The sequence below is a fragment of the Streptomyces sp. NPDC058457 genome, from assembly GCF_042720695.1.
GTDB lineage: Bacteria > Actinomycetota > Actinomycetes > Streptomycetales > Streptomycetaceae > Streptomyces.
Genome location: NZ_JBHXLU010000034.1, coordinates 30,864 through 88,534, shown reverse-complemented (window position 1 = coordinate 88,534; position 57,671 = coordinate 30,864). Strand labels below are relative to the sequence as shown.

Genomic DNA, 57,671 nt, shown 5'->3' with positions numbered 1-57,671 from the left:
TCCGTAGAAGGCCGGGCGGGGCTTGAGGTCGGTGGCGACGACGGTGCCCGAGTCCAGGGCCTCGACGGTCGCCGCGGTGATGGTGGTCGCGGCGTAGCCGTCCCAGGCCGAGGGACCGGTGGGCTCCTCGCCCGCCGCGACGCCGGCGATCCACTCGCGGAACTCGGTGTCGAAGGCGTCCCGGAAGCGGCCCACCCAGTCCGTGAGCACGGCCGTGCTGTGCTGACCGGCGGTGCGGACGCCGACCGCGGCCGGGTCGGGCAGCCGGACCAGGCCCTCCTCACCCACCGCCTCGCACTGGATGTCGTAGCCGTACCGGCAGTTGACGAAGACCTCCAGGTCGATGCGGACGCCCTTGGCGGTCTCGAAGAGCATGATCTGCGGGTCCTTCAGGTGCTCGAACCGCTTGCTCGTGGCGCGCGGGGTGATCACCTGGGTGGAGACGATCTCGTCGTCGAGGAGCCAGCGCAGCACGTCGACCTCGTGCACCGCCGTGTCCAGCGCGGCCATCGCGGAGGTGTACGACTCCGGGACGGTGGGGTTGCGGTGGGCGCAGTGCACGATCAGCGGTTCGCCGATCCGGCCGGAGTCGATGACCTCCTTCAGCTGCCGGTACCCGGCGTCGTAGCGGCGCATGAAGCCGACCTGCACCAGGCGGCGGCCGTGTGCCTGCTCCGCCTCGACGATCCTCAGGCAGTCCTCGGCGGTGGTGGCGAGGGGCTTCTCGCAGAAGACGGGCTTCCCGGCGGCGACCGCGTCGAGGACGTGTTCGGCGTGGGTGGGGCCCCAGGAGGTGACGAGTACGGCGTCCACGTCGTCCGCCGCGACCACGGCCGCGCCGTCGGGCAGCACCCGGGCGCCGGCCGGCTCCGCGGCCTCGGCGGCGCGGGCCGGGTCGATGTCGGTGACCGCGGTGACGCGGGCTCCGGTGACGGTGTGGGTGAGGCGCTGGATGTGCTCTTTGCCGATCCAGCCGGCACCGATGACTCCTACACGTACGGTCATGGTCGTCCCTTCAGGGGGTCAGGAGAAGCGCGCCCGGAGTTCGGCTTCGAGGGTTTCGAGGGTTTCGAGGGTGCGGCCCTTGGTCTCGGGGACGTAGAGCTTCACGAAGGTGAGCGAGAGGATCCCCGCCACCACGAAGAGGAAGAAGGTGTCGGAGATCCCGATGGCGGAGACCGACGACGGGAAGACCAGGCCGATCACGAAGTTGGTCAGCGGGAGACCGCGGCGGAGGGCTGGTCCGTGAGGGGGGCGACGGCCTCGGGGGCGGTGGCCTGAATCGCGTCGTCCCTGACGTTCATGGGCCGCCCCCTCACCGGTCGAGGGCGGGGCGCCGGGTTCCCGACAGCCCCTGGCCGTTCAGGTACTCACGCGTGCTGGTGGCGATGGGCAGCGGTACCTCGGGGGCGCACGGGTACAGGTCCTGCTCGACGATCACGAACAGCTCGGCGTCGAGTCCGGCCAGCTCGGCGATCACGTCGGCGGGGTTCGGCACGCCGGCCGGCGGTGAGACGCACACGCCACGCTTCACGGCCTCGCCGAAGCCGAGGTCCTCCGCCGCGACCTCGGCGAGGATCTCCGGGTCCATCTGCTTGATGTGGACGTAGCCGACACGCTCGCCGAAGCGGCGGATCAGGTCGACGTTGTCACCACCGCCGTAGGCCACGTGCCCGGTGTCCAGGCACAGGTTCGTGTACCGGCCGTCGGACTCGTTGAGCAGCCGCTCGATCTCCGGCTGGGTCTGGATGTGGCTGTCGGCGTGCGGGTGGACGACCAGCCGTACGTCGTACTCGTCGAGGAGCAGCCGGCCCAGCCGGTCGGCGGCCTTGCCGAAGCCCGCCCACTGCCCGGCGGTCAGCTCGGGCGACTCGGTGAACGCGCCGGTCTTCTCGTCCCGGTACATGGGCGGGATGAGGACCAGGTGGTGGGCGCCCGCGGCCTGGGTCAGCGTGGCGACCTGTCGCACATGGGCGAGCATCTCGTCCCAGGCCTCGGGACGGTGCAGCGCACCGAACGCGGTACCGCCGGAGACCTTGAGCCCACGGGCGTCGAGTTCTTCCCTGAGCCGCCGCGGGTCGGTGGGGAGGTAGCCGTAGGGGCCGAGCTCGAACCACTCGTAGCCGGCCTGTTTCAGCTCGTCGAGGAAGCGGGTGTACGGGACCTGGTGCTCGTCCTCGGGGAACCAGATGCCCCAGGAGTCGGGTGCCGAGCCCAGGCACAGGTTGCCGGCGGTGGTGCGGAGGGCGGATGGCGCCGTTGCCATGGAGTGTCCTTCGGGGGAGGGGACTCTGTCGCGTGAGGCGGACCTTTGTCGCGCTCTACTAGCGCGCTCTAGTGCGAGTACGATGACCTCTGTCCGAATGTCATGTCAATACCTTGTTGCTGGGGGATTTCCGGGAACTTCCCGGGGCAGGCCCTAGGGTGGGCTCCGTCGAAGGGTGGGTGCACAGGTGGATGCAGCGGGCAGGCGGCGGCCGACGATGGCCGACGTCGCCGACAGGGCGGGTGTCTCCCGGGCGCTGGTGTCGATCGTGTTCCGCAACCAGCCCGGTGCGAGCCAGGAGACGCGCGAGCGGGTGCTGCGGGTCGCCGACGAGATCGGCTACCGCCCGGACAGCGCGGCCCGGCTGCTGGCCCGGGGCCGCAGCCGCACGCTCGGCGTGATGTTCACCGTCCACCAGACCTTCCACACCGATCTCATCGAGGGCATCTACCCGGAGGCCGAGCGGCTCGGCTACGACGTGCTGCTCTCCGCCGCCGCCCAGGGCCGCAGCGAGGAGAAGGCGGTGGAGGCGCTGCTCGGTCACCGCTGCGAGGCGCTGATCCTGCTCGGCCCGGACGCGGACCCCGCCTACCTGGACGAGCTCGGCCGTCGTGTCGTGACCGTGTCGGTCAGCAGCCGGGTGCCGCGGGCCCGGGTGGACTTCGTGCACAGCGCGGAGAGCAAGGGTGTCCGGCAGGCCATGGACTACCTGGTCGAGCTCGGGCATCGCAGGATCGTGCACATCGACGGCGGCCGGGGTCCCGGTTCGGCCGAGCGGCGGCGCTCCTACCGGGCCGCGATGCGCAGGCACGGACTGGAGTCGGAGACCCGGGTGATACCCGGTGCGCACACCGAGCAGTCCGGCATCGAGACCGGGCGGCTGCTGCTCGCGGAGCGCGACCGCGGGCTGCCGCTGCCGACGGCGGTGCTGGCAGGCAACGACCGTTGCGCCATGGGCGTGTTGATGGCGATGACGCGGGGTGGTGTCGAGGTCCCCGGAGACGTCTCCGTGGTCGGCTTCGACGACAGCCATCTCTCCCACCTCATGCCGATCGGCCTCACCACCGTCCGTCAGGACGCGCGGCTGATGGCCGAGTACGCGGTGCGGTTCGCCGTGGAGCGGCTGGAGGAGCCCGAACTGGAGCCGCGGGAGGCGGTGCTGGACCCGAAACTGGTGGTACGCGGCACGAGCGGGCCGCCCCCGCAGGGGGCCGGCCCGCTCGTCCGGTGATCGCTGACTGAGCGTCAGCGGGTGCCGTTGGCGGCGAACTCGGCGATGGATTCGGCGTTGTCCTTGGTGACGAACGCGGGCCCGGTCAGGACGGGTTCGGCGCCGCCGCCGCTGTAGTTGCCGTTGTTCTTGTAGAGCCACAGGGAGTCGACGGCGAGGTAGCCCTGGAGGTAGGGCTGCTGGTCGACCGCGAACTCGACCGAGCTGTCCTGGATGGCGGACACCAGGTCCTTGTTGAGGTCGAAGGTGGCGACCTCGGCCTTGCTGCCGGCGTCCTTGACGGACTGGATGGCGGTCAGTGCGATGGGGGCGCCGAGGGTGACGACCTGGTCGATCGAGGAGTCCTGCTGGAGCTTGGCGGTGATGGTGGACTTGACCGAGGGCATGTCGGTGCCGTTGACATAGATCTTGTCGGTCTTGCCCTTGAAGCCCTTGGTCAGACCCGCGCAGCGGGCCTCCAGGGCGACCTGGCCCTGGGCCTGCACGACACACAGGGCGTGCTTGGCGCCAAGCTGGTTGAGGCGCTGGCCGAAGGCCTCACCTGCGATGTTCTCGTCCTGGCCGAAGTACTCGAGCATGCCGAGCTTCTTCCAGGCGTCCAGACCGGAGTTGAAGCCGACGACCGGGATGTTCGCGGCCTTGGCCTTGGTCACCACCGCCTTCAGGGCGTCGGGTGTGGCCGCGGTGAGGGCGATTCCGTCGACCTTCTGGTCGATCGCGTTCTGCACCAGGTTGGCCTGGTTGGCGGCGCTGGGGTCGGCGGAGTAGACCAGTTTGATGTTGTCCTTGGCGGCGGCCGCGGCCGCGCCCTTGCGGATCAGGTCCCAGAAGGTGTCGCCGGGCTGGGCGTGGGTGATCATGGCCACCGTCATGCGGGGCGTGGACGCCTTGCCGGCGGCCGCGGCGGTGCCGCTGTCCTCGGACTTCTTGCCGCCGGAGCTGCTGGAGCAGCCTGCGGCGAGCAGGACGCCCGCGAGAACGGTGGCGGCCATGGCGGCGGCTCGGTGGTTTCTGTGCATGTCCCTTGCACCTCGCTGTGCGGTCTGGGTCGGCTCTGCGGAGCTGAACGAGCGGTGAATGGCGGGGAGGGGGGAGGGAGTGCCCTCGGCGGTCCGGTCGTCCGGTGGTCCGGCGCCGGGGCGTGGCGGATCGGGGAGTCGTGAAACGTGAGGGGTGGACCGCCGGCGGTGGGGGCTGTGGCACCGGTGGCCGACCGGTTGCCTCGCACGGGCGGGGACGGAGCTCCGTGCCGACGGTCAGGGGTACGACCGCCGGCGGTTCGTGTCTGCGCTAGAGCGCTTTATTAGCGCGCTCTAGTGACACGTACTATGGGGGCGCCCTCAGGGGATGTCAATGACTTTGTCATGACGTTCCAACAAAGGGGGTGGGGGTGCCGCGGGCCGCTGTGTCTGGGGCGCGCAGCTGACCGGCAGGCATGCCGATGCCCGCCGCGCCTGTGAGGGTGGCGGGCGGTGCGAAGCGAGGGAGACGGCCTTCTCGGCCGGGGTCGACGCGGGGTGAGGCGGCCCAGGGGCCTGGGGCGGCCGGGGCCGGGAGAGCTCGCGCGGGGACACCCCCGTCGCCCCCGCGCGAGCTTGTTCGAGGGGAACCTCGGTCAGAAGCCGCAGGAGTAGTTGGAGCCGTTCCCGGGAAGCAGGGAGTCCTTCACCCAGCCGACCGTGCCGTCGTCGATGTTCCAGAGCCAGGTCCAAGTGCCGCCGTCGCCGGAGGTGTAGCAGTAGTACATGAGCGTGTCCTGGTTGTCGGCCCAGCCCTTCACGGCGCAGCTGGTGCTGGAGCCGCTGCGCATGTTGGCGGAGACACCCTTCGTCATCGTGACTTCGGTGCCGTCGTTCAGCGGACCGGTCCTGCCGCAGTAGGCGCTCGCCGAGGCCGGACCCGCGGCGGTGACGACCAGGCCCGCGGGGACGGCCAGCACCCCTATCGTCAGTGCCGCCAGCTTCGCGCGGAATGTTGCTCGCATGTGCTCGTTCCTTCCTGTGGGACTACGGGATTTCCGTGGGAACGCCGGTCAGCAGCCCGGAAAGCGCAGCCAGGGCCAGGTCTTGGGGCCGACGCTGCCGTCCTCTTTGAGGGCGGCCTCGCAGATGTCGTTGGTGTCGTGCTGGAAAGCCCTGGCCGCGGCCTGGGACTTGGAGCCGAAGATCCCGTCGACGGTCCCCGGGTCGTATCCCCGGTACTTGAGGAGGCACTGGGCCTCCTTGCCGGCGGCGGTCACCTGCGAGGTGGACGGAATCACGGTGTCGCCCTTGTAGTAGCCGGCTGTCAGTGGGCCGAATCCGCCGGTCACGTTGCAGGCGTAGACCGTGGCCGGGGTGGCCGCGGTGGCCTCGGTCCCGACGGCGAACTGGCCGGCGACCGTGCCGCCCAGGAGGACGGCCGCGGCGAGCGCGAGCGACGTACGCCTGTGCGCCCTTGTGCCTGCCGTCGCGGCGCCTGCCGTCGTGCTGACTGTCATGGAATCCCCCGGAATCCGTTGTGGTCGGTGCGCGGCCCATCGTGGTCGGCTCGCCGCCCAACCGGCCACAGATCAAAGCGAGTTGGGACAACCGGGGATGATCCCCGTGCTGAGCTGCAGGGACGTCGCGCGGGACGACGGGACGGCGGGATGTGCAGATATCGTGAAGGCGGGAAGTGCGTGGGAAGTGCGTGAGACGGGGGCTGGACGGGTGCGCGACGGCGTACGCGAAGGGTTGGGGCATGTCGCGATGGAAGGCGCTGCCCGAGTCGTTGGATCCCCGGATCCGCCGACTCGTGGTCGAGTTGCGCCGGTTGAAGGACCACAGCGGGCTGAGCATGGCCGCGTTGGCGTCCAGGACGGGGTTCAGCAAGTCGTCCTGGGAGCGCTATCTCAACGGCAAGGTGACACCGCCCCGGCAGGCCGTCGAGACCATGGCCGACGTGTGCGGCGGGGACCGGATCGGCCTGGCGGCGCTGTGGGAGGTGGCCACCTCCCACTCCGCGCCGGGTCCCACGGCACCGGCTCCGCGGGAGCCGGAACAGCCGACGGCCTCCCGGGCGGCGCCCGAGGAGCCCCGGGAGTCGACGGCCCCCGGCGGTCGACGGGACGACGGCGGACCGGACGCCGACAGGCCGGACACCGGCGGACCGGACACCGGCGGACCGGACGACGGCAGGCCGGACGACGGCCGGACTCCGCGCCGGGCGCGGCCGGTCGCGACGGTCGCCGGTGTGGCCGTGGTGGCGGCGGGGCTCGCCGTGCTTGCGGCGGTGGCGGTGGCCATCGCCTGGCCGGGGTCCCCGTCGGCGGAGCCGGAGCCTCGCGCGGCCACCGCGACGACGAAGGTGCCTACCTCCACCTACTCCGCGAAGACGTTCCCGTGCTACTTCACCCTGCACGACGGCCTGTTGTACGCCGGTCACAGCACGACCCTCACCGACGAGTACCACGTCGGCATCACCGTCGAGGCGGTGGCGGAGGTGCAGTGCCTGGTCAGACGGCACGGTTTCGACCCGCAGGGGATCGACGGCTCGTTCGGGCCCAACACCAGGGCCGCGGTCCGGGCGTTCCAGCGGTCCCGCGGGCTGGCCGACGACGGCATCGTGGGCCCCATGACCTGGCGTGAGCTCAGGAAGCCGGGTGACTGAGGGCGCCCGGCCGGGCCCCGGCCGTGAGCCGCGGGCGGTCGGCGCCCCCGAGGTCCGCCACCTTGTGGAACGGCTGCGGGGGGCACGGGAGGGGACCGGGCTGAGCTTCGCCGCACTGGCGGCCAGGACCGCGTACAGCAAGTCGTCCTGGGAGCGGTATCTCAACGGCAAGACACTCCCGCCCCGGGACGCGGTGGAGACGCTGGCGAATCTGAGCGGCGCGGATCCCGTACGGCTGCTCGCCCTGTGGCAGCTCGCCGACCGAGCATGGAGCGGCCGCGACGCACGCGCCACCGACCAGGGGACCGCCGACCAGCGGACCGCCGACCCCGCGGAAGTCGCGCCCGGCACGGACGCGCCCCGAGAGACGCGAGCGGATCCCGCGGTCGGGAACCCGCCCCCTGGGCAGTCCGACGAGCCCGCCCCCACCCGGAGCGCCACCGTACGGCGGTCCCCGGAAGGCGACGGCGGGCCGGAACCCCAGGGCCGGAGACCGCACCGCGGCACTGTCCTGCTCGTGGCGGCGGGGACCGCGCTGGCCACCGCCCTCGGTGTGGGCGCCGTGGCGTGGACGTACGGCGGCTGGCACCGGGAACCGGCGTCGAGACCCACCAGCGGTACCTGCCGGGGGGAGAACTGCACGGACCGGGACGCCGAACAGCACGACACGGACTGCTGGACGGACGCGGGCACCCGGGCGCGCCGGGAGATCGCCGGACGGATCGTGGAACTCCGCTTCAGCCCGACGTGCCGGGCGGCCTGGGGCCGGATCACGGCACCGCGCAGCGGGGACCGGGTGCAGGTCGACACCACCGACGGACGGCACCAGTCACGGCTGGTGCTCGTGCCGGGCCGGTACCTCTACACCCTGATGATCGGCCTTGGACACCCGACCGAGGCACGGGCCTGCATCGAACTGCCCGACGGCTCGTCCGCCTGCACCGGCTGGGGCCACTGACACCACACCGGCCGACTGCCGGCCGCCCCCCGGAAAGGCTCCGGAGAGGCCCCGGAGAGGCCGCCGCACCCTGCTGCCCGCTGCCGGGCGCGGCGGCGTCGGTGGGTCAGATGTCCCGGAAGATCTCGATCTGTGCACCGATCGTGTTGAGGCGTTCGGCGAGGTCCTCGTAACCGCGGTTGATGACGTACACGTTGCGCAGGACGGACGTGCCCTCGGCAGCCATCATGGCCAGCAGGACGACCACGGCGGGGCGCAGGGCAGGCGGGCACATCATCTCGGCGGCGCGCCAGCGGGTCGGGCCCTCCACCAGGACGCGGTGCGGGTCGAGGAGCTGGAGGCGGCCACCGAGGCGGTTCAGGTCGGTGAGGTAGATCGCGCGGTTGTCGTAGACCCAGTCGTGGATGAGGGTCTTGCCCTGGGCGACCGCCGCGATGGCGGCGAAGAACGGGACGTTGTCGATGTTCAGGCCGGGGAAGGGCATCGGGTGGATCTTGTCGATCGGCGCCTCCAGCTTGGAGGGGCGGACCGTGAGGTCGATCAGGCGGGTACGGCCGTTGTCCGCGAAGTACTCGGGGCTGCGGTCGTGGTCGAGGCCCATCTCCTCCAGGACGGCGAGTTCGATCTCCAGGAACTCGATGGGAACGCGGCGGACCGTCAGTTCGGACTCGGTGACGACGGCCGCGGCCAGCAGGCTCATCGCCTCGACCGGGTCCTCGGAGGGGGAGTAGTCCACGTCCACGTCGATGTTCGGGACGCCGTGCACGGTCAGGGTCGTGGTCCCGATGCCCTCGACCTTGACGCCGAGTGCCTCCAGGAAGAAGCAGAGGTCCTGGACCATGTAGTTGGAGGACGCGTTGCGGATGACCGTCACGCCGTCGTGGCGGGCCGCGGCCAGCAGCGCGTTCTCGGTCACCGTGTCGCCGCGCTCGGTCAGGACGATCGGACGGTCGGGGCGGATCGCCCGGTCGACCTGTGCGTGGTACTGCCCCTCGGTCGCCGCGATGTCCAGGCCGAACCGGCGCAGCGCGATCATGTGCGGCTCGATGGTCCGCGTCCCGAGGTCGCAGCCGCCGGCGTACGGCAGCTTGAAGTGGTCCATGCGGTGCAGCAGCGGGCCGAAGAACATGATGATCGAGCGGGTGCGTACGGCGGCCTCGGCGTCGATCGACGCCATGTCGAGGTCGGCGGGCGGCACCAGTTCCAGGTCGACGCCGTCGTTGATCCAGCGGGTGCGCACGCCGATGGAGTTGAGCACCTCCAGCAGGCGGTACACCTCCTCGATCCGGGCCACCCGGCGCAGCACCGTGCGCCCCTTGTTGAGCAGCGAGGCGCACAGCAGGGCCACGCACGCGTTCTTGCTGGTCTTCACGTCGATCGCGCCGGACAGCCGGCGGCCGCCCACCACCCGCAGATGCATCGGGCCCGCGTAGCCCAGTGAGACGATCTCGCTGTCCAGGGCTTCACCGATTCGAGCGATCATCTCAAGGCTGATGTTTTGGTTGCCGCGCTCGATGCGGTTGACAGCGCTCTGACTGGTGCCGAGCGCCTCCGCGAGCTGTGTCTGTGTCCAGCCACGGTGTTGCCGGGCGTCACGGATGAGCTTGCCGATGCGTACGAGGTAGTCGTCTGCCATGAGGCCGAGGTTATCTCAGATATGAGATGGCGCCCGCTGCGGGGTCCGTTCGGGTGATGCTCCGTCAACGGGCCTGGTCGTTCGGTCCGTCGACCATCGTTCCGATGCGCGCAGGGGTGGGGTGAGACCGCGTCAAGGCGGCTCCCGACGTCTGGTCAGGAATTCCGTCGGCCGTTGTCCGGAGGCCTTTCCTTCGCACACCGGAGTGGTGCCCGCCGCCACCCGCCGGCATGTGTCACAAGGCTCAATCCGGAGGTACGGGAAATTCCCCAGGCGGCCATGGTGACCGCCCCGCACATCGGAAATCCGGAAGTCCCGAGGGTCACCCCGCTCGGGTCCCTCACTGCCGATCAGAGAACGGCCGCCCTGACGCCCGAAGGCGAGAATCCCAAGCCGTCCTCGCGATCATCCACAACGGAATCTGATTCACGGCCCGTTGCTCCCGAGGCTGCCAACGATGCCCTGCCGAAAGGTGCACCGACGCCGGCCGACTGGAATTCCCGAACTCTCACCGCACACTCGGGGAATCGCATATGTCTCGAAGGATTTGGGTGGCGGAGGCGTGGCGGGCGACGGTGACGCATACGGCCGCGCTCTGCAGATTCCGGACGGGAAACCGGAGCCCGGCACGGCTGCCGGCAGGGGCGTGTGGCGGCAGGCGCCCGCGGTCCTCAAGGCCCATCCGGGTGACACCCCGACCTGCCGCTGACTGGCCGCCCCGGTGCCCGGTGCGTTTACGGGCCGCTGACCGATCCCGGTGTGGTCTTCGCAGGTCGGGATCGAGTTCTCCTGACCGGCGAGCCAGGTCTCGCGGACCGGCTGACGGCGCACGGGTGTCGGCGCACGGGGTGCCGGCGTCGGCGTTCGACGGCGTGCTGAGCGGCCGTGAGCCAGGTGCTGCGGCGAGCGGTCGCGGTACCGCTGGACTACGGCCGACTGCCGTCCTGCCGGGCCCTGTGCGATATCTTTTCCGGGGCCAGTGTGCCGTGGATTCACCGGCCTCCTTATCCGCCGATCCACAGGTCGCCAGATACGGTAAGGAGAGGTTCTCCGAGATCGACTTCCGTGGCTGTGTCGCGGCGAACCGCCGGATCATCTCCCAACTTCTGCCGACCCGCGATGAAGTACGCATGACCGGTCCCTGAACGGATCTCGCCATCCGCCTTCCGGAACAACTCCAGCTCTCCAGCCGTACCCGTCCCGGACTTCTCCCGGACGAGTACTCCATCACCGGAAACTACTTCGAGGTGACAGTGTCACCGACCTGTCTGGCCGCCCGCGTCGACACCGAGCTCACGGTTTCCGGAATGCTGCGGATCGATTCCGTACTCGTAGCCAAGCGCCGTGAATTGTCGGGCGTCCGCGCCGGCCGTTCCAAGGCCGCCGCCGAAATGGCACAAGAGACGCGGAAATCCTGTCCGTTGTATGTGAGGATCCAGGGCCACCGGTTCGTCGACGGGTTCGGCCCCTTCGCCGACGGCATCCATGCGACGGGCGGTCCCGGGTGCCGGGGCGCGGTCACCGAGGTTGCCATCGGCACCGGCGTGCTGTCCGCCGACCGGGTGGACCGGAGCCTGAACTGCCTGTTCAACGGGGGTGCCGCCGACGTCCGTCCGGGGGTGGGCAACGGCCTGCCCGGTATGCACTCCGACTTCATCTCGCACGAGGCCCGACTTGACACGCTATGAGTCGATTTACGACACGCCGACGATACGCCTTGTGGGTTCCCTGCACCTCCGTCCGGAGCCGGCCGACGGCGCCCGGGTGATCGACGACACCGCCTTCGGTCATCATCAGATCGCGGGCCGCTCGGCGACGCGGCGGGTGGTCTCATCGTGATCGAAGCCAAGCCGCATGAGGTGATCGCGCTCCGGTCGGGATTCATGGGGAACGTGCCCGCCACTCGTCGCTCACCAGTACCAGTCGGTGAAGTTCCGCTGCCTGCGATGCGCGGGGGGCGACCGCGACGCCCGGCCGGCCTCGAACCGCACTGACCCCGTCGCGGACAGCGGGCCCTCACGCTTGACACCATCCGGCCTGATCGACCGCCCCGGTGATCCGCTGCATCCATCCCGGCCCCCATGGCCGAGCACCGACGCGGTACGGCGACCGCAGGCAAGGCGCGGCAGCGGCGCCTCGGAAAGGCCGAGACGCCGCGCTACTTGCCCGAGAAAGACCGAGACGCGGCTATGGATGCCCCGGAGAGAGCGGGAACGCCCCGGGTTTGCCGAGGCGCCACATCGGGTCCGGGCATGACCAACCGGCGCCTGTGTACTAGAGTTATCTCGACATCGAGATATCTGCCCGGGCGCACCGCAGCCGCCAGCTAAGTAAGGCATGCCTAACTTAGCCTGACCTTACTGGATCGGCCAAGTCGGCGTGGCGGCACGATTGACGGTGGTACGCGCACATCAATGAAGGAGACTGTCGTGTCGGCGAACAGCTTCGACGCCCGCAGCACGCTGCAGGTGGGCGACGAGTCGTACGAGATCTTCCGGCTGGACAAGGTGGAAGGCTCGGCTCGCCTTCCGTACAGCCTGAAGGTGCTGCTGGAGAACCTGCTCCGCACGGAGGACGGCGCGAACATCACCGCCGACCACATCCGTGCCCTCGGCGGCTGGGACTCGCAGGCCCAGCCCAGCCAGGAGATCCAGTTCACGCCGGCCCGCGTGATCATGCAGGACTTCACCGGTGTTCCGTGTGTCGTCGACCTCGCGACCATGCGTGAGGCCGTCAAGGAGCTCGGCGGCGACCCGGCGAAGATCAACCCGCTGGCCCCGGCCGAGCTGGTCATCGACCACTCCGTCATCGCCGACAAGTTCGGCACCAACGACGCCTTCAAGCAGAACGTCGAGCTGGAGTACGGCCGCAACAAGGAGCGCTACCAGTTCCTGCGCTGGGGCCAGACCGCGTTCGACGAGTTCAAGGTCGTACCCCCGGGCACCGGCATCGTCCACCAGGTGAACATCGAGCACCTGGCCCGGACCGTGATGGTGCGGGGCGGGCAGGCCTACCCGGACACCCTGGTCGGCACCGACTCGCACACCACCATGGTCAACGGCCTCGGCGTCCTCGGCTGGGGCGTCGGCGGCATCGAGGCCGAGGCCGCCATGCTCGGCCAGCCGGTGTCCATGCTCATCCCGCGCGTCGTCGGCTTCAAGCTGACCGGTGAGCTGAAGCCGGGCACGACCGCCACGGACCTCGTCCTCACCATCACCGAGATGCTCCGCAAGCACGGCGTCGTCGGCAAGTTCGTCGAGTTCTACGGCGAGGGCGTGGCCGCCACCTCCCTCGCCAACCGCGCCACCATCGGCAACATGTCGCCGGAGTTCGGCTCCACCGCCGCGATCTTCCCGATCGACGACGAGACCCTGAACTACCTGCGTCTGACCGGCCGTGATGCCCAGCAGGTCGCGCTCGTCGAGGCGTACGCCAAGGAGCAGGGCCTCTGGCTGGACCCGAAGGCCGAGCCCGACTTCTCCGAGAAGCTGGAGCTGGACCTCGCCACGGTCGTCCCCTCCATCGCCGGCCCGAAGCGTCCGCAGGACCGTATCGTCCTCGCCAACGCCGCCGAGCAGTTCAAGGCCGACGTACGCAACTACGTCGACACCGCCGACGAGGCGGGCAAGGAGTCCTTCCCGGCCTCCGACGCCCCGGCGTCCATCAACGGCGTCCCGTCCAACCCGGTCACCGTGACCGCCGCCGACGGCTCGACGTACGAGATCGACCACGGCGCGGTCACCGTCGCGGCCATCACCTCCTGCACCAACACCTCGAACCCGTACGTCATGGTCGCCGCCGCCCTGGTGGCCAAGAAGGCGGTCGAGAAGGGCCTGACCCGCAAGCCGTGGGTCAAGACCACCCTCGCCCCGGGTTCCAAGGTCGTCACCGACTACTTCGAGAAGGCGGGCCTGACCCCCTACCTCGACAAGGTCGGCTTCAACCTGGTCGGTTACGGCTGCACCACCTGCATCGGCAACTCCGGCCCGCTGCCGGAGGAGGTCTCCAAGGCCGTCAACGACCACGACCTGGCCGTGACCTCGGTCCTCTCGGGCAACCGGAACTTCGAGGGCCGGATCAACCCCGACGTCAAGATGAACTACCTGGCCTCCCCGCCCCTGGTCGTCGCCTACGCGCTCGCGGGCTCCATGAAGGTGGACATCACCAAGGACGCCCTCGGCACCGACCAGGACGGCAAGCCGGTCCACCTGGCCGACATCTGGCCGACCGAGGCCGAGGTCAACGAGGTCGTCGCCAACGCGATCGGCGAGGACATGTTCAACAAGTCCTACGCCGACGTCTTCGCCGGTGACGCCCAGTGGCAGTCGCTGCCGATCCCGACCGGCAACACCTTCGACTGGGACCCGCAGTCGACCTACGTCCGCAAGCCCCCGTACTTCGAGGGCATGGCCCACGAGCCGTCGCCCGTCACCGACATCGCCGGCGCCCGGGTCCTCGCCAAGCTCGGTGACTCGGTCACCACCGACCACATCTCCCCGGCCGGTGCCATCAAGGCCGACACCCCGGCCGGCAAGTACCTCACCGAGCACGGTGTGGAGCGTCGTGACTTCAACTCCTACGGCTCCCGCCGAGGCAACCACGAGGTCATGATCCGCGGCACGTTCGCCAACATCCGCCTGCGCAACCAGATCGCGCCGGGCACGGAGGGCGGCTACACCCGCGACTTCACCCAGGCCGACGCGCCGGTGGCGTTCATCTACGACGCCTCCCGCAACTACATCGAGCAGGGCATCCCGCTGGTCGTCCTGGCCGGCAAGGAGTACGGCTCCGGCTCGTCCCGCGACTGGGCCGCCAAGGGCACCGCGCTGCTCGGCGTCAAGGCCGTCATCGCCGAGTCGTACGAGCGCATCCACCGCTCGAACCTGATCGGCATGGGCGTGCTGCCGCTCCAGTTCCCGGAGGGCGCCACCGCCGAGTCCCTCGGCCTGACCGGCGAGGAGACCTTCTCCTTCACCGGTGTCGAGGAGCTCAACAACGGCACCACCCCGCGCACGGTCAAGGTCACCACCGACACGGGCGTCGAGTTCGACGCGGTCGTCCGGATCGACACCCCCGGTGAGGCCGACTACTACCGCAACGGCGGCATCATGCAGTACGTGCTGCGCAGCCTGATCCGCAAGTAGCGGATCGACGGTCGGGGCCGCGCTCCTCCGGGAGTGCGGCCCCGCACTGTTTTCTACAGCCAGCCGCGCTGAGCGGCCCGTAGCCCGAGCTGGAACCGGCTCGACGCCCCGAGACGTTCCTGCAGGTCGCTCACCCGCCGCCGCAGTGTTCGCAGACTCACCCCCAGATGACGGGCCACCGCCTCGTCCTTCATCCCGGCCGCCAGCAGCCGCGTCAGCGCCTGTTCGTCCGCGGAGAGTTCGCCGTTGACTTCGGGCCGGCCGAGCGGAGTCGCCTGCTGCCAGGCCAGCTCGAAGAGCTTCTGCAGGGCCTCGGTGACCGCCGAGTGCCATACGACGACGGCGCAGTAGCCGCCCGCCGCGGACGAGGTCAGCGGGAGCATCGCCCGGCGTCCGTCGACCACCAGCAGCTTGAGCGGCACGGACGGCAACACCCGGGCCTGCTCGCCGAGTTCGACCATCTTCCAGGCGCGGGACAGAGCGTTCGGATCCTCCAGGGCGCTCGCCGCGTAGAGGCCGCGTGAGACGATCCCGCGCTTGAGCAGATCGGCCTGGGAATCCACCTGCGGTGCGGGCGGGGCGAGGTACGGCGGGGTGTCGAACAGGCACACCTCGTGCTCGGCGCGGGCGTACATCTCCTCCAGCCGGGCCGCGATGGCGCCCTCGCCGGAGGCGACCTCGATCAGCCGGGTCGGCTCCTCGCGGAGCAGCCCGGCCTCGTACGCCGTGGCCATCTCCTCGGCGGTGGCGGCGAGCAGTTCGGATTCCGTCTCGCGCCGCCGGATCAGCGCACGGATCGCCACCCGCGGGTCGACCGCTCGTAACCCGCCCATGGAGTCGGGCGGTTGGAGCAGTCCAAGGGTGAGCAGCCGGTTGCAGGCCTCGCGCAGTTGGGCCGGTGTCGCCCTGGTCAGCAGCGCCCAGCCGGCCGCGCCGGCGTCGGGCTGATGCAGAATCGACTGGTACACCACCTCGTCGAAGGCGGAGACCCCCACCGCGGCCCAGGGGCTCGCGGCAGGGGTCTGTCTTGCAGGTTCTTGTGCCCTGTTCACCATGGCTCGCCACGGTAGAGGGTCTTTGTTAAGAATCCTTACAGTGGCTCGGGGCGTTGCTCACTTCAGGCCGAACGCCCGCAGCACGGTCTGGTCGATCACGTTGCCGTCCAGGTCGGCGGCCCGCACCCGCAGCGACACCGTCCCGGCGCCCTTCGCCGGCCTGAACCGCGCCGTGCCGTTCCGGACCTTCACCTCCTTCCAGGACGTGCCGTCGTCGTAGGAGACCCAGGCCTGCAGACTGCTCGCCCGCACGCTCCCCAGCTGGTCGGCGACCGGCAGCGCGATCTTCACCGTGTGCCCGCGGTCGGCCCGGTTGAGCAGGTCCAGGCCCTTCGGGCTGATGCCGACCGTGAGCAGCGGCAGCGCCGTCCTGGTGTCGGTGTGCGCCGAGGAGAAGGTCCACTCGGTGTGCGTGCTCGTCGAGTACCTGGCCCACTCCGCCCTGCGCTGTACGTCCAGTTCGAAGCGGTACGCGGTCTTGTCCGCCGCCACGTCGAAGGTGCCGTAGCCGCCGAGCGTGGAGTCGCCGACCAGTTGCCCGTCCGCGTAGAGCTTGCCCTTCGCGGTGTTGTCGATGCCGTCGATGGCTCCGTAGTGGCCCGGCGTGGAGTCGGTCAACTCCGGCACCCGGAAGGTGAGTCTGTCTCCGTCGCGCGCGGAGAGCCCGTACTCCTGGCTGCTGCCCGGCCGGACGACCTGGCGCAGCCAGTCCTCGGCGGGCTCCGTTCCCGGCTCGGTGAAGGTGCGCAGCGGGCTCCACTCGCCCTTCAGCGTGTCCCACTTCGGATAGACGACGTGCCAGGTACGGGTGTCGGGGTCGACGTAGTAGTACTCGTCGCGCTCCGTGCCCAACTGCGTGGGCACACTGGTCTCGATGCCGAAGCGCTGCCAGGGCCGGAAGGTGTACAGGGTGTCCGCGCCCATGTCGCCTGCCGTGGCACCGTAGTAACGCGCCGTCCGCTTCACCGTGTCGGACTTGTCCAGGCGGTAGGTCTGGTTCGCGGTGATGGCACCGCTCTGCGCGGCGAGCAGGTTGTAGACGTAGGGGCTGGTCGGCGTGCCGTTCAGCTTCAGCCTGACCTTCTTGCCGGTCTTCAGCAGGCTGCCGAGCGCGGCGCCCTGCTCGCCGGTGGCGATCATCAGCGGGACGGTGGTCGCCCGGTCCACCGCCTCGATCCAGAAGCCGGGGGTCTTGCGGTAGGCGATCAGGTAACCCGCCCCGGCCTTGGTCGCGTTGTCCAGCGCGGACTGTGCCCGCTCCGTGGCGCCGAGCGCGACCACCGCCACCTTGCCCTTCACGTCGAGCCCCGCGAAGTCGGCCTCGGTACCGCCGCCTGCGTCCACCGCCTGGACCGTGTGCTCACCGCTGAACTTCAACGGGAAGTCCTCGTACGTCTGGCAGTAGTAGAGCGAGGAGAGCGACGTCTTCTGCGAACCGGTGACGCTCGCCGTCAACTCCTTCGCGTACAGGCGGAACTTGGCGTAGAAGCTCAGAGTGCCCTCGGTGACCTGCTGGGTCGGCGCCACGTAGACGTGATCGGTCCAGAAGCCCTGGCTGTAGGTGAGCCCCCAGGCGCTGCCCGGCCCGCTGCGGTACCAGTTGGTGCTGAAGCCCTGGAACTCGGAGTCCTCCTTGGTCTTCGGCTTGATCTCCACCGCCTTGCGGGCGTCGAGCACCACTGCGGTGTCCCCGTCGACCTTGATCTCCGGGTTGCCGACGATCGACGTACCCACGGCCAGACCGCCCGCGTCCCGGTCCGGGATCCAGGTCGCGATGGAGTAGGTGCCGGCCGGCACCCGCCAGGTCCAGCCGGTGCCGATGAAGCCGTACTCGTCGGGGTAGGCGCCGTTCAGCTCCTGGAGCGTGTAGATCGACGCCCCGGTGGACGGATTGCCCTCGCGGTCCAGGATCGAGAGCTTGAGGTCGTACGTCTTCGGTGCCTTCTCGAAGCCGACGCCCGTGGTGACCTGGACGCCGTCGGCGGTCGCCGTGACATGGCCCGTGTAGCGGCCGTGGGCCTCCTGCGCCGGGTCGACGGTGACCGGGAGCGTGGCGGTGCCGTGCGCGGGCACGGTCAGCGAACCGGCGCCCAGCGTGAGGTCGGCGAGCGACGACGAGACCTTCAACTCCACCGCGCTGTCAGTGGTGTTGGTGTACGTGATGTCCTTGCTGACGACCCCGGTGTCGCCGTCCTCGAACTCGCCGAAGCTCAGCGTCGGGGTCGCGAAGACGTCCTGCTCGACGGCCCGCACCGCGTCGACCCGGCCGTCGCCCTGCTCGAACACGGAGTTGTCGGGGTTCGTCTTCGCGGTGCTGGCGAGGGCCTCCTTGATCTGCTCGCCCGTCCAGTCCGGATGCGCCTCGGCGACCAGCGCCGCCGTGCCCGCGACATGCGGGGTCGCCATCGAGGTGCCGCTCGCCGTCGTGTAGTAGTCGTCGACCGGCGTACTGCCAGGCATGCTGGTGCCCGCGGCGCGGGCCGCCGTGATGTTCACGCCCGGCGCGGTGATCTCCGGCTTGACCGCGTAGTCGCCGATGCGCGGTCCCCGGCTGGAGAAGGAGGCCAGCTTGTCCGACTTGTCGACCGCGCCCACCGTCAGCGCGGAGTCGGCGATGCCCGGGGTGCCCACGGTCTGCTCGCCCGGCCCCGCGTTGCCCGCCGCGATCACGAACAGCGTGCCGGTGGCCGCGGACAGGTCGTCGACGGTCTCGCTGAGCACGTCCGAGGGGCCGGACGCCGTACCGCCCAGGGACATCGAGACGATCTTCGCGCCGGAGTGCGCCGCCCACTCCATGCCCGCGATGATCCAGGAGGACTGACCACTGCCCGTGTTGTCCAGCACCTTGCCGACCAGCAACTGGGCGCCCGGCGCCACCCCCTTGTACCGGCCGCCCGAGGCGGCGCCCGAGCCGACGATCGTGGACGCCACATGGGTGCCGTGGCCGAAGCCGTCCTGCACGGTCTCGTCCGGTACGAAGCTCTCCGAACCGGCGATCTTCCCGGCCAGGTCCGGGTGCCCGAGGTCCACGCCCGTGTCCAGGACCGCGACCTTCACGCCCGTGCCGTCGTAGCCCGCCTTCCAGACCTCGGGCGCGCCGATCTGCGGCACGCTCACGTCGAGGGACGCCTTCACCTTGGCGTCCAGCCAGATCTTGTCGATGCCGTCGCCGAGCCGCCGCGCGGCCTTCGCGGTGGGCGCGGTGCCGAGCGGCGGTGCGATGTCCGACCAGAACGCGGTCGACTTCCTCGCGCTGAGCGCCGCGCCGTCGATCCCGGGCAGTGCCAGCATCCGGCGCGTACCTTCGGGGGTCTCGGAGCCCTTGGTGTACGTCGCGATGACCGGGGTGCTGCCGGTCTTCGCGTCCGTGTACCCCTGTGCGACCAGCTGGGAGACGTTGAACAGGGCCGGGTCGAGGCGGCCCGCCTTGATCAACGGGATGGCGTCCGCCGGCAGGACGCTGATCTCGCCGTTCTTCTCGCTCGACAGGAAGGTGGCGGCCTCGCGGCCCTTGCCGCGCCGGACGTCGACGGCGTTCTTGCCATCCGGTCCGACGGTGAGGGTCACGGTGTCGCCGGTGATGAGGGTGACTGTCTGCGGTGGAGTGGTGGTGCTCGGACCCGTGAGGGGTGTGACGGGTGTGGTGACCAGTGACCCCGGAGCGGCTGTCGCGGGCGTGACCGCCCCCGCGAGCAGTCCCGCCGCTCCTGCCACGGCCCACAGGACGTGGAGTCTTCGCATGGGTGGACGTCCTCCCCTGAACGCGGAAACGCTTCCGCCCGGTAAGCGGAAGCCAGAGATCAGAGTGAGCGCCGGGGCGGTGGCCGCTCAAGGGAACACGGTGACCGGAGGGTGCCAATGCCCACTTCGGTCAACGGAGTTGACGGAGAGACCCAGCCCGGCGGACCCGGTCGCCCGCGGTCCTCGCGTCCGCGTTCCGGCCGCCGCGCCCGTGCTGTCACGGCTTCGGCTCAGTCGGAACACAGGATTCCCTCAGCGAACCGGCACAGACTTGCTACATGTCTGCCACCGCAGGGGTCCGAACCGGCCGAGTCCGCGTCCTGATCGTCGACGACGAGCCCGGTCTCACCGAGCTGCTCTCCGCCGCCGTCGCCGACGCGGGCTGGCGGCCCTACCCCGCGCTCGACGGGCAGACGGCACTGCGGCTGGCCCGCGGCTGCGCCCCGCACGCGGTGGTGCTCGACGGAATGCTGCCCGACCTCGACGGCCTCCAGGTACTGCGCAGACTCCGCTACGAGATGCCGAGGCTGCCCGTCCTGATGCTCACCGCCCGCGACGCCATCGAACACCGTATCGACGGACTCGAAGCCGGGGCCGACGACTACGTCACCAAGCCCTTCTCCCTGGAGGAGGTCGTACTGCGGCTGCGCGGACTCCTGCGCCGGGCCGGTACCGAACAGCCGCCCGCCGACGACTCGGTGCGGGTCCTCGGCGACCTGGTGCTCACCGGCGAGTCCCGCGAGGTGCAGCGGGCCGGCACCCCGATCAAGCTCACCGCCAAGGAGTTCGACCTGCTCAGCCTGCTCCTGGACCATCCGCGCCAGGTGCTCAGCAAGGCCCAGATCCTCGACCACGTCTGGAGCACCTCCTTCGACGGGGGCGGCAACCTCGTCGAGGTCTACATCTCCAGCCTGCGCCGCAAGATCGACCGGGGCCGGGCGCCGATGATCCACACCGTGCGCGGCATGGGCTACGTCGTCCGGCCCGTGGAGGAGAGCAGATGACCGCCCGGCTGCGGAGCCGGTCGCTGCGCACGCGACTGCTCATCTTCATCACCGCCGTCCTCGTCTGCGTGTGCGCCGCGATGGCCCTGACCACGGTGTTCGCCCAACGCGCCTATCTCATGGGCAACTTGGACAACCAGGTGAGCGACGCGGCCGAGCGCGGCGTCGGCGGTGCCGCCCTGCACCCGGAACTCACCCGCGACCTGACCTTCCTCAACGAGAGCGGCCACCCGGCCGGCATGCTCGCCGCCCGCCTGGACGCCAAGGGCGACATCATCAACGCGGCCGTCGTCAGCCAGGACGCCCCGCCGCGTTCCCTCAGCACCGCCCAGACCAGCGCCCTCAAGGGCCTCGCACAGGACGGCTCCACCCACACCCGCCAGGTCCCCGGCCTGGGCACCTACCGGGTCACCGCCCTGAACGCGAGCGGTGTCCGCGTCCTGGCCGGGCTCCCCATGGACGACGTACTGGACACCATCAGCGGCCTGGTGGAGGTCGAGATCGGGGTCGCGGCGGTCGGCCTCACGGTCGCGGGCTGTGTGTGCGCGGTGGTGATACGACGGCAGCTGCGGCCTCTCGGCCGGGTCGCCGCCACCGCCGTCGAGGTCTCCCATGCGCCGCTCGGCCGGGGCCAGGTGACCGGCCTGACCCGGGTCCCCGAGCGGGACACCGACCCCGGCAGCGAGGCCGGCCAGGTCGGCGCCGCCCTCAACCGCATGATCGACCACGTCGAGGCGTCCTTGGCGGAACGCCAGCGCAGCGAGGAACAGGTCCGCCGGAGCGAGGAGCGCATGCGGCGCTTCCTCGCCGACGCCAGCCACGAACTGCGCACCCCGCTCGCCTCGATCGCCGGGTACGCCGAGCTGATGAACCGCGGCACGGACCGCATCGAGCCCGGCCTGGCGTGGCGCCGGGTCAACGCCGAGTCGGCCCGGATGCGCAGCCTGGTGGAGGACCTGCTGCTGCTGGCCCGCCTCGACGAGGGCCGCCCGCTGCAGTGCGCCGAGGTGGACATGGCCGCACTGGTCGCGGAGGCCGTGTGGGACGCGCGGGCGGCCGGCGCCGGGCACGTCTGGCAGCTCGAACTCGGCCTCGACGGCCCCTCGCTGGTGCTCGGCGACGAGGCCCGCCTGCACCAGGTGGTGGCCAACCTGCTGGCCAACGCGCGGGTCCACACCCCCGTCGGCACCACCGTGACCGCCACGGTCGAAGTCACCCCCACCACCTGCGTGATCCGGGTCCGCGACGACGGCCCCGGCATCCCGCCCGCCGTCCTTCCGACCGTCTTCGAACGCTTCACCCGGGCCGACACCTCCCGCACCCGCGCCGGCGTCCTGGCGGGCGGCTCGGGCCTGGGCCTCGCGATCGCCTCGGCCATCACCACGGCCCACGGCGGCCACATCGACGTGGAGAGCACCCCGGGCCGCACGGAGTTCACCCTGGAACTCCCGGTCACCGAACTCCCGCCGGCCGGAACGGCGATCAGCGCCCGCACGGCACCCGTGTAGCGGAGCACCGTGCGGGCGCGGACCTGGATCGCCGGGATCGCTAGGGAGTGGTCGTGAACGTGTCGAAGTCGGCCTCGCCGGTGGTGCCCGAGGCGTGCGAGGTCTGGGTCAGGCCGACGTCCTGGGTGGCCGCGGCGGTCGGGACGGTGATGGTGCCGACCAGGTTCCAGGTGGCGTCGTCGGTGGAGTAGTAGCCGCTGTACGTGGTGCCGTTGCGGACGAGTTTCAGCCACGACGGGTAGGTGGCGGAGCCGGTGGAGTCCTGGGAGTCCAGCTTGCCGTCGCCGTCGCTGTCCCAGTCGAGGAGGTAGCCGTTGGAGGGGGTCGCGACCAGGGCCAGATAGCCGGCGGAGGTGTCGGGCTGGGTGATGTCGTTGCGGACCATGATCCCGGCCTTCGCCCAGACGCTCGTGTTCGACTGGGAGTCCAGCTTCACGGTGGTCACGGAACCGTCGTGCTCGGCACCGGGCAGATAGACCGTGCCGTATTCGTTGGTGCCGTTGTAGAGGTCGGCGCCCTGGGCGCGGATGCCGAGCCGGCTGCCGGACTCGCTGAAGCTCGCCGTGGTGGAGGCGAACGTCCGGTACGGGGCCGTCACCTGGTGGTTGACGGTGATCGTGTCACCGACGTTGAGCCTGGTCCTCCCGCCCGACCGGAAGCGGTAGGCGGCCGTCCCCTGGAAGTCGCTGGAGGCGAAGAGCTCCGCCGAGGGCGGGATGGTGACGGAGTAGGTGGCCTCCAGCGCGTGACCGCCCCGGATCGTCCGGGCCGACGTCGGCGACTTCGTGGTGATCTTCGCGCCGGACGGCCCGGTGAGGGTCAGGCCGGTGTCGGTGATCGGCCGCGACCCGTTGTCGGACAGGACCGCGGTCACGGTACGCGTGGTGCTGTCGCTCGCCGCGGGGGCCCAGTTCAGCGCCAGTGAGACGTCCGGAGCCGCACCGGCCACCGCATGGCGGCTGGGGTGCACCCGGTACAGGACCACCCCGTGCGGCGGCACATCGGCGGCGATCCGGCCCGCGGACTCGGTCAGCCGGTGGCTCCACAGCTCCCGCAGGGCGTAGTCGCGCGCCGCGGGCAGGCCCAGCGCGGCCGCCGTCGTGGCGACCTCCCGGGGAGCCGAACCGGTGTTGAACAGGCCGACCACGACGTCCCCGTCGGGCTCGGTCTTCGCGAACACCTGGGAGTTCGGGTCCGAGGAGATCCGCTGGGCGTCGATGCCGTCCTGGTCGACCGCGAGCACGTCGGTGTTCTTCAGCAGGGCGAGGTCGGCGGGGTCGAGGTGGGTGAGGTCGGTGCCGAGGACCAGCGGGGAGGCGGCCAGCGACCACAGGCTCATCTGCGTCCTGCGCTCGTCGGGGGTCAGGCCGTTGTTGTCGCCGTTGCCGATCTCGAGGGAGTCGTAGTCGTTGTACCCGCCGGGACCGCCGTACGGGGCCCACGCGGCGACCTGGTCGAACCGCGAGGCGACCGAGGCCCAGGTGGTCAGCGGATAGCTGCTGCCGTCCGGCCCGCAGTAGCACTCGATGTCGCCGCCGGTGCGCCAGCCGTTGGACAGCTTGGCCCAGGTGGCCGCGTTGTTGATGTCGAGGTTGTTGGACAGCTCCAGATGGATGGGCCGCCCGGTGTGCCGCAGAGCGTCCGACCAGGCCTGCACGTCCTGCTGGTCGGGGGTGCCGACGCCGTCGATCTTCAGATAGTCGATTCCCCAGCCGGCGAACTGACCGGCCCAGGAGTCGATGAACGCCTGTGCGCCGGGCTTGGTGTAGTCGATGCCCACCATGCCGCCGCAGTTGTAGTTGTTCTCCGTCGCCGTGGTGGCGATGTCCCGGGCGTGGTACGAGGTTCCCTGGATCGCGGTGTTCTTGGCGACCGCCTGCTGGGAGATGCCGGGAGTGACGTACAGGCCGAACTTCAGCCCGAGGGAGTGGACGTAGTCGGCCACGACCTGGATGCCGTTCTCGCCGTGGGCGGACGGGAACTTGGCGGGGTCGGTGACCCAGCGGCCGTACTGGTCGACGTCCGGCCCCTGGCTGCCCGGGCACTGGTACCAGAAGTCGTCGACGTTGGCATAGACGAACCCGTTCTTCGCGAGCCCGCTGTCCTTGAGCGCCTTCGCCTGCGCTTCTATGGTCTGCGCGGTCGGATTGCGGCGGACGAAGCTCCAACTGCTCCAACCGAGCACGGGTTTGAGTCCGACACCGTTGTCATCGGCTTGCGCGGAGCCCGCTCCCGCGCCGGTGATTCCCGTGGCGAGCAGCAGCGCTCCGGTGAACACGGCCAGCACGCCGCGTATCTGTCTTGTCATGAGTTCTTCCTCCATCGCAGCGCCCTGACAGCGCGACGGTCGGTATCGGAAGGTCGATGGCTCAGAAACCGTCAAGAATCAACTCTGTGGCCGCGTCAAGTGAACATGACCGAACTCCAGTCACCACATAGCGCGGTTGGCCAAAAAAGAGTCAAGGCTGTGCGCCCGCTGTGGTGATCCGGCCGTCCGACTTCGTCGGCCGTCCGGCGTTTACAGCGGTCCCCGTTCGCGCTAGCTTCACGGGAGAGTGGGGTGGGAGCGCTCCCATATGCTTCGGCGGACCGGAACCCGTCGACGCGCCGGGCTCGCTTCCACCCCGCGTTCGTCTCCATGACCCGCGCACGGCCAGCCATCCCACACAGAGGTAGGTCTGTCATGCCTATGACAAAAAGGCAACTCCTCTCCGGCCTCCCCCGATTACCCCTCCCCACCCGGGGCCGGGCCCTGTTCCTCGCCCTCCTCGCCCTGCTCACCACGGTCCCCGCCCTCGCCCTGATCCTGGTCGCCGGCGCCCCGGCCCAGGCGCACGGCACCCCGATGAAGCCCGGCAGTCGTACCTTCCTGTGCTGGCAGGACGCGCTCACCGACACCGGGGAGATCAAGCCCGTCAACCCGGCGTGCAAGGCGGCCCAGCAGGTCAGCGGGACCACGCCGTTCTACAACTGGTTCTCCGTGCTGCGCTCGGACGGCGCCGGCCGCACCCGCGGCTTCGTCCCGGACGGCTCGCTGTGCAGTGGTGGCAACCCCAACTTCACCGGCTTCGACCTGCCCCGCGACGACTGGCCGGTCACGCATCTGACCTCCGGCGCCACCGTCGACTTCTCCTACAACGCCTGGGCGGCGCACCCGGGTTGGTTCTACGTCTACGTCACCAAGGACGGCTACGACCCGACCCGGCCGCTCACCTGGGACGACATGGAGGACACGCCGTTCCTGACCGTCGACCACCCGCCGCTCAACGGCACCCCGGGCACGGTCGAGGCCAACTACTCCTGGACCGGGCAGCTTCCGGCCGACAAGACCGGGCGGCACGTCATCTGCATGGTGTGGCAGCGCTCGGACAGCACGGAGACCTTCTACTCCTGCTCGGACGTCGTCTTCGACGGCGGCAACGGCGAGGTCACCGGCATCCACGACCCGGGCAACCCCGGCCAGCCCCCGCCCGGCACCTGCACCGCCACCCGGACCACGACCAACAGCTGGCCCGGCGGCTACCAGTCCGAGGTCACCGTCACCAACAGCGGTGATGTGGCGATGCTGGGCTGGATGGTCAACTGGACGCTTCCGGCGGGTCAGTCGGTGGCCAGCCTGTGGAACGGCAACGCGACCTACGGCGGACAGGACGTGATGGTCCACAACGCCGACTGGAACGGCTCGCTCAGCCCCGGCCGGAGCACGACGTTCGGCTACGTCGTCCAGGGCGACGGCGGGGACAGCGCGACCGGCCTGCCGTGTCAGGTCGGTTGACGTACGCGATCCGCTCTGGGCGGACCCGGTGTCGATGCGCACCGGGTCCGCGAGCCGGGCAGGCGAGGGGGGGTGGGTAGGCCTGTCCGGATGGGGGTTGCTCGAAGTGCCTCGTGGGTGTCCTGCTGTGCGGCTTGTGTCGACGCCGTGGTGGGCGACAACGTTGTCTCATGGTCTGTACATGACTTTACCGTCTCAACCGACAACGATGTCAAGGCATTTCGGATCGCCCGACCGGGTGAACCGGGCCGGTGCCCTCCGGGGCATGCGCGGTCTTCCGTGGTACCGGTGGCGCACGTTACTGTCCCTGCGGCTTGTGCGACCTGTGGTGCGCGACCCGTCCGGAGGAGGAAGGGCCGCGTCATGCGTTTCCGACCCATGTCCCTGCTGCTGGCCGCGGTACTCGCGGCCGGCGGTTCCCCCACGCTCGGCTTCGCTCGCGCGGGGGGACCCCCATCCCCCGCGCTCGCGGCGACCGCAAGCGCACCCCCCGAACTGGTCAAGGACCCCACGGCGTTCGTCGATCCGCTGATCGGCAGCAAGAACGGCGGCGACACCTTCCCGGGCGCCGTCGTGCCGTTCGGCATGCTCTCCTGGAGCCCGGAGAACACCAGAGGCGACGCGACGAGAACGGCCGCACCGGGCGGCTACCAGTACGACGCCACCCGCATCCGCGGCTTCAGCCTGACCCACATGTCCGGCACCGGCTGCGCGGGCGGCAGCGGCGACATCCCGTTCTTCCCGTACGCCGGCGAGGTCACCTCCTCCCCGGCTAGCGACACCAAGGACGCGGTGTACGCCTCGGACTTCAGCCACGCCGACGAGACCGCCGAGCCCGGCCACTACAAGGTGGGCCTCGCCTCCGGCGTCACCGCCGACCTCACCGTGACCGCCCGCACCGGCTCGGCCCGCTTCACCTACCCGGCCGACAAGCCCGCCTCCCTGCTGATCCGCACCGCCAACTCCGAGGTGGGCTCGGCCGATTCGACGGTGACCATCGACCCGCAGGCCCGTACCGTCTCCGGCTCGGTCACCTCCGGGGACTTCTGCGGCTACCTCGACCCCGAGGGCCAACGCTCCTACTACACCCTCTACTTCACCGCCCACTTCGACCGCGCCTTCACCACCACCGGCACCTGGCAGGACGACAGGCTGAGCCCGGGTTCGACGACCGCCTCCGGCGGCACCGGAGGCTTCTCCGCCAACGGCGGGCGGCCCGTCGCCGGCAAGGGGGCCGGCGGATACGTGCAGTTCGCGCCCGGCTCGGGACCGGTGAACGTCAAGGTCGGTATCTCGTACGTCAGCCGGACCGCCGCCGAGGCGAGCCTGAGGGCGGAGAACCCGCCGCGACGCTCCTTCGACGCCGTCCGCGACGCGGCCCACCGCGCCTGGCGCGAGCGCCTCGACGCCATCCGGGTCGGCGGCGGCACCGACGCCGACCGCACCACCTTCTACACCGCGCTCTACCACTCCCTCTTCCACCCGAACGTCATCAGCGACGCCGACGGCCGCTACCGGGGCAGCGACGACAAGGTCCACCGGGTCGCCCGCGGCCACCGGGCGCAGTACGGCACCTTCTCCGGCTGGGACGTCTACCGTGACCAGGTCCAGCTGCTCACCCTGCTGGACCCCGGGACCGGCTCGGACATCGCCCAGTCGCTCTACGAACTCGCCCGGCAGAACGGCGGGGTCTGGGACCGCTGGCTGCACGGCGCGAGCGGCACCCACGTCATGAACGGCGACCCGTCACCGACCGCCCTCGCCGGCATCCGGGCCTTCGGCGGCACCGACTTCGACCTGAAGGGCGCGCTGGACTCGCTGGTGAAGGCGGCGACGGTGCCGACGGCCCAGGACCTGTCGGCGGCCGGCAAGCCGGTGCTGTCGGTCGGCCAACGTCCGTCTCTCGACAAGTACCTGGACGAGCACTACATGCCGTCCGTGTCCAACGCCTGGGGCGGCGCCGCCGAGACCCTGGAGATGTCCACCGCCGACTTCTCCCTCTCCCAACTCGCCGCGGCAGCGGGGGAGAAGAACACTGCAGCGGCCTTCGCCGACCGCTCCCAGTGGTGGCAGAACAACTTCGACATCGCCGCCGATCCCACCGGCGGCTACATCGCCAACCGCAAGGCCGACGGCAGCTGGATCACCGGCTTCACCCCGGGTACCGGCAACGGGTTCGTGGAGGGCACGGCCGCCCAGTACACCTGGATGGTCCAGCACAACCCGGCCGGGCTCTTCGCCGCGATGGGCGGCACCGACCAGGCCCTCGCCCGCCTCGACGCCTTCTTCCACGACAGCGACGGCAGCTGGGCCTTCACCGGCAGCGGCGGCGACAAGTCCGAGCTGGACAACGAGCCCTCGCTCAACGTGCCCTACCTGTACGACTACGCCGGTGCCCCCTACAAGACGCAGGAGACCGTCCGTGCGGCGATGACACAGCTCTGGTCGACGCAGCCCGGCGGTATCCCCGGCAACGACGACCTCGGCGCGATGTCCTCCTGGTACGTCTTCTCCGCGCTCGGCATGTACCCGCAGGTCCCCTCCCGGGCCGAACTCGTCCTCGCCTCACCCCTGTTCGAGCGGGTGGAGATCGACCGCCCGGACGGCAACGACATCTCGATCCACGCGCAGGGAGCGGCCGCCGGCGCCCCGTACGTCCAGTCCCTGAAGGTCAACGGCCGTACCAGCGACCGTCCCTGGCTCGACAGCTCTTTCGTCCGCGACGGCGGCCGGCTCGACTACACCCTCTCCACCACTTCGAACCGCACCTGGGGCACGTCCTCCGCACCCCCGTCCTTCCGCCAGGGCGAGCAGCCGTACCAGATCGGCGTCGGTCCCACGGCGGCGACGATCGCCCCCGGTGACAGCGCGAAGGTGGACATCCGCGCCCTCTCCCTGACGGGCGGCACCGGCCCGGAGGTCCGCTTCCGCGTCGAGACCCCGGACGGGGTCCGGGCCACGCCCGCCGAGGGCACGATGACCGACGGCTCCCGGCAGATCACCCTCACCACCGCACCAGACGTCCCGCAGGGCTACTACGACGTGCGGGTCACGGTGACCTCCGCCGACACGTCCTACTCCCAGCCGGTCGCCCTCACCGTCGCCGCGCCCGGCACCCTCCTCGCCGCCTACGACAACACCGGTGTCTCGGACGACTCCGGCGACCACGACGAGGCCGACTTCGACGGCGGCGGCTGGAGCTACTCCCGCCAGGCCCTCGCGGCGGCCGGCCTCACCGCGGGCGGCCAGGGCGCGCTCGACGGCCTCGCCTACACCTGGCCGAACGCCCCGGCAGGCCGCCCCGACAACGCGACGGCCACCGCCCGGACCATCGAACTCCCCACCCCTGCTGCCAGGTTGTCCTTCATCGGCAGCGCCACCAACGGCAACCAGCCGGGCCGGGCGACCGTCACCTACACCGACGGCACGACCGACACGATCGACCTCTCCTTCACCGACTGGACCATCGGCGGTGGCGGCGGAACCGTCCAGTACGGCAACGAGATCGTGGCGAGGACCGCGTACCGCAACGTCGCGGGCGCGGACAAGGACCCGGTGGCAACCTACGTCTTCGCGACCAGGCCGTTCACGGCCCCGGACGGCAGGACCGTCAAGAGCGTCCGGCTTCCCGACAACAGCGACCTGCACGTGTTCACTCTCGCCATCGGCTGAGCCGGACAAGAGAGGGGGCGGACCCGAACGGGCCCGCCCCCTTTTTTCGTGCCGCTGTCTCAGGCCAGCAGTTCCACCTCCGCCAGCGTCGATTCACTGTCCAGGACCAGCCGGTAGTGCGGGTACGTCCCGGGTTTCTGGATCGTGAACGCTCGTGTCTGGAGGTCCCAGGCGAAGGTCTCGCCCGAACGGCGGTCCACCGTCTGCCAGTTGGTGCCGTCCGTCGAGGCCTGGAGGGTCCAGCCCGTCGGGGCCCTCGTGTGGTCCGACGGGGAGGTGAGGGTGTACTGGATGCCCTTGGCCGAGCCCGTCACCGGCAGGTCCACCGACGTCACCGTCTCCTGTGTCGCCGAGGTGTTGTCGAACAGGGCGCCGTTGGCCTTCAGGACGTCCGCGCGCGGGGTCGGGACCTTGTCGTCCTTGGTGATCGAGACGGGGGCGGCGTTCTTGCCGGTGCCCCATGTCGACGGCTTCGGGCCCATCGTGAAGTCGATGACACCGCCCTTGGAGATCAGGGAGTGGGGCAGCGAAGTCGACGTCCAGATACGGCCGTTGACGCGGACGCCCTGGACGTAGACGTTCTGCGCGCTGTTCCTCGGCGCCCTGATCACCAGGTCGTGGCCGTTCTCCAGGTGGACGGTCGCCTTCTTGAACAGCGGGGAGCCGATGGTGTAGTCGCCGCTGCCCATCACCAGCGGGTAGAAGCCGAGGGCCGAGAAGAGGTACCAGGCGGACTGCTCGCCGTTGTCCTCGTCGCCGTGGTAGCCCTGACCGATCTCGCTGCCGAGGTAGAGCCGGGAGAGCGCCTCACGGACGTAGGACTGCGCCTTCCAGGGCTCGCCGGCCGCGTCGTACATGTAGATGACGTGGTGGGCGACCTGGTTGGAGTGGCCGTACATGCCCATCCGGACGTCCCGGGCCTCGGTCATCTCGTGGATGACCCCGCCGTAGGAGCCGACGAAGTCGGGGGAGGCCGTCTCGGGCGTCGCGAAGAACTCGTCGAGTTTGTCGGCGAGGCCGGACCGGCCGCCGTACAGGTTGGCGAGGCCCCGGCTGTCCTGCGGAGCGGTGAAGGCGTAACCCCAGCCGTTGGTCTCGGTGTAGTCGTAGCCCCACACGCGTGGGTCGTACGACGACGAGTCCACCCGCCAGTCGCCCTGGGCGTCCTTGCCCTGGAAGAAGCCGGCCTTGGAGTCGAAGAGGTCCACGTAGTCCTGGGCGCGGTTGAGGAAGTAGTCCGACTCCTCCTTGTAGCGCTTCTCGCCCGTCTTCTTGTACAGCGCCTTGCCCATCTGGGCGATGCCGTAGTCGTTGACGTAGCCCTCCATCGCCCACGACAGGCCCTCGCGGGTGTCGTCGCTGGTGTAGCCGAGGAAGGGGGAGGTGGACATGCCCTTGCGGCCGACGCCCGAAGAGGGCGGGACCACCGTCGCGTTCTTCAGGGCCGCGTCGTACGCCGCCTTCGCGTCGAACTTCACGCCCTTGACGTACGCGTCCGCGAACGCCACGTCCGAGGAGGTGCCCGTCATCAGGTCGGCGTAGCCGGGGGACGACCAGCGCGAGGTCCAGCCGCCGTCCTTGTACTGCTGCACGAACCCGTCGACCATCTCGCCCGCCTGACTTGGTGTCAGGAGTGAGTACGCGGGCCAGGTCGTGCGATAGGTGTCCCAGAAGCCGTTGTTGACGTACACCTTGCCGTCCACGATCTTCGCGCCGGTGTGTGTCGGGGTGTCCTGGCTGGTCATCGGCGAGAAGGGGGAGGCGTACTGGTACGTGGAACCGACCTTCTCGAAGCCGGAGTTGGGGTACAGGTACAGCCGGTACATGCTGGAGTAGAGGGTGGTCAGCTGGTCGGCCGTGGCGCCCTCCACCTCCACCTTGCCGAGCAGCTTGTCCCAGACCTTCCGGGCCTGCGCCTTGACCGTGTCGAAGGAGGTGCCGTCCGGGATCTCCTGGCGCAGGTTGTCCTTGGCCTGGTCGACGCTGATGAGGGAGGTGGCCAGGCGGAGCGTGACGGTGTGGTCGGAGCCCGCGTCGAAGCGCAGGTAGCCCTTCACCCCGCTGGAGTCGCCGTCCGTCACGGGCTTGTCGAAGACGCCGTAGACGAAGAGGCGGGTCGCGCCCGTCGACAGGCCCGACTTGACGTCGGAGTACCCGGTGACGATCCCGTGCTCCTTGTCGAGGGTCAGGCCCGCCTGCTCGGTCACGTTGTCGAAGATCACGCTCGCGTCGTCGCCCGGGTAGGTGAAGCGCAGCGCGGCCGCGTGGTCGGTCGGTGTTATCTCGGCCTTGAGGCCGTTCTCGAACGTGACCCCGTAGTAGTACGGCCGCGCGGTCTCGTTCTCGTGCCGGAAGGCCAGTTCGCGGGCGTCCCGGCCGGTGTCCGGGGTGCCGGAGGCGACGGACGGCATCAGCTGGAAGGTCTGCCGGTCGCCCATCCAGGGGCTCGGCTCATGGCTCGCGCTGAACGCCTGGATCGTCGGCAGGTTGTCGTCGTCGTTGGCGCGTGCGTACTCGTACAGCCAGCTCTCCGAGGACGCGTTGGTCACCGGCGTCCAGAAGTTGAAGCCGTGCGGCACGGCCGTCGCCGGGAAGTCGTTGCCGCGCGAGAAGCTGCCGCTGGAGTTGGTGCCGCGGGTGGTCAGCGCGTAGTCGGACAGATGTGCCTTCGGCTTCTCGGGAGCCACCGGCTTCAGGGACACGTCGTCGATCCAGCCGCGGAACTTGGCCGGCCCGGCGGGGGAGTCGTAGCCCACCAGGATCCGGTCGACGGTCTTGCCGGCCGCGACCGAACCGATCACCGACGACACGTTGTTCCACTGGTTGACGTACAGCGCCTTGGACGCGCCCTGCGCGCGGGGCGACAGCCCGAACCCGTGCTGGTCGACGGCGCCGAGGTCGCTCAGGTAGGTGCCGTCCGTGAAGGCCAGGTCCACCGCCACGTTCGTGGCGTCGTAGTCGAGGTCGCCGTCGGCCATCGAGGGGAAGATCCGGTAGCCCAGCTTAGTGTCGCGGCCGACCTTGACGTTCACGTCGAAGACCTTGTTGTACGAGTACGCCCGGCCGCTCGCCGTGTGCCGCCCGGCGTAGCGCAGCGCATGCGTTCCGGTGAACCCGGCCCGTGCCTTGGCGGTCGGCGAGCCGCTGGGGCCCTTGTCGACCAGCGAGAGCATGTCCTGGGGGACGGGACCGCCGCTGCCGCCCGTGGAGAACTGCAGGTCGGCGATCTGCAGGATGTCGGAGGCGCCGTTGTTCCTCGTGACGTCGAGCCGGAAGTGCTGGTACTCGGCGGGCGCGGAGAGGTCGTACGACTTGGTCTGGAACCGCTCCGAGAAGGACTCGCCGGTCCGGGTGTCGACGGTCTTCCAGTCCTTGCCGTCCGTCGAGCCCTGGAGGGTCCAGTCCTTCGGGTCGCGTTCGTCGTAGTCGTTCGCCGAGGTGAGGGCGTAGGTGACCAGCTTGATGGGCTTGTCGAAGTCGAACTCGACCCAGCCGGTGGGCTCGAAGGTGAGCCACTTGGTGCCCGGCTCACCGTCGACGAGGTTCTCCTTGACCTCGCCCGCGCCGGTGTTCTCGCCGCTCGCCCGCACGTCGGTCACGTGGTCGGTGACATTGCCGGGGATGCCGGTGCTGTAGCCGCCGTCCACACCCGAGGCTCGTGGAGCGCCGCCCGGGTCCGTGTCGACGGTGTCGGTCCAGTCCGGTGACGGATCGCCAGACTCGAACGAGGATGCGAACTGGGTCGCGGCGGCCGGTGCCTTCGCCGGCAGGGCGACCGCGGTTCCCTGGGAGCCCAGGGTCATGACTACGGCGGCCGCGATCACGACCGCCGTACCAGGTCCGTGTCCTGTTCTTCGCTGCGTTCTCCGCTGCATCACAACGGGTACCCTCCCTGCCACACGAGACAACGTTGTCAGCTGCTGGCGCAGGAACCAGTAGGTGGTCAAGTGGCCCGTGATGTCAAGGGTGTTGGGTGCGGCATTCAGGGGTGTATGTCGGCTCTTTTTCCGGCAAGGCGTACAGAGATCGCTCATATTTCCGACAGGTCTCAACTAGGAAAAGACCCGTGGCCAACCTTGCATTCGATCTTGCCCCGCTGGCGGGAAGTGGACTATACCTGTCGGCGTTTCCCGCATGACTTCCTGCACGACCCAGCACTACCCGACCGCGGTGCCGGGAAGGATCCGGTTCACCGCCTGAGTCCTGGAGAAGGCGTGGACTTGAGCATGGGATCCCCTTCCGCAGCGAACCATGGTTCCGAGGGCGTCGGCCGGCGCGATCTGATCAAGCGTTCGGCCGCACTCGGCCTGATTTCGGTCCCCACCGTCGGATTCCTCTCCGCCTGTGCCAGCAGTGGCGGTGGCGGCCAGTCCAAGGACAAGGCCGGCAAGAAGACGACCAAGAACCCGCTGGGCGTCAACGAGACCGCGCAGATGGAATTCGTCCTCTTCGACGGCGGTTTCGGCAAGGAGTACGCCCAGGACGCGGTGAAGATCTACGAGAAGAACTTCCCGAAGGCCAAGGTCAAGTTCTCCGCCACCCAGAAGATCCAGTCCACCCTCCAGCCGCGCTTCAACCAGGGCACCCCGCCGGACCTCATCGACAACTCCGGCGCCGAGCAGATGGACATGGGTGTGCTCGTCGGCAAGAGCCAGCTCGCCGATCTCACCCCGCTCCTCGACGCCCCGTCGTACGACGACCCGAACAAGAAGGTCCGCGACACACTGCGTCCCGGCATCGTCGAGATGGGCCAGTTCGACGGCGACCCGGTCTGGATCATGTACTACGCCTACACGGTCTACGGCGTCTGGTACTCGCAGAAGGCCCTGGACTCGCTCGACGCGGAGTACCCGCAGACCTGGGACCAGATGATCGCCGTCTGCGAGAAGGCCAAGAAGAAGGGCATGGCCGGCTGGACCTACGCGGGCAAGTACCCGTACTACATCCCCTTCTCGCTCTACCCGATGATCGGCAAGGTCGGCGGCGTCGAGGTCCTGAACGCGATCGACAACCTGGAGCCGAACGCCTGGAAGCACCCGGCCGTCAAGGCGTGTTTCGAGGCCTACTACGAGCTCTACAAGAAGGGGTACATCCTCAAGGGCACCCCCGGCCTCGACCACATCCAGTCGCAGACCGCCTGGGCGCAGGGCAAGGCCCTGTTCATCCCGAACGGCTCCTGGGTGGAGAACGAGTCGGCGAACGTCATCCCCTCCGACTTCAACCTGGCCGTCTCCGCGCCCACCGGCATCGACAAGAACGACAAGATGCCGTTCGGCACCATCTGGGCCTCCGGCGGCGAGCCGTTCATCGTCCCGGCCAAGGCCGCGAACGCCCAGGGCGGCATGGAGCAGCTGCGCATCATGCTCAGCGAGGCCTCTTCGAAGAACTTCACGACGAAGGTGAAGTCGCTGACCGCCTACAACGGCGGCACCGACGGCATCACCCTCACCCCGGGCCTCACCTCCGGCGTTGCCGCGCTGAAGCTGGCCGGGTCGAACGTGGTCAACCCGCGGCTCCAGGACTGGTACGTGCAGCTCCAGAAGGAGAAGATCGGAGTCGCCGGCCTCGGCGAGATGATGGCCGGCCGGCTCACCCCGGCGGAGGCCGTCAAGAAGATCCAGGGCTATGCCGACGAGGCCGCCAAGGACACCACGATCAAGCACTACAAGCACCCGTAACACTCACCCTCACGGCACCGGAGTGGCGATGCAGCACGGCAAGTACCGGTTCATTGTGGGGTTTCTGGCGTTGCCCCTCGGACTGTACGCGCTCTTCGTGGTGTGGCCGTTCGTCCAGTCCATCTACTACTCGTTCACGGACTGGACCGGCCTGAGCCCCGAATTCAAGATGGTCGGCCTGGACAATTACCGGCGGATGCTGCACGACGACATCTTCTGGAAGTCCTTGCAGCACAGCTTGATGTTCGCGATCGTGCTGCCGCTGGTGACGATCAGCCTGGCACTGTTCTTCGCCTTCATGATCAATGTGGGCGGCCGGAGAAGGAAGGGCGGCCCGGTCATCTCCGGGGTCCGGGGCTCTTCCTTCTACAAGATCGTCTACTTCTTCCCGCAGGTGCTGTCGATCGCGATCGTCTCGCTGCTGTTCGCCTTCGCCTACAACCCCGACAGCGGTGCGATCAATTCACTGCTGCGGGGAATTGGTCTGGACAGTATCCAGCCGCTCTGGCTCGGCGACCCGAGCCTCGCCCTGTGGTGCGTGATGGCCGTACTGGTCTGGTCCACGGTCGGATTCTTCGTGGTCCTCTTCTCGGCGGGCATGGCGTCCATCCCCACGGACCTCTACGAGGCCGCCCTGCTCGACGGCGCCGGCCGCGCCACCACCTTCTTCCGCCTCACCCTGCCGCTGCTCTGGGACACCGTGCAGTCCGGCTGGGTCTACATGGGCATCCTCGCGCTCGGCGCCGAGTCGTTCGCAGTCGTACAGATCATGACGACCGGACCGGGCGGCCCCGACTACTCGACGACCGTGATGGTCCTGTACGTGTACCAGAAGGCGTTCCGGGACGGTCAGGCCGCCTACGCCACCACCATCGGCGTCGCCCTGCTGGTCGTCACGCTCGCCTTCGCGGCGATCGTGATGCGGCTGGGCCGTCGCGAGCGGCTGGAGTACTGAAGCGATGACGACGACCGAGACCGACACCACCGTCACGAAGATCGACGTCCCCGCGCCGAAGCCGCCCCGGCGGCAGCGCGAGGGCGGGGTCCTCAACGTCTTCTCCCACGGTGTCCTGATCATCTGGGCGTTCATGGTGGTCACGCCGCTGCTGTGGGCGGTGATGACGTCCTTCAAGGACGACCGGTCCATCTTCAGCTCGCCCTGGGCGCTGCCCGGCAGGCTGCACTTCGACAACTGGTCGCGGGCCTGGACCCAGGCCAACATGAGCGACTACTTCCTGAACACCGTCCTGGTGGTCGGCGCCTCGCTCATCGGCACCCTGGTCCTCGGCTCGATGGCGGCCTACGTCCTGGCCCGCTTCGACTTCCCGGGCAACCGGTTCATCTACTACCTGTTCATCGGCGGCATGAGCTTCCCGATCATGCTCGCGCTGGTCCCGCTCTTCTACGTCGTGAACAACATGGGCCTGCTGAACACGCTGCACGGCCTGATCCTGGTCTACATCGCGTACTCGCTGCCGTTCACGGTCTTCTTCCTCACGGCGTTCTTCCGCACGCTGCCCACGTCCGTGGCCGAGGCGGCCTTCGTCGACGGCGCCTCGCACACCCGTACGTTCTTCCAGATCATGCTGCCGATGGCGAAGCCCGGCCTGATCAGCGTGGGGATCTTCAACTTCCTCGGCCAGTGGAACCAGTACATGCTCCCGACGGTCCTCAACACGGACCCCGACAAACACGTCCTCACCCAGGGCCTGGTCCAGCTGGCGGTCAGCCAGGGCTACAAGGGCGACTGGTCCGGCCTCTTCGCCGGCCTGGTGATGGCGATGCTCCCGGTCCTGGCGGCGTACATCATCTTCCAGCGCCAGGTGGTGGCGGGGCTGACGGCGGGAGCTTTGAAGTAACGAAGCGTTTGCGCCCCCAAAGGGGCGCGGGGCTGTATTCAATATGCGGCTCCGCCGCGTGGGCGCGACCAGCCACAACGTACCCGCACCTGACCACGGCCCCCCATCGGCACCCCCTGACCAGTGGCCTAGACATGTCCGTCGCATGTCCCTCAGGCAACCCCCGAACCGCCAACGATTTCTGTCAAGGACTTGACGGCGGTAACCCGTTCAGCAGAGCTTGGAGTTCATAACTTGTAAGTGACCCGGTCTCAGTGAGGTGACCTGGGTCACGTTGGCGGCACCGTGGCCGCCTCCGATGGCGGGAGTGGATGGGTCGATGGAGACTCCGGGGTCGCAGTCGTCGCTGCACCGAGCCAACCTGGAACGTGTCGTACGGGCCGTACGTCTGGCCGGATCGCTCACGCAGGCGGAGATCGCGCGCACGACCGGCCTGTCGGCTGCGACGGTCTCCAACATCGTGCGCGAGCTCAAGGACGGCGGAACCGTCGAGGTCACGCCCACGTCGGCGGGCGGCCGCAGGGCCCGCAGCGTGAGTCTGAGCGGTGACGCCGGCATCGTCATCGGGATCGACTTCGGCCACACCCACCTGCGCGTGGCGATCGGCAACCTCGCCCACCAGGTGCTGGCCGAGGAGTCCGAGCCCCTCGACGTGGACGCGTCGTCCAGCCAGGGCTTCGACAGGGCGGAAGAGCTGGTCAACCGCCTGATCGCGGCGACCGGAGTGGACCGCTCGAAGATCGCCGGCGTGGGCGTCGGCGTCCCCGGCCCGATCGACGTGGAGTCCGGCACCCTGGGCTCCAGCGCCATCCTGCCCGGCTGGATCGGCGCGAGACCCGCGGAGGAGCTGCGGCTGCGCCTCGGCGTCCCCGTGCACGTGGACAACGACGCCAACCTCGGAGCCCTCGGTGAGCTGGTCTGGGGCAGCGGCAAGGGTGTACGTGATCTTGCTTACATCAAGGTCGCCAGCGGTGTCGGCGCCGGTCTGGTGATCAACGGGAAGATCTACCGGGGCCCCGGCGGCACGGCGGGTGAAATAGGACATATCACGCTCGACGAGTCCGGCCCGGTCTGCCGCTGCGGCAACCGCGGCTGCCTGGAGACCTTCGCGTCGGCCCGCTACGTGCTGCCGCTGCTCCAGCCCAGTCACGGCACCGACCTGACCATGGAAGGCGTCGTACGGCTGGCCCGGGACGGTGACCCCGGCTGCCGTCGGGTGATCGGGGATGTCGGACGTCACATCGGCAGCGGTGTGGCCAATCTCTGCAACCTGCTGAACCCGAGCCGGGTGGTCCTCGGCGGCGATCTCGCCGAGGCCGGAGAGCTGGTCCTGGGGCCCATCAGGGAGTCCGTGAGCCGCTATGCGATCCCCAGTGCGGCGCGCCAGCTCTCGGTGCTTCCGGGGGCGCTCGGCGGTCGTGCGGAGGTGCTCGGCGCGCTCGCTCTCGCGCTCAGCGAGATGGGCGATTCGACCCTTTTGGACGGGTCGTTGCCCGCTGTCGCACCTGCCTTCACTTAGAGAACGAATGGCGCCGTTGCCATCTCGTTAAGTATTTACTTCTTGACGTCGAACTTTCGGCCGAGTTGACTTCGAGCCACCTCGGCCGCAGCGTTGCGGCCCTGTCAGGGAGGCACCCCCAATGAACGCAACGATGCGTAGAGTCGTGATCGGCACCGCCGCGGTTTCCATGGCGCTGTCGCTCGCCGCCTGTGGCAAGGCCGGCGATGACAAGAAGAGCGACTCGTCGAGCAGCAGCTCCTCCGGTAGCAAGACCATCGGCCTGCTGCTCCCCGACAGCGTGACCGCTCGCTACGAGAAGTTCGACAAGCCGTACTTCGAGCAGCAGGTCAGCTCGCTGTGTGCCGACTGCAAGGTCGAGTACGCGAACGCTGCCGGTGACGCGGCCAAGCAGGCCCAGCAGGTCAGCAGCATGGTCACCAAGGGCGTGAAGGTCATCGTGATCTCCGCCCAGGACTCCGCGGCCATCAAGTCCTCCATCGACGCCGCCGTGGCCAAGGGCATCAAGGTCGTCGCGTACGACCGCCTCGCCCAGGGCAACGTCTCTGCCTACGTCTCGTTCGACAACGTCAAGGTCGGCCAGCTCCAGGGCCAGGCCCTGCTGGATGCCCTCGGCTCCAAGGCGACCACCAAGTCCAAGATCGTCATGATCAACGGTGACGACGCCGACCCGAACGCCGCCATGTTCAAGAAGGGCGCGCACGAGGCCCTCGACGGCAAGGTCGACATCGCCTACGAGCAGTCCGGTCTGTGGAAGGACACGGTCGCCGCGCAGAAGGTGAAGGCTGCCATCACGCAGCTCGGTGCCAAGAACATCGCGGGCGTCTACTCCGCCAACGACGGCATGGCCGGTGGTATCGCCACCACCCTCAAGGGCTCCGGCATCAGCGGCATCCCGCTGACCGGTCAGGACGCGGAGCTCGCGGGTATCCAGCGCATCGTCGCCGGCACCCAGTCCTCCACCGTCTACAAGGCGTTCAAGCCGGAGGCCGACGCCGCCGCCACCATCGCGGTGGACCTGCTGCAGGGCAAGAGCATCACCTCGCTCGCCACCACCACGCAGACCAGCGGCTCCGGCAACAAGGTTCCCTCGCAGCTGCTGACCCCGGTGTCGGTCACCAAGGCCAACATCAAGGACACGGTGATCAAGGACGGTCTGTACACCGTCTCCGACATCTGCACCAGCGAGTTCGCCAAGGCCTGCAAGGCTGCCGGCCTGCAGTAGTCCGGCCCCGGAGCCGCAAGGCTCCGGCCGTCAGCGCCCGGGTGATCGCAGTACGACACCCGGGCCCCGGCCGCCCGACGAACCCAGGCTCCTCCGCAAGGCGCCCCGGTCCGTCCGACGGTCTCGCGAAACCCCTCCGACGCCCGCTCCGGCCTTCATACCCCGCTGCCGGAGCGGGCGTCGGACGGACCCGTTGCCAAGCGCAGCGGATTCGCGCATGTTCATCTTGTAAACCGCGTGCGTACACCGAAGACAACCCGAGGTACCGCACGACCCTCCGCGCCTGATCACCAAGCGCGGCATCCCCGCCGGTCAGGCGGCGAAGGAGATGGTTCACGTGTCCGCTACGCCCGTGCTGGCGTTGCGCGGAGTCTCCAAGCGATTCGGTGCGGTCCAGGCACTCACCGATGTCGAACTGGAGGTTCACGCCGGAGAAGTGGTCGCCCTGGTGGGCGACAACGGCGCAGGAAAGTCGACCCTGGTCAAGACGATCGCCGGTGTGCACCCCATCGATGAGGGCGTCATCGAGTGGAACGGCAACCCGGTCAGCATCAACAAGCCGCACGACGCCCAGGGGCTCGGCGTCGCGACGGTCTACCAGGACCTCGCGCTCTGCGACAACCTCGACGTGGTCGGCAACCTCTTCCTCGGCCGTGAGCTGCTGCACCGCGGCGTCATCGACGAGGTGACGATGGAGAAGCAGGCCCGCGAGCTGCTGAGCACGCTCTCCATCCGCATCCCGAGCGTGCGCATCCCGATCGCCAGCCTCTCCGGCGGCCAGCGCCAGGTCGTGGCCATCGCCCGCGCCCTGATCGGCGACCCCAAGGTCGTCATCCTCGACGAGCCCACCGCCGCCCTCGGTGTCGAGCAGACCGCGCAGGTCCTCGACCTGGTCGAGCGGCTGCGCGAGCGCAACCTCGCCGTCATTCTCATCAGCCACAACATGGCCGACGTGAAGGCGGTCGCGGACACCGTCGCCGTGCTGCGTCTGGGCAAGAACAATGGTTTCTTCCCCGTGAAGAGCACCAGTCAGGAAGAGATCATCGCGGCGATCACGGGTGCCACGGACAACGCCGTGACCCGTCGTTCGGAGCGTCGCACCCCGGAGGCGGCAAAGTGAGCGAGACGTCCAAGACCGTGCAGGGCGACGAGTCGCCCAAGATCGACAAGGTCGACAAGACCGAGCCGACCGGGGCCCCGGCCGCGGCGGCCCCCGCCGACCCCACGGCCGCGCCGGTGACGGTCGTCGACCCGCGCCTGCTGGTCCGTGAAGAGGGCTTCAAGGGCTACATCACGGAGTTCAAGCGCCGGGTGAAGGGCGGCGAGCTGGGCTCGCTGCCGGTGGTCGTCGGCCTGATCATCATCTGGACCATCTTCCAGGTGAAGAACAGCCTGTTCCTCAGCGCGGACAACCTCTCCAACATCAGCTACTTCCTCGCGGCCACCGGCATGCTCGCCATCGGCCTGGTGTTCGTGCTGCTGCTCGGCGAGATCGACCTCTCCGTCGGCTCGGTGAGCGGTCTGGCCTCCACGGTGTTCGCCGTCTTCGTGGTCAACCACGGGATGAACCAGTGGCTGGCGCTGATCCTCACGATCATCACGGGCATCGGCATCGGTGCGCTGCACGGCTGGTTCTTCGCCAAGATCGGCGTACCCGCGTTCGTGGTCACCCTGGCCGGCTTCCTCGGCTGGAACGGTCTGATGCTGTGGCTGCTGGGCGACAGCGGCACGATCAACATCCCGGCCGACAGCGGTCCGGTGCACATCCTCGGCCAGAGCTCCTTCTTCATGGACCAGGCCATCATCGGTGCGTACCTGCTGGCCGGCCTCGGTGTCGTGCTGTCGGCCCTGGGCCAGTTCAACGAGCAGCGCCGGCGCCGTGCGGCGGGCGTGCCGTTCCGGCCCACCAGCGAGATCGTGGTCCGCGTCGCGCTGCTCGCGATCGCGTCCTTCGTCGCGGCGGCCGTGCTGAACAACGCGGCCGGTGTCTCCAACGCGCTGGTGATCTTCCTCGCGTCGCTGGTGATCGTCGACTTCGTGCTGCGTCGTACGACGTACGGCCGCAAGGTGTTCGCGGTCGGTGGCGGCATCGAGGCCGCGCGCCGTGCCGGTATCAGCGTGCCGCTGGTCCGCATCACCGTGTTCGCGATCTCCGGTGGCTTCGCGGCCATCGGCGGTATGTTCTTCGCCGGTCAGACGGCGAGCGCGACGCTCAACGCCGGTGGCGGCAACACCCTGATGCTCGCCATCGCGGCGGCCGTCATCGGTGGTACGTCGCTGTTCGGTGGCCGCGGTACCGTCTGGTCCGCCCTCCTGGGCATGCTGGTCATCCAGTCCATCCAGACCGGCCTCGACCTGCTGAACATGAACACGTCGATCCAGTACATGATCACGGGTGGCGTTCTGCTGGGTGCCGTTGTCATCGACTCGGTCTCCCGTAAGAGCCAGAAGGCGGCGGGGCGCGGATAGCGCCTATCGCCGTCGGGGTGCGGTGACATTGCGTCTGCCGGTCCTTTGTGGCTGGTCGCGCAGTTCCCCGCGCCCCTAGGTTTCCGACTGTGCCCGGCACTGAACAGTGCCGGGCACAGTTGTGTCATAGGAAGGGCTCTCGATGGGTACGGCCGTTCGCGTGACGTATGACGTACAGCCCGCGCGTCGGCCGCCCGGGCGGAACATTAGACTCGACAGGCCCGGCAACAGCTCGATCAGCTCTACTGCAAGGAGGCACGGGTGCCGCTGCTGACCCGTATCAGGGGACCGCGCGATCTGGACCGGCTCAGCCCCGAGGAGCTGGTCCAGCTGGCAGAGGAGATCCGGACCTTCCTCGTGGAAGCGGTCTCCAAGACCGGCGGACACCTTGGTCCCAACCTGGGCGTGGTCGAGCTCACCATCGCCCTGCACCGCGTCTTCGACTCCCCGAAGGACAAGGTGCTGTGGGACACCGGCCACCAGTCCTACGTGCACAAGCTGCTCACCGGCCGCCAGGACTTCTCCCGGCTGAAGCAGAAGGGCGGCCTGTCCGGCTACCCCTCGCAGGCCGAGTCCGAGCACGACGTCATCGAGAACAGCCACGCCTCCACGGTCCTCGGCTGGGCCGACGGCATCGCCAAGGGCAACCAGCTGCTCGAACGCGACAGCCACGTCGTCGCCGTGATCGGTGACGGCGCCCTCACCGGCGGCATGGCCTGGGAGGCGCTGAACAACATCGCCGACGCCAAGGACCGCCCGCTGGTCATCGTCGTCAACGACAACGAACGGTCGTACGCCCCGACCATCGGCGGCCTCGCCAACCACCTGGCCACCCTGCGCACGACGGACGGGTACGAGCGGTTCCTGGCCCGGGGCAAGGACCTGCTGGAGCGCACCCCGGTCGTCGGAAGGCCGCTCTACGACACCCTGCACGGCGCCAAGAAGGGGCTGAAGGACTTCATCGCCCCGCAGGGCATGTTCGAGGACCTGGGCCTGAAGTACGTCGGCCCGATCGACGGCCACGACATGGAGGCCCTGGAGTCGGCCCTCGCCCGGGCCAAACGGTTCGGCGGCCCGGTGATCGTGCACTGCCTCACCGAGAAGGGCCGCGGCTACCAGCCCGCCCTCCAGGACGAGGCCGACCGCTTCCACGGCATCGGCCCCATCCACCCCGACACCGGCCTGCCGGTCAAGGCCTCCGGCGCCGACTGGACCTCCGTCTTCGGCGACGAGATGGTGAAGCTCGGCAGGGAGCGCGAGGACATCGTCGCCATCACGGCGGCCATGCTCCAGCCGGTCGGCCTGAAGAAGTTCGCGGACACCTTCCCGGACCGCATCTACGACGTCGGCATCGCCGAGCAGCACGGCGCCGTCTCCGCGGCGGGCCTCGCCACGGCCGGCCTGCGCCCCGTCTTCGCCGTGTACGCCACCTTCCTCAACCGCGCCTTCGACCAGGTGCTGATGGACGTGGCCCTGCACAGGTGCGGAGTGACGTTCGTCCTGGACCGGGCCGGCGTCACCGGCACCGACGGCGCCTCCCACAACGGCATGTGGGACATGTCGATCCTCCAGGTCGTCCCCGGCCTCAGGCTCGCCGCCCCGCGCGACGCCGACCAGGTCCGCGCCCAGCTCCGCGAGGCCGTCGAGGTCGACGACGCCCCGACGGTCGTCCGTTTCTCGAAGGGCGCGGTCGGCCCCGCCGTGGCCGCCGTCGGCAAGGTCGGCGGCATGGACGTGCTCCGCGAGCCCGGCACCGACACCCCTGACGTGCTCCTGGTCTCCGTGGGCGCCCTCGCTCCCATGTGCCTGGAGATCGCCGGCCTCCTCGACAAGCAGGGCATCTCGACGACCGTGGTCGACCCGCGCTGGGTCAAGCCGGTGGACGAGGCCATGGCACCGCTGGCCGAGCGCCACCGGGTGGTCGTGACCGTGGAGGACAACATCCGCGTCGGCGGCGTGGGCTCCGCCGTCGCACAGGCCCTGCGTGACGCGGGCGTGGACGTACCGCTGCGCGACTTCGGCATCCCGCCCCGCTTCCTGGACCACGCGTCGAGGGCCGAGGTCATGGCGGAGATCGGCCTCACGGCCCCGGACATCGCCCGCCAGGTCACGGGCCTGGTGGCGAAGCTGGACGGTCAGCCGGCGGATGTCAGCTCCGTGGAGCCTGCAAGAGACTGAGGTGCAGCGCCCCTGAAAGGGGCGCGGGGAACTGCGCGCTGAGCCCCCACCGGGCCCGCACCCCCCACCAAACCCGCACCACCCCGATGGGTCGGTTTCACCACTCCTCCAAGTGGCGAAACCGACCCATTTGCGTGAACCTGCCCTTGCCGGGGCAAACGCACCCCCCCCGGCCCTCTCGATCATGTCGAGGACGACAAACGTGGGAGGTAGGCACGTGAGCAGTACGCTCTTCAGGACCAAGAACGTCGAACAGTCCATCAAGGACACCGAGGAACCGGAGCACGCGCTCAAGAAGTCGCTGTCGGCCCTGGACCTCACGGTCTTCGGCGTGGGTGTCATCATCGGCACCGGCATCTTCGTCCTGACCGGCACGGCCGCCAAGAACACCGCGGGGCCCGCTGTCGCCCTCTCCTTCGTCGTGGCCGGCGTCGTCTGCGGCCTCGCCGCACTCTGCTACGCCGAGTTCGCCTCCACCGTCCCGGTCGCCGGTTCGGCGTACACCTTCTCGTACGCATCCCTCGGCGAGTTCCCCGCCTGGATCATCGGCTGGGACCTGGTCCTTGAGCTGGCGCTGGGCACCGCGGTGGTCGCCGTCGGCTGGTCGGGGTACATCCACTCGCTGCTCGACAACGCCGGCTGGCATCTGCCCGGGTACCTCAGCGGCCGCGACGGCGCCCACGGCTTCGGCTTCGACATCCTCGCCGCCGCCCTGGTCCTCGTGCTCACCGCGATCCTCGTCGTCGGCATGAAGCTCTCCGCCCGGGTCACCTCGGTCGTGGTCGCCATCAAGGTGGCCGTCGTCCTGGTCGTCATCATCGCGGGCGCCTTCTTCATCCACAGCGGCAACTACAGCCCCTTCATCCCGCCCAAGGAGCCCGTGCCGGCGGGCGGCAACCTCAAGGCCCCGCTGATCCAGCTGATGTTCGGCTGGGCGCCCTCCAACTTCGGCGTGATGGGCATCTTCACCGCCGCGTCGGTCGTCTTCTTCGCCTTCATCGGCTTCGACGTCGTCGCCACCGCCGCCGAGGAGACCCGCAACCCCCAGCGTGACGTGCCGCGCGGCATCATCGGCTCCCTCATCATCTGCACCTTGCTGTACGTCGCCGTGGCGGTCGTGGTGACCGGCATGCAGAAGTACAGCGAACTGTCCGTGGACGCCCCGCTGGCGGACGCGTTCAAGGCCACCGGGCACCCCTGGTTCGCCGGCCTGATCAGCTTCGGCGCCGCCGTCGGCCTCACCACCGTGTGCATGATCCTGCTGCTCGGCCAGTCCCGGGTGTTCTTCGCGATGAGCCGGGACGGACTGCTGCCCCGCTTCTTCTCGCACACCCACCCGAAGTTCCGCACGCCGTACCGGCCGACCATCCTCCTCGGCGTCGTCATCGCGATCGTCGCCGGCTTCACCAGTCTCAGCGAACTCGCCGAGCTCGTGAACATCGGCACGCTCTTCGCCTTCATCGTCGTCGCTATCAGTGTGGTCATCCTGCGCAACACCCGGCCCGACCTGGAGCGGTCCTTCCGCACCCCCTGGGTGCCGGTGCTGCCGATCGTGTCCGTGCTGGCCTCGCTGTGGCTGATGCTCAACCTGCCCGCCGAGACCTGGCTGCGGTTCGCCATCTGGATGGTCATCGGTTTCTTCGTCTACTTCCTCTACGGCCGCTCGCACAGCCGCCTCGCCCAGGCCGAGCGGACCCCCGCCGACACTCCGTGACCGGCAGGCTCGCCACTCCGGCCCCGTATGTCCCGTCCGGGTGGGACTGCGGGGCCGGATAGCGTGCTCCCCATGCTTCTCGTGCCCCTTGCCCCGCCACCGTCCGTAGTCGCAGGGAAGGGGTACTGGACGCGGCTGCTGCCGCTGCTCGCCGTCCTGGCCTGTGTGACCCGGGTGCCGTCCTTCGTCCGGCCGCTGTGGAACCCGGACGAGGGCTATCTCGCCGTCCAGGCACGCCTGCTGGCGCGCGGCGGGCAGCTGTACGAGACGGTCGTGGACCGCAAGCCGCCGCTGCTGCCGTGGCTGTACGAGGGGACGTTCGCGGTCTTCGGGTCCGGGTCGCTCACCCCGGTCCGGGTTTTCGCCGTGCTGGCCCAGCTGGCCACCGCCGTACTGCTCGCGTCGATCGCCCGGCGGCGCTGGGGCGACCGCGCGGGGCGTACCGCCGGGGCGCTGTACCTGCTGGTCTCGGTCGGGCTCAACCCCGAGGACGCGCAGGCGGCCACCTTCGAGGTGTTCATGCTGCCCTGCACGGCCGCCGCGATGTGGTGCGCCGACCGCCGCCGCTGGGGAGCGGCCGGTGCCGCCGTCGCCTGTGCCTTCCTCACCAAACAGACCGGCGGTGCGGTCCTGCTGCCGGTGCTCTATCTGCTCAACCGGTACGGCGGCCCGCGCGCGGGCCTGCTCAGACTGGCGGCCGGCGCTGCCCTGCCCGTGCTGGGCGTGGCCCTGGCCACCGACCCGGCGGGCTTCGCCTTCTGGACGGTCACCGGCTCCGGTGCCTACGCCTCCTTCACCGGCTCCGAACTCCATGTCCTGGCGCGGGCGTTGACCAACACCGCGATCCTCGGCGCGGCCTCGGCCGGCCTGCTCCCGCCCATCGTGCGGGCCCTGCGCATCGCCCGCACCGGCGCCGGCGACCTGTGGCTGTGGCTGGCCGCGTCGGCGGTCGCCGTCACCCTCGGCTTCCACTTCTTCGGCCACTACTTCCTGCAACTCACCCCGCCCCTGGCGCTGTTGGCCACGGCAGCGCTGCAGATCCTGCCGTGGGAACGGACCTCGGCCGCGGTCCTCGCCTCGGCCTGCGCCTGCGCCCTGTTCCTGACCTGGGGCGTCCTGGCCCCCCGGCCCGAACTCGCGCACGCCCAGCGGCTGGCGCTCACCCTCGACCGCCGTACCGCTCCCGGCGACCGGGTCCTGGTCTGGGGCATACACCCGGAGACGTACTGGCTCGCCGACCGCACCCCCGCCACCCGCTACCTCACCGCCGGCCTCCTCACCAACTTCAGCGGCGGCCGGGACGGCCCGCAGGTCGGCGAGAAGTACGCCGTCGAGGGCACCTGGCCGGTCTTCCGCGCGGAGCTGGCCGACCGGGCGCCGGCCCTGGTGATCGACGACTCCCGGGGCAAGCCGTACGGTCCCGACCGCGTCCCCAGCCTGCGCCGGCTGCTCGCGGCCGGGTACGAGCAGGCGGGCGAGGTGGACGGCGCGGTGCTGTATGTCAGGGCGCCGAGCGCCCCGTAAGGGGCGCGGGGCTGTATTCATATGCGGCTCCGCCGCGCGGGCGCGACCAGCCCCCACCGGCCCGCGGTGAACGAACTGCCCAACCAGCGGAGCGCTCAGTGCAGCAGGGCGCTCGGCCCGATCACCTCGGCGCCCAACTCCGTCACCCGGCGCCGCAGTTCACGGTCGGCGGTGACGACGAGCCGGGGCCGGCCGGGATCCTCGGCGGCCAGCTCCACGATCCGGTCGTCGCCGCTGCCGGATGCCGACTCCACCCGCACCCCGGGCACGGAGGCCACCCCGCGGGCCGCGCCCTCGACGACGAGCACCAGCTCCACCGGGGTCGGACGGCCCGGCAGCCCCTGCTCGGCCAGCCGGTCGCGCAGCCGCTCGGCGGCTCCCCTGCGGTCCCGCCACCAGCCGTCCGGCCGTGACCCGACGACGTTCGCGCCGTCGACGATCACCAGCAGCGGAGCATCGTCTTCCATGCCCCAAGCCTCGCACGCCCGGGGCCCCGCCACTGCCGCGAACGGCCCCGCTTAGAGTGAAGCGGTGAACGGCGACTGGCTCCTCCGCGGCCGCGACGGCCGGCTCAGTGTCTATCTGCCGTCGGGCGACGCCGTGCTGTGCCGGGCCGAGCGCGGCCCCGGCAGCCCCTGGGGCACTCCCCGGAAAATGGGCGGCGACCAGCGGCTGCACCCCGGCTTCTCGGTGGGGCAGGGGGCCGACGGATACGCCCACCTGGTCGCCTGGCGGCCCACCGTGCAGGGCGAGTCGGGTCTCGTCCACTCCACGCACTACCGGCCGCATCTGGCCGCCCTGGACTGGCAGTCCATCGGCCATCCGAGCAGGAAGGGCGACGTCACCGGTTCCCCGGCCGTCGCGGTGGACGCGCAGGGCCGCGCCCATGTCTTCGTCCGCAACCGGGGGCGCGGGGTGAGCATGGTCGCCCAGAAGGCGAAGGGCGGCTGGGAACCGTGGCGGGACCTGAAGGGGCGGCTGGTCGAGGACGGGCTCGCGGCGGTGACCGGTGAGTCGGGGCGGGTCGAGGTGTACGCGGCCGTGCCCGGCGGGATCGTGCACTGGCGCCAGGAGGCGGCCGGGAAGCCGCCCGTACTCCTTGAGGCCCTGGAGACCCCGGTCCGGCCGGGCACCCTCACCGCCCTCGCCACCTCGCCGGAGAGCACGACCCTCTACTACACCGACGAGTCCGGCGACCTCTGCGCCTGGCGTCCGGGCGGCAAGCCGTACACCCTGCTGCCCTCCGCCGGGCCCGGCCCGGTCGCCGCGGTCCGCTGCGAACTCGACGGGTACGACTGCACCCTGCTCGCCCAGCGCTCGGCGAGCGGCCGGGTGGCCTTCGCCGCGTATCCGACCGAGGACGAACAGGCGGGCGCCTGGTGGACCGAGTCCGGCCCGCAGCTTCCCGCGGACGCGACGGTCGCCCTCACCACGGACGCGGAGGGCCGGGTGACCGCGGCGAGCCAGTCCCCGTCCACCGGCCAACTCCTCCTCACCCACCGCAAGGACGAGCCGGGGCTGGCGCTGCAGGCCTGGCAGGAGGTCTGAGACGTACTCCGGGCCGTCACGAACGGTGTGCGTGCGCCATGATGACGACCGTGGAAAACCAGACACTCATCGACACCTGGCAGCGTCTGCTCACCGGCTCCGGCAAGTCCTGGGTGCTGTTCGAGCACGGCACCTGCGTGGTACTCGAACACCCCACCGGTGACGTCGCCGAGCAGGCCGTCGGTATCCTCCGCGAGTTCGGCCCCATGCATGTCGCCACCGCGGCGGGTGACTTCCGTGTGCTCGAACTCAACCAGGGCGAGGGCTGGTTGGTGACGAGCCATCATCCGGACGTCGTCACCTTCGTGCCGCGCGACGATCCCGAGGACCCTTCCCACCTGGCCGTCGGCATCCTGGGCCGCTCCCGCCGCGACCGCGACGGCACGGAACTGAGAGTCGTCCACGTGGAGGCGGCCCCGCCCGCCTGAAGCGGGTGCGGCTGGTGCGTCCCCCGGCACACCGATGCCCGGCGCACCAGTCGGTGTGCCGAGCATCGTGTCCGTACGGATGCGGCTACGCCGGGACGCTCGCCACGCCCGGGGCCAGGAACTTCTTGCCGTTCACGCGCTCCGAGACGCCCTCGCGGTCCAGGTACGGCGTGATGCCGCCCAGGTGGAAGGGCCAGCCGGCGCCCGTGATCAGGCAGAGGTCGATGTCCTGCGCCTCGGCGACGACACCCTCGTCGAGCATGAGCCCGATCTCCTGGGCGACGGCGTCGAGCACGCGGTCGCGGACCTGCTCCTCGCTGAGGACCGAGTCGCCCTGCTTCAGCAGCGCGGCGACCTCGGGGTCCAGCTCCGGCTTCCCGCTGTCGTACACGTAGAAGCCGCGCTTGCCGGCCTTGACGACGGCCGCGAGGTTCGGGGAGACCGTGAAGCGGTCAGGGAAGGCCCGGTTGAGGGTCTCCGAGACGTGCAGGCCGATGGCGGGACCGACCAGCTCCAGCAGGACCAGCGGGGACATCGGCAGGCCCAGCGGCTCGACCGCCTTCTCGGCGACCTCGACCGGGGTGCCCTCGTCGATGACGTTCTGGATCTCGCCCATGAAGCGGGTGAGGATACGGTTCACGACGAACGCCGGGGCGTCCTTGACCAGAACCGCGGTCTTCTTCAGCTTCTTGGCGACGGCGAAGGCCGTGGCCAGGGAGGCGTCGTCGGTCTGCTCGCCGCGGACGATCTCAAGGAGCGGCAGGATCGCGACCGGGTTGAAGAAGTGGAAGCCCACGACCCGCTCGGGGTTCTTGAGCTTCGACGCCATCTCCGTCACCGACAGCGAGGAGGTGTTGGTGGCGAGGATCGCATGCGCCGGGGCGACCGCCTCGACCTCCGCGAACACCTGCTGCTTGACGCCGATCTCCTCGAAGACCGCCTCGATGATGAAGTCGGCGTCGGCGAAGCCCTCGGCCTTGTCCAGGACACCCGTCACCAGCGCCTTGAGGCGGTTGGCCTTGTCCTGGTTGATACGGCCCTTGCCGAGCAGCTTGTCGATCTCGGCGTGGACGTAGCCCACACCCTTGTCGACGCGCTCCTGGTCGATGTCGGTCAGTACGACCGGCACCTCCAGGCGGCGCAGGAAGAGCAACGCGAGCTGCGAGGCCATGAGGCCCGCGCCCACGACGCCCACCTTGGTGACCGGACGCGCCAGGTTCTTGTCGGGCGCACCCGCCGGACGCTTGCCGCGCTTCTGCACCAGGTTGAACGCGTAGATGCCGGCGCGCAGTTCACCGCCCATGATCAGGTCGGCGAGCGCCAGGTCCTCGGCGTCGTAACCCTGCTGGAGGTCGCCGTTCTTGGCGGCGGCGATGATGTCCAGGGCGCGGTAGGCGGCCGGGGCGGCGCCGTGCACCTTGGAGTCCGCGATGAACCGGCCGCGCGCGACGGCCTGGTCCCAGGCCTCGCCGCGGTCGATCACCGGGCGCTCGACCTCGATGTCGCCCTTCAGCACCTGGGCGGTCCAGATCAGCGACTGCTCCAGGAAGTCGGCGCCCTCGAAGACGGCGTCGGCGATGCCGAGGTCGAAGACCTGCTGACCCTTGAGCTGCTTGTTCTGGTTGAGGCTGTTCTCGATGATCACCGAGACGGCCTTGTCGGCGCCGATCAGGTTCGGCAGCAGCGCGCAGCCGCCCCAGCCCGGGACCAGACCGAGGAAGACCTCGGGCAGCGAGAACGCCGGGATGGCCTTCGAGACGGTCCGGTACGCGCAGTGCAGACCGACCTCGACGCCACCGCCCATGGCGGCACCGTTGTAGTACGCGAAGGTCGGCACCGCGAGGCCCGACAGCCGCTTGAAGACCTCGTGGCCGCCCTTGCCGATGGCCAGCGCGTGCTCGTGCTCCTTGAGGAGCTCTACGCCCTTGAGGTCGGCGCCGACCGCGAAGATGAACGGCTTGCCGGTGATGCCGATACCGACGATCGTGCCGTCGGCGGCCTCCTTCTCCACCTGGTCGATGGCGGTGTTGAGGTTCGCCAGCGAAGCCGGGCCGAAGGTGGTCGGCTTGGTGTGGTCCAGGCCGTTGTCCAGGGTGATCAGCGCGAAGCGGCCGGCCCCGGACGGCAGGTCGAAGTGGCGTACGTGCGCCGACGTGACGACCTCGTCGGGGAACAGGTCCGAGGCCTGCTTCAGAAGCTCGGTGGTGGTGCTCACTTGTCCCCCTCGAAGTGCGGGTTCTCCCAGATGACCGTCGCGCCCATGCCGAAGCCGACGCACATGGTGTTCAGGCCGTAGCGGACGTTCGGGTGCTCCTCGAACTGGCGGGCCAGCTGCGTCATCAGACGCACACCCGAGGAGGCCAGCGGGTGACCGAAGGCGATGGCGCCGCCGTACTGGTTGACGCGCTCGTCGTCGTCCGCGATGCCGTAGTGGTCGAGGAAGGCCAGCACCTGGACGGCGAAGGCCTCGTTGATCTCGAAGAGACCGATGTCGGAGATCGACAGACCCGCCTGCGCGAGGGCCTTCTCCGTGGCCGGGATCGGGCCGTAGCCCATGACCTCCGGCTCGACACCCGCGAAGGAGTACGCCACGAGACGCATCTTCACCGGCAGGTTGTTCTCGCGGGCGAAGTCCTCGGAGGCGATGAGCGAGGCGGTCGCACCGTCGTTGAGACCGGCCGCGTTACCGGCGGTGACCCGGCCGTGGACGCGGAACGGCGTCTTGAGACCGGTGAGGTTCTCCAGCGTCGTGCCCGGGCGCATCGGCTCGTCGGCCGTCACGAGACCCCAACCGGTCTCGCCGCCTTCCGGGTTCGTCCGGCGCACCGAGATCGGCACCAGGTCGGCCTGGATCTTGCCGTCGGCGTACGCCTTGGCGGCCTTCTCCTGCGAGCGCACGGCGTACTCGTCCGCGCGCAGCTTGGTGATCTGCGGGTAGCGGTCGTGCAGGTTCTCGGCGGTCATGCCCATGAACAGGGCCGACTCGTCGACCAGCTTCTCGCTGACGAACCGCGGGTTCGGGTCCACGCCCTCGCCCATCGGGTGCCGGCCCATGTGCTCGACACCGCCGGCGATGGCGACGTCGTACGCGCCGAAGGCGACGGAACCGGCGACCGTGGTGACGGCGGTCAGGGCGCCGGCGCACATACGGTCGATGGAGTAGCCGGGCACGGAGGTCGGCAGGCCCGCGAGGATGCCCGCGGTACGGCCGATGGTCAGACCCTGGTCACCGATCTGCGTGGTCGCGGCGATGGCGACCTCGTCGATCTTCTTGGTGTCCAGCCCGGGGTTGCGGCGCAGCAGCTCCCGGATCGCCTTCACGACGAGGTCGTCGGCACGGGTCTCGTGGTAGATGCCCTTCGGGCCCGCCTTGCCGAACGGGGTACGGACGCCGTCGACGAAGACGACATCCCTGACGGTACGAGGCACGATTGGCTCTCCTCCAGGGTGCGGGATGGCACTGCTGCATGCGCTGAGCGCGCGCTCAGGCCCATGCTACTTATGAGTAACGTGACTGCCCAGTCCTGACGGAGGGAGCGGCGAACGTCACATGGCAGGGCGCCTGTGCCGGAGCGCCCCTTCAGGGGCGCGGGGCCGTATCGACAGGCGGCTCCGCCGCTTGGGCGTGCATGCCCCACCGCGACCCGCAGCCCCGTAAGGACCTTGCCGGGGCGGTGCAGTGGGCCCTCCTGGCGGTCTTCGTGACACCGTCTCGATCAACGCCCAGTTCCAGGATGCGGGCGTTCCCGGCCAGCAGGTGCCGGGTGCGGGCGGGGCGGGACCGGGGCGCGGGTGGTGTGCGCACAGGGGCTCCTCTCGGGTGGTGGTGGGTGCGTGCGGATGGCTGCCGGGTCATGAACGGTCCTGGAAGAAGGGGCTGTTGGGCGTGGCCCACGGGACCGGCAGGCCGGCGGGCCGGTGGCGGCCGGTCGTGGTCCGTGGTGCTCCGTCGGCCGGCGTCATGACGGGCGCCGCGAGCGCGCAGATCAGCCGCGGCCCGTCGCCGGCCGTGTCGTCGCCGTACGCGAGCCGCGTGGTGGCCGGGCCGCACACCACGCCGAGCGCGTCGAGCACCCGGGTCGTGTAGCGCGCGAGGGCCGTTGCCGACGGGCCGCTCTGCGCGCGCGGACCGGCCTGAAGGTCCACCCGCAGGCCGGTGACGACGTGCTCGGGCCGTCCGTCCGGGCCCGGGCGGGTGACGGTGTCGACCGTGTACCGGTGGCGACCGGGCAGCTCGCTGAGGACCAGGTGCGGGCTTCCGGAGTACTGGGCGGCCGCATGCCACAGGGCCGGCCAGGCCGCGCCGATCCGGCGTTCGTCCGCGCACTCCACCGCGTCGACCGGGGTTCCGGCGGCTGCCGGGGCAAGCAGGAAGCCGGCCGCGGGGCAGGACCGCGCCCAGGTCACGGCGTCGGCCAGACGCGCGGTGCGGATGCTCCGCAGCGCCGGGATCCCCAGCCGGGACAGCCGGGCCGCCTGGGCGCCGCGGTCGTACCGCAGCGGCGAGGACGCCGGATCGGGCCCGGGCAGTCCGAGCTGCCAGGCGATCCGCTCGGCCAGCTCGGTACCTTCGGCACCGCCCGCGACGACGGCCGACACCCCGAGCGCCCGCAGCGCCTTGACCGTCTGCCGCAGCCCCCGGTGCACGACCCTGTCGCCGTACCCCACGGGCAGCGTCGCGTTCCGGTACGCCGGCGGGCGCAGCCGGTGCTCCGGGAGGACGGCCACGGTCCGCCAGCCGTGCCGGGCGAAGGCCTGCTGATACGGGCCCCCGCCGTCGTACGGGGCGACCACCGCCGCGGCGCCGGCGGCGGGACCGGCCCGCAGCACGGCCGCGGCGGCGTAGAAGGAGGGGACGGTGGTCATGGCGGCAGGCTCCCGAGCGGGTGGGGTGGCTGGCTGCTGGACGGGGTCAGCGGGTGCCGACGGGGGCGGAGCCACGGTTCGGCTCGCCGCCCGGCCGCTGAAAGTGTCTGAAAGGGCACTGCCGCGCTGTGTCCGGCGGCGGTGCCGTCCGCCCGCCCCGGTGTTCGCCGGGCACCTGTGAACGGCCACGTGCGTGCACGAAGACTCCCCTCGGTGAAGCGGGGGCCGGCAGCCCGGGCAGTCCTCCAGGGCAGGGGGCCGGCCCCGCGGATCCTGGCTGAGACTGTCCTTGAGCAGGCGTGTGCCATGACGCCCGCTCGATGCGCCCCCGTGCATTGGCTGGGTGGTGATCTGGGTGGTGTTTCCGTCCCCTGTGCCACCGGGTCTCGTTCGGACCGAGTGGTCTCTTCTGCTCCGTCCCTCGTCTGTTGTGGCAGAACAGCACGCTGATCCCTCAACTGCGGGGCGTTTTCCCGGATTCGGGCGCCAATCACCCTGCTTGGGCGGCCGGCCAGGCGCTCACGGCAACCAGGATGTCTCGCCGTAAAGGGAGAGATGTCCCGGTTGTTCGGATGGTTCCTGTGCCAGAAGGGACCGCTCGGTCTGTTCTGTCAGGCGCCCAGTCTGGAACTCGGGCCCGGTCACGTCAAGCGAATGTCGGTCGCGGGCGGTGTCCGGCGTGACCCTCGAACAATCCCGTGGGCCCTCGCCCGGTCCGATCTTCGGGGTAGTATCGGGAGGCCGAATTAACGCGTACTCGGCCATTCCGGACAAAGTCTGTTCGGCCGTGAATTCGTGAATCCGTGAATCTGTGAACCCGTGAATGGGTCTCGAAGGCGAGATCGAATGAGCAACCCGCGCAGACCGCGGCGTCAGCAACAGCGCGCCATCGACACGAGGCAGCGAATCCTCGACGCCGCCGGCGCGCTCTTTGTGAGGGACAGCTACGACGGGACGTCGGTCGGCGACCTCATCACTGCCGCACGGACCAGCAAAGGGGCCTTCTACAGGCATTTCCCGGGTGGAAAGATCGAAGTGGCGACGGCCATCATGCAGGACACGCTGTCCATGGACGGTCTGCGAGAGCAGCGGATCATGCTCCAGGAAGTGGTCGACATCGGGATGATCCTGGCCTACCGCATCTCCCGCGAGAACGCACTTCAGGCCGCCTGGAAACTGTCCTTCCACAGTAATGCGCCGGAGACCTATGGAACCCCGTGGCCCGAGTGGATCGCTTTCAATACGGGGCAGCTCACCGAAGCGCGGCGACGCGGAGAGCTGAAGAAATTCGTCGATGTGGAACAGCAGGCCTACCAAATCGCGGGCGACTGGGCCGGAACGGTGCTCATCTCGAACATCGTCGACCGGCACCTGGGGAATGTCGAAGCGCGGATCTCGCGCATGTACCGCAATCTGTTGACCGCCATCGCGGTCCCGGACCTCCTGCCCGAGATCGACTTCTCCGTGAACCGGGGCGGACATCTCTACACCGCGTTCCTCGAAGGCCCGGCCGGCCGGGCCGACGAGGCCGGTCCGGAACCGTCGCAGGACGAACCGGTCGGAGACGGCCAAATGTGAGTGCCGGGTGCCGGGTGCCGGTGTCCGCCGCCTCGTCCGCCTAGGCGGACAGCGCCGCCACCAGCACCGGTGTCACCTGCTCCACCTGCCAGGGCCGCGCGCCGTACCCCGCCAGCGCGGCTCCCACGGTCTCCGCGTCGACCGCCTTCGGCGGCTCCCAGCAGAGCCTGCGCACGGTGTCCGGCGCGATCAGGTTCTCCTGCGGCATGGTGAGCTGCTCGGCCAGCGCGGAGACCGCGGCCCGGGCCGCCGACAGGCGAGCCGCGGCGGCGGGATCCTTGTCGGCCCATGCCCGGGGCGGCGGCGGCCCCGTGACCGGCTGCCCCGGCTGCGGCAGCGCGGCGTCCGGCAGCGCCTTGGCGCGGTCCACCGCCGCCTGCCACTGCTCCAGCTGCCGCCGCCCCATCCGGTGGCCGTAGCCGTTCAGCCCCGCCAGGGCGTGCACATTGGGCGGCAACGCCAGCGCCGCCTCCACGATCGCCGTGTCACTGAGCACCTTGCCCGGCGACACGTCCCGCTTCTGCGCGATCCGGTCCCGGGTCTCCCACAGCTCCCGTACCACCCCGAGCTGCCGGCGCCGGCGCACCTTGTGCATCCCCGACGTCCGGCGCCAGGGGTCCTTTCTCGGCTCGGCCGGCGGCGCCGCCGCGATCGCGTCGAACTCCTGCCGCGCCCACTCCAGCTTGCCCTGCCGGTCCAGCTCCTTCTCCAGGGCGTCCCGCAGGTCGACGAGCAGCTCGACGTCCAGCGCCGCGTACCGCAGCCAGGGCTCGGGCAGCGGCCGGGTCGACCAGTCGACGGCGGAGTGGCCCTTTTCGAGCACGAAACCGAGGACGCCCTCGACCATCGCGCCCAGCCCGACCCGGGGGAACCCGGCGAGCCGCCCGGCCAGCTCGGTGTCGAAGAGGCTGCTGGGCGTCATGCCTATCTCGCGCAGGCAGGGCAGGTCCTGGGTGGCCGCGTGCAGCACCCACTCGACGCCGGCCAGCGCCTCGCCGAGGCCCGACAGGTCGGGGCAGGCGACGGGGTCGATCAGTGCGGTCCCGGCGCCCTCGCGGCGCAGCTGGACGAGGTAGGCGCGCTGGCCGTAGCGGTAGCCGGAGGCGCGCTCGGCGTCGACGGCGACGGGGCCGGAGCCGGCGGCGAAGGCGGCGATCACGCGGGCCAGCGCGGCCTCGTCCACGACCACCGGCGGAATGCCCTCACGGGGCTCCAGCAAAGGGATGGGCGCCCCCGTCACAGAAGATCCGGCGTCGTCCGGAGGAGTGCCCCCGGTGGTGCGCAGTGAACTGTCTGCTGCGGTGTCTTGGGCGTCGGTCACATGTCAAGGGTATCCGTGTGTGGACGGCGTGCCGGGAAGGTAAGTTTAGGGAGAGGACGCCGGGGGGTAGGAAAAAAAGCAGGGCCGGGGTATAAAAAAACAAAGAAAGGGGGTGCCAGGGTTTAGAAAATAACGCGGGCCACA

Annotated in this window: 37 protein-coding genes and 1 pseudogene (1 of these 38 only partly in view); 22 read left to right on the top strand and 16 right to left on the bottom strand. The window is 69.7% G+C overall.

Translation table 11 applies throughout. From position 1 onward, the window contains the following. The 3 genes and pseudogenes from ACFWPS_RS25930 to ACFWPS_RS25920 all read right to left on the bottom strand — a co-directional run. Positions 1-1,005 carry the 5' portion of a Gfo/Idh/MocA family oxidoreductase gene (locus tag ACFWPS_RS25930; RefSeq protein ID WP_383708558.1) on the bottom strand. Its footprint begins 12 nt before the window's first position, so only the first 1,005 of its 1,017 coding nucleotides appear in the window; its start codon is at positions 1,003-1,005; its stop codon lies beyond the left edge, outside the window. Between the two features lie 18 nt (positions 1,006-1,023). Next, positions 1,024-1,218, bottom strand: a pseudogene (locus tag ACFWPS_RS25925) (MFS transporter); the annotation flags it as partial. A gap of 97 nt (positions 1,219-1,315) precedes the next feature. After that, a complete protein-coding gene (locus ACFWPS_RS25920) occupies positions 1,316-2,266 on the bottom strand; it encodes a TIM barrel protein (RefSeq protein WP_383708557.1) in 951 nt (316 codons plus the stop codon). A gap of 217 nt (positions 2,267-2,483) precedes the next feature. Here ACFWPS_RS25920 and ACFWPS_RS25915 point away from each other — a divergent pair, with 217 nt between their 5' ends. After that, complete coding sequence (locus ACFWPS_RS25915) at positions 2,484-3,497, top strand: LacI family DNA-binding transcriptional regulator (RefSeq protein WP_383708556.1); 1,014 nt, start codon at positions 2,484-2,486, stop codon at positions 3,495-3,497. A gap of 14 nt (positions 3,498-3,511) precedes the next feature. Here ACFWPS_RS25915 and ACFWPS_RS25910 read toward each other — a convergent pair whose 3' ends face one another. From ACFWPS_RS25910 to ACFWPS_RS25900, 3 genes are all read right to left on the bottom strand, one after another. After that, on the bottom strand, positions 3,512-4,516 hold the full coding sequence (locus ACFWPS_RS25910) for a substrate-binding domain-containing protein (protein WP_383708555.1): 1,005 nt from the start codon (positions 4,514-4,516) through the stop codon (positions 3,512-3,514). 596 nt (positions 4,517-5,112) lie between these two features. Further along, positions 5,113-5,481, bottom strand: coding sequence for an SH3 domain-containing protein (locus tag ACFWPS_RS25905; protein ID WP_383708554.1), 369 nt, complete (start codon positions 5,479-5,481; stop codon positions 5,113-5,115). 48 nt (positions 5,482-5,529) lie between these two features. Continuing rightward, positions 5,530-5,976, bottom strand: a complete 447-nt coding sequence (locus ACFWPS_RS25900; RefSeq protein ID WP_383708553.1) for a peptidoglycan-binding protein — start codon at positions 5,974-5,976, stop codon at positions 5,530-5,532. A 242-nt stretch (positions 5,977-6,218) separates the two neighbouring features. Here ACFWPS_RS25900 and ACFWPS_RS25895 point away from each other — a divergent pair, with 242 nt between their 5' ends. Further along, the gene (locus ACFWPS_RS25895; RefSeq protein WP_383708552.1) at positions 6,219-7,127 is read left to right on the top strand and encodes a peptidoglycan-binding protein; all 909 of its coding nucleotides are present in this window, start codon (positions 6,219-6,221) and stop codon (positions 7,125-7,127) included. Further along, positions 7,120-8,085 carry a helix-turn-helix domain-containing protein gene (locus tag ACFWPS_RS25890; protein WP_383708551.1) on the top strand — a complete coding sequence of 322 codons (966 nt, stop codon included), beginning with the start codon at positions 7,120-7,122 and terminating at the stop codon, positions 8,083-8,085. The genes ACFWPS_RS25895 and ACFWPS_RS25890 overlap by 8 nt, the downstream gene beginning before the upstream one ends. Before the next feature lie 106 nt (positions 8,086-8,191). Here ACFWPS_RS25890 and ACFWPS_RS25885 read toward each other — a convergent pair whose 3' ends face one another. Continuing rightward, entirely contained in the window at positions 8,192-9,721 is a 1,530-nt protein-coding gene (locus ACFWPS_RS25885; protein ID WP_217547216.1) for a UDP-N-acetylglucosamine 1-carboxyvinyltransferase, read from the bottom strand. A gap of 1,247 nt (positions 9,722-10,968) precedes the next feature. Between ACFWPS_RS25885 and ACFWPS_RS25880 the strand changes: the two genes are divergently transcribed. Together ACFWPS_RS25880 and acnA are read left to right on the top strand one after the other, a co-directional pair. Next, a complete protein-coding gene (locus ACFWPS_RS25880) occupies positions 10,969-11,409 on the top strand; it encodes a hypothetical protein (protein ID WP_383708550.1) in 441 nt (146 codons plus the stop codon). A gap of 741 nt (positions 11,410-12,150) precedes the next feature. Next, entirely contained in the window at positions 12,151-14,865 is a 2,715-nt protein-coding gene (acnA, locus tag ACFWPS_RS25875; protein ID WP_383708549.1) for an aconitate hydratase AcnA, read from the top strand. Between the two features lie 53 nt (positions 14,866-14,918). Here acnA and ACFWPS_RS25870 read toward each other — a convergent pair whose 3' ends face one another. Further along, complete coding sequence (locus tag ACFWPS_RS25870; protein ID WP_383708548.1) at positions 14,919-15,920, bottom strand: response regulator transcription factor; 1,002 nt, start codon at positions 15,918-15,920, stop codon at positions 14,919-14,921. Positions 15,921-15,977: 57 nt separating this feature from the next. Further along, positions 15,978-19,661: a S8 family serine peptidase gene (locus ACFWPS_RS25865; protein WP_383708547.1), complete on the bottom strand. Its 3,684-nt coding sequence runs from the start codon at positions 19,659-19,661 to the stop codon at positions 15,978-15,980. A gap of 278 nt (positions 19,662-19,939) precedes the next feature. Here ACFWPS_RS25865 and ACFWPS_RS25860 point away from each other — a divergent pair, with 278 nt between their 5' ends. Continuing rightward, positions 19,940-20,665, top strand: a complete 726-nt coding sequence (locus ACFWPS_RS25860) for a response regulator transcription factor (protein ID WP_361304916.1) — start codon at positions 19,940-19,942, stop codon at positions 20,663-20,665. Further along, positions 20,662-22,173 (top strand): ATP-binding protein, encoded by a 1,512-nt coding sequence (locus ACFWPS_RS25855; RefSeq protein WP_383708546.1) that lies wholly within the window; start codon positions 20,662-20,664, stop codon positions 22,171-22,173. Before ACFWPS_RS25860 ends, ACFWPS_RS25855 begins: the two co-directional genes overlap by 4 nt. A gap of 40 nt (positions 22,174-22,213) precedes the next feature. On the opposite strand, the gene ACFWPS_RS25850 is transcribed toward ACFWPS_RS25855, so the two are convergent. After that, positions 22,214-24,481, bottom strand: coding sequence for an NEW3 domain-containing protein (locus tag ACFWPS_RS25850; protein WP_383708545.1), 2,268 nt, complete (start codon positions 24,479-24,481; stop codon positions 22,214-22,216). 381 nt (positions 24,482-24,862) lie between these two features. Here ACFWPS_RS25850 and ACFWPS_RS25845 point away from each other — a divergent pair, with 381 nt between their 5' ends. Beyond that, a complete protein-coding gene (locus tag ACFWPS_RS25845) occupies positions 24,863-25,948 on the top strand; it encodes a lytic polysaccharide monooxygenase (protein WP_383708571.1) in 1,086 nt (361 codons plus the stop codon). A gap of 363 nt (positions 25,949-26,311) precedes the next feature. Then, the gene (locus ACFWPS_RS25840) at positions 26,312-29,620 is read left to right on the top strand and encodes a GH92 family glycosyl hydrolase (RefSeq protein WP_383708544.1); all 3,309 of its coding nucleotides are present in this window, start codon (positions 26,312-26,314) and stop codon (positions 29,618-29,620) included. A gap of 59 nt (positions 29,621-29,679) precedes the next feature. Here ACFWPS_RS25840 and ACFWPS_RS25835 read toward each other — a convergent pair whose 3' ends face one another. Beyond that, a complete protein-coding gene (locus tag ACFWPS_RS25835) occupies positions 29,680-33,423 on the bottom strand; it encodes a GH92 family glycosyl hydrolase (RefSeq protein WP_383708570.1) in 3,744 nt (1,247 codons plus the stop codon). A 423-nt stretch (positions 33,424-33,846) separates the two neighbouring features. Here ACFWPS_RS25835 and ngcE point away from each other — a divergent pair, with 423 nt between their 5' ends. The 10 genes from ngcE to ACFWPS_RS25785 all read left to right on the top strand — a co-directional run bounded on the left by ngcE (position 33,847) and on the right by ACFWPS_RS25785 (position 47,786). After that, on the top strand, positions 33,847-35,298 hold the full coding sequence (gene ngcE, locus ACFWPS_RS25830) for an N-acetylglucosamine/diacetylchitobiose ABC transporter substrate-binding protein (protein WP_383708543.1): 1,452 nt from the start codon (positions 33,847-33,849) through the stop codon (positions 35,296-35,298). Positions 35,299-35,326: 28 nt separating this feature from the next. Then, positions 35,327-36,253 carry a carbohydrate ABC transporter permease gene (locus tag ACFWPS_RS25825; protein ID WP_383708542.1) on the top strand — a complete coding sequence of 309 codons (927 nt, stop codon included), beginning with the start codon at positions 35,327-35,329 and terminating at the stop codon, positions 36,251-36,253. Between the two features lie 4 nt (positions 36,254-36,257). Then, positions 36,258-37,157: a carbohydrate ABC transporter permease gene (locus tag ACFWPS_RS25820; RefSeq protein ID WP_383708541.1), complete on the top strand. Its 900-nt coding sequence runs from the start codon at positions 36,258-36,260 to the stop codon at positions 37,155-37,157. A 319-nt stretch (positions 37,158-37,476) separates the two neighbouring features. Beyond that, positions 37,477-38,676: an ROK family transcriptional regulator gene (locus tag ACFWPS_RS25815; RefSeq protein ID WP_383708540.1), complete on the top strand. Its 1,200-nt coding sequence runs from the start codon at positions 37,477-37,479 to the stop codon at positions 38,674-38,676. Positions 38,677-38,809: 133 nt separating this feature from the next. Then, complete coding sequence (locus ACFWPS_RS25810; protein WP_383708539.1) at positions 38,810-39,901, top strand: sugar ABC transporter substrate-binding protein; 1,092 nt, start codon at positions 38,810-38,812, stop codon at positions 39,899-39,901. Positions 39,902-40,229: 328 nt separating this feature from the next. Next, a complete protein-coding gene (locus ACFWPS_RS25805; RefSeq protein WP_383708538.1) occupies positions 40,230-41,021 on the top strand; it encodes an ATP-binding cassette domain-containing protein in 792 nt (263 codons plus the stop codon). Next, the gene (locus tag ACFWPS_RS25800; RefSeq protein WP_383708537.1) at positions 41,018-42,370 is read left to right on the top strand and encodes a sugar ABC transporter permease; all 1,353 of its coding nucleotides are present in this window, start codon (positions 41,018-41,020) and stop codon (positions 42,368-42,370) included. The genes ACFWPS_RS25805 and ACFWPS_RS25800 overlap by 4 nt, the downstream gene beginning before the upstream one ends. Before the next feature lie 261 nt (positions 42,371-42,631). Beyond that, on the top strand, positions 42,632-44,548 hold the full coding sequence (gene dxs / locus ACFWPS_RS25795; RefSeq protein WP_383708536.1) for a 1-deoxy-D-xylulose-5-phosphate synthase: 1,917 nt from the start codon (positions 42,632-42,634) through the stop codon (positions 44,546-44,548). Between the two features lie 217 nt (positions 44,549-44,765). After that, positions 44,766-46,262, top strand: coding sequence for an amino acid permease (locus ACFWPS_RS25790; protein ID WP_383708535.1), 1,497 nt, complete (start codon positions 44,766-44,768; stop codon positions 46,260-46,262). 72 nt (positions 46,263-46,334) lie between these two features. Further along, the gene (locus ACFWPS_RS25785) at positions 46,335-47,786 is read left to right on the top strand and encodes an ArnT family glycosyltransferase (RefSeq protein WP_383708534.1); all 1,452 of its coding nucleotides are present in this window, start codon (positions 46,335-46,337) and stop codon (positions 47,784-47,786) included. A gap of 95 nt (positions 47,787-47,881) precedes the next feature. On the opposite strand, the gene ACFWPS_RS25780 is transcribed toward ACFWPS_RS25785, so the two are convergent. Then, positions 47,882-48,253, bottom strand: a complete 372-nt coding sequence (locus ACFWPS_RS25780) for an NTP pyrophosphohydrolase (RefSeq protein ID WP_383708533.1) — start codon at positions 48,251-48,253, stop codon at positions 47,882-47,884. 64 nt (positions 48,254-48,317) lie between these two features. Here ACFWPS_RS25780 and ACFWPS_RS25775 point away from each other — a divergent pair, with 64 nt between their 5' ends. Together ACFWPS_RS25775 and ACFWPS_RS25770 are read left to right on the top strand one after the other, a co-directional pair. Beyond that, complete coding sequence (locus tag ACFWPS_RS25775; protein WP_383708532.1) at positions 48,318-49,334, top strand: hypothetical protein; 1,017 nt, start codon at positions 48,318-48,320, stop codon at positions 49,332-49,334. A gap of 41 nt (positions 49,335-49,375) precedes the next feature. Further along, on the top strand, positions 49,376-49,762 hold the full coding sequence (locus tag ACFWPS_RS25770; protein WP_383708531.1) for a hypothetical protein: 387 nt from the start codon (positions 49,376-49,378) through the stop codon (positions 49,760-49,762). Between the two features lie 85 nt (positions 49,763-49,847). Here the strand turns inward: ACFWPS_RS25770 and ACFWPS_RS25765 are convergent, their stop codons facing one another. From ACFWPS_RS25765 to ACFWPS_RS25755, 3 genes are all read right to left on the bottom strand, one after another. After that, positions 49,848-51,977, bottom strand: coding sequence for a 3-hydroxyacyl-CoA dehydrogenase NAD-binding domain-containing protein (locus ACFWPS_RS25765; protein ID WP_383708530.1), 2,130 nt, complete (start codon positions 51,975-51,977; stop codon positions 49,848-49,850). Continuing rightward, complete coding sequence (locus tag ACFWPS_RS25760) at positions 51,974-53,191, bottom strand: thiolase family protein (RefSeq protein WP_383708529.1); 1,218 nt, start codon at positions 53,189-53,191, stop codon at positions 51,974-51,976. Before ACFWPS_RS25760 ends, ACFWPS_RS25765 begins: the two co-directional genes overlap by 4 nt. 423 nt (positions 53,192-53,614) lie before the next feature. Beyond that, positions 53,615-54,628: a hypothetical protein gene (locus tag ACFWPS_RS25755; RefSeq protein ID WP_383708528.1), complete on the bottom strand. Its 1,014-nt coding sequence runs from the start codon at positions 54,626-54,628 to the stop codon at positions 53,615-53,617. An 846-nt stretch (positions 54,629-55,474) separates the two neighbouring features. Between ACFWPS_RS25755 and ACFWPS_RS25750 the strand changes: the two genes are divergently transcribed. After that, positions 55,475-56,206: a TetR family transcriptional regulator gene (locus ACFWPS_RS25750; RefSeq protein ID WP_383708527.1), complete on the top strand. Its 732-nt coding sequence runs from the start codon at positions 55,475-55,477 to the stop codon at positions 56,204-56,206. Between the two features lie 40 nt (positions 56,207-56,246). Here the strand turns inward: ACFWPS_RS25750 and ACFWPS_RS25745 are convergent, their stop codons facing one another. Further along, entirely contained in the window at positions 56,247-57,527 is a 1,281-nt protein-coding gene (locus tag ACFWPS_RS25745) for an HRDC domain-containing protein (RefSeq protein WP_383708526.1), read from the bottom strand. Between the last annotated feature and the right edge of the window lie 144 nt (positions 57,528-57,671).

What these genes read in the sequence shown, in the direction of transcription:
- ACFWPS_RS25910 (WP_383708555.1), bottom strand. Translation starts at nt 4,516, where the DNA reads ATGCACAGAAACCACCGAGCCGCCGCCATGGCCGCCACCGTTCTCGCG.
- ACFWPS_RS25805 (WP_383708538.1), top strand. Translation starts at nt 40,230, where the DNA reads ATGGTTCACGTGTCCGCTACGCCCGTGCTGGCGTTGCGCGGAGTCTCC.
- ACFWPS_RS25865 (WP_383708547.1), bottom strand. Translation starts at nt 19,661, where the DNA reads ATGCGAAGACTCCACGTCCTGTGGGCCGTGGCAGGAGCGGCGGGACTG.
- ACFWPS_RS25780 (WP_383708533.1), bottom strand. Translation starts at nt 48,253, where the DNA reads ATGGAAGACGATGCTCCGCTGCTGGTGATCGTCGACGGCGCGAACGTC.
- ACFWPS_RS25850 (WP_383708545.1), bottom strand. Translation starts at nt 24,481, where the DNA reads ATGACAAGACAGATACGCGGCGTGCTGGCCGTGTTCACCGGAGCGCTG.
- ACFWPS_RS25770 (WP_383708531.1), top strand. Translation starts at nt 49,376, where the DNA reads ATGACGACCGTGGAAAACCAGACACTCATCGACACCTGGCAGCGTCTG.
- ACFWPS_RS25815 (WP_383708540.1), top strand. Translation starts at nt 37,477, where the DNA reads ATGGAGACTCCGGGGTCGCAGTCGTCGCTGCACCGAGCCAACCTGGAA.
- ngcE (WP_383708543.1), top strand. Translation starts at nt 33,847, where the DNA reads ATGGGATCCCCTTCCGCAGCGAACCATGGTTCCGAGGGCGTCGGCCGG.
- ACFWPS_RS25755 (WP_383708528.1), bottom strand. Translation starts at nt 54,628, where the DNA reads ATGACCACCGTCCCCTCCTTCTACGCCGCCGCGGCCGTGCTGCGGGCC.
- ACFWPS_RS25825 (WP_383708542.1), top strand. Translation starts at nt 35,327, where the DNA reads ATGCAGCACGGCAAGTACCGGTTCATTGTGGGGTTTCTGGCGTTGCCC.
- ACFWPS_RS25810 (WP_383708539.1), top strand. Translation starts at nt 38,810, where the DNA reads ATGCGTAGAGTCGTGATCGGCACCGCCGCGGTTTCCATGGCGCTGTCG.
- ACFWPS_RS25835 (WP_383708570.1), bottom strand. Translation starts at nt 33,423, where the DNA reads ATGACCCTGGGCTCCCAGGGAACCGCGGTCGCCCTGCCGGCGAAGGCA.
- ACFWPS_RS25870 (WP_383708548.1), bottom strand. Translation starts at nt 15,920, where the DNA reads ATGGTGAACAGGGCACAAGAACCTGCAAGACAGACCCCTGCCGCGAGC.
- ACFWPS_RS25900 (WP_383708553.1), bottom strand. Translation starts at nt 5,976, where the DNA reads ATGACAGTCAGCACGACGGCAGGCGCCGCGACGGCAGGCACAAGGGCG.
- ACFWPS_RS25855 (WP_383708546.1), top strand. Translation starts at nt 20,662, where the DNA reads ATGACCGCCCGGCTGCGGAGCCGGTCGCTGCGCACGCGACTGCTCATC.
- ACFWPS_RS25820 (WP_383708541.1), top strand. Translation starts at nt 36,258, where the DNA reads ATGACGACGACCGAGACCGACACCACCGTCACGAAGATCGACGTCCCC.
- ACFWPS_RS25840 (WP_383708544.1), top strand. Translation starts at nt 26,312, where the DNA reads ATGCGTTTCCGACCCATGTCCCTGCTGCTGGCCGCGGTACTCGCGGCC.
- ACFWPS_RS25915 (WP_383708556.1), top strand. Translation starts at nt 2,484, where the DNA reads ATGGCCGACGTCGCCGACAGGGCGGGTGTCTCCCGGGCGCTGGTGTCG.
- ACFWPS_RS25885 (WP_217547216.1), bottom strand. Translation starts at nt 9,721, where the DNA reads ATGGCAGACGACTACCTCGTACGCATCGGCAAGCTCATCCGTGACGCC.
- ACFWPS_RS25845 (WP_383708571.1), top strand. Translation starts at nt 24,863, where the DNA reads ATGACAAAAAGGCAACTCCTCTCCGGCCTCCCCCGATTACCCCTCCCC.
- ACFWPS_RS25905 (WP_383708554.1), bottom strand. Translation starts at nt 5,481, where the DNA reads ATGCGAGCAACATTCCGCGCGAAGCTGGCGGCACTGACGATAGGGGTG.
- ACFWPS_RS25920 (WP_383708557.1), bottom strand. Translation starts at nt 2,266, where the DNA reads ATGGCAACGGCGCCATCCGCCCTCCGCACCACCGCCGGCAACCTGTGC.
- ACFWPS_RS25895 (WP_383708552.1), top strand. Translation starts at nt 6,219, where the DNA reads ATGTCGCGATGGAAGGCGCTGCCCGAGTCGTTGGATCCCCGGATCCGC.
- ACFWPS_RS25785 (WP_383708534.1), top strand. Translation starts at nt 46,335, where the DNA reads ATGCTTCTCGTGCCCCTTGCCCCGCCACCGTCCGTAGTCGCAGGGAAG.
- ACFWPS_RS25750 (WP_383708527.1), top strand. Translation starts at nt 55,475, where the DNA reads ATGAGCAACCCGCGCAGACCGCGGCGTCAGCAACAGCGCGCCATCGAC.
- ACFWPS_RS25860 (WP_361304916.1), top strand. Translation starts at nt 19,940, where the DNA reads ATGTCTGCCACCGCAGGGGTCCGAACCGGCCGAGTCCGCGTCCTGATC.